This window comes from Gracilibacillus thailandensis, from assembly GCF_010994055.1.
In the GTDB taxonomy this organism is placed as follows: Bacteria; Bacillota; Bacilli; order Bacillales; family Amphibacillaceae; genus Gracilibacillus; species Gracilibacillus lacisalsi.
In genome coordinates this window covers 1-43,444 of the sequence record NZ_WJID01000061.1, presented here as the reverse complement: position 1 = coordinate 43,444, position 43,444 = coordinate 1, and the positions used below count along the sequence as shown (strand labels likewise).

Genomic DNA, 43,444 nt, shown 5'->3' with positions numbered 1-43,444 from the left:
CATCACGACATATTTCAAAATTATCTCTTAATGCAGTACTGCGCAGTATATGAATTCTACTCCGTTGTATTTTCTTTCGCTCATAAAAAAACGAGCAATCGTGTTGATTACTCGTTTCCGTGACAAGCTATTTATTTCGGTTTAATTACTACGTAGCGGTTGGGTTCGGTTCCTTGTGAATCTGTTTCGACGTCTTTTCTGTTTTGTAATGCTGTATGAATCACTTTTCGTTCAAACGACGGCATTGGCTCGATTTTTACATCTCTCTTCGTCTGACTAGCACGGTCAGCCAATCTGTCCGCCAATGATATCAAAGTTTCTCGTCTTCTTTCACGATATCCTTCAGCATCAACTACTACCGTATAATATTTATCAGCATATTGATGTATCGCCAATTGCGCAAGATATTGAATAGCATTTAATGTTTGACCTCGTTTTCCAATTAATAACGCAATCTTTTCTCCAGTCAATTGCAATGTCACAACATTTTGTTCTACCTCTGCTTTAACATTTACCTCGACCTCAAACTCAGCAATAATCTTTTCTACGTACTTCTGAACCTTTTCGACAGGATCTTCTTCTAGTTCGACTTCCTTCGCCGGAAGCTCTTCAACTGATTCTTGCGCTTTCGCGACTTTCACAATCGCAGGTTTTGAACCGAATAATCCTAATAAACCCTTTTTCCCCTCATCAATTACCTCAATTTCTGCTTGGTCCTCTGTGATGTTTAACTGCCTTAATGCTGATTGGACCGCTTCATCTACAGTTTGTCCAGTAGCAGTTATCTGTCTCACTATTTATTTCCTCCTGCATTTGCCTCATCACGTTTCATCATTGGATTTTTAATAAGTAATGTTTGAAATACCATGAAGATATTACCTACTACCCAATAAAGTGCCAATGCTGATGGGAAGAAAATTGCGAACACCCCAATCATAATCGGCATAATATAAAGCATCATTGTCATTTGAGGCATCATTGTATTTTGTTGCGTTGTTGTTCCTGCCATCATTAACTTTTGTTGTAAGAAAGTAAATCCGGCTGTAAGGACTGGCAAAATATAGTAAGGATCTGGTGAATCCAATTGGAACCATAAAAAATCATGATTATCAAGTGCACCTGTACGCATAATTGCATGATAAAATGCAATCAAAATAGGCATTTGAACAATGATTGGCAAACAACCTGCTAACGGATTAACACCATTTTTCTGGAACAACTCCATTGTTTCCTGTTGTAACTTTTGTTGTGTTTGTTGATCTTTAGAACTATATTTTTCTCTAATTTTTTGTAGTTCAGGTTGAATTTCTTGCATTGCTTTGGAGCTTTTTAATTGTTTAATGTTTAGCGGGAGTAATATTAATCTGATTAGCAGCGTGACTAAAACAATAGAAAGACCATAGCCATATTCCGCATTAAAAAATTCTGCAACTTTTACGATTAACCATGATAATGGATAAACAAAATAACTATTCCATATCCCTTCACTTTCTGCAGTAATATCTTGATCAATCTCCGTACAGCCAGATAGTAATACTAGCACTCCGACTAAGCCCAATAATAATAGGAGCTTCTTACGCATCGTTATCCTCCTTAATTCCTTCACTTCACGTTTGTTTATAGTTTCTCATTTTACCATTATTCTCTATCAACAAGCTAGTTATAATGGTATAAAAAAAAATTATTAACAAAACGTTCATTTGTTTATTAAAAGTTTTGTTTTATAAAGTAAATGATTGATACTCTTTTTTAATTCATGAAAATCCATTTCTTTCGTTGGTTGTCTAGCAATAATAATTATATCATAATCACTTTTTATATTTTTATCTAATTCAAGAAAAGCTTGTCTAATATAGCGCTTTACTTGATTGCGTACTACAGCGTTCCCAATTTTTTTACTTACAGACAATCCAACTCGGTAATGTTGTTGTTGTCCTTTATGTAAATAATAAATGACTAGTTGTCGATTAGCAAAAGAAGCGCCCTTCTTAAAAACCTCTTGAAATTCACTATTCTTTTTAATTCTCCATGCTTTCTTCATTACTAGCGCGCCTCCATTAAAGAAAACAATTCTAATTCTTAAAAGTTATGCCGTACATGGAAAAAGACCACTGAGTGTATCAGTGGCCTATGCAGACAATACTTTTCTACCCTTCTTACGACGACGAGCAAGAACTTTTCGTCCATTTTTAGTGCTCATACGCGCACGGAATCCATGAACTTTTTTGCGTTTACGGTTATTTGGTTGAAATGTACGTTTCATTTATATGCACCTCCCTGAGGAATCTAATAATCATAATCGATTAGACAGTCTTACTCATTATACTTATAAATCATTTCTGATGTCAATGCCCTGTTCTAAAAAACTTAAGATCTTTACACTATTCATTCTAAATGAAACAAACATTAATATCAAATCAACCTCCAGCCTGTACTATAACAAAATTCGTTTCAAACTGTACTATTACAGCGTTGTGTGGATAAGTTTCATAGAACAAAACGACTTTTTCAATGCTTTGTCGACAAATTACTCACAAAATAAGACCATGTGTAAAGATAATAGTCACAATTTGTCTAAGTTGTGGATAAGTGTAGAGAAAACATTGCATTATTCGGCTTTATTTGATATTATATTTGTGTTTTAGTTTGTGAATAAAATTCTTCAGGTTTAGTCTTATCCACAGTTTGTGGATATAGTGTGGACAAAAGTTCACAGCTTGTATATTAGTTTATACACATTAATGTGGAAAACTTAATTTTTAGGTTTTCCGCTTTTTTATCAATGTATATCTATCCACAAGTTATTATGCATGTATACTTCCTATTGTTGCCTTATGAAAGGAGGGTTTTTCGTGGAAAACATCGAAGATTTATGGAGAAACACGCTAGAATTAATTAAGGATAAAGTTAGTAAACCAAGCTATGATACCTGGTTAAAAAATACTTCTGTAGATCAATTAAAAGAAGATACGGTAATTATCTCTGCTCCAAATGAATTTACAAGAGATTGGCTAGAATCGAGATATACAACCATTATCGCAGATGCCTTATATGAACTAACCGGAGCAAAATTAGCAGTGAAATTTGTCATTCCAGAAAGTACAGATGACACAACAGAAGAATTTACGCAAATGAAAAAGAAAAAATCCGTACCAACGCAAAGTAATGAAACATCGCCTAAATCGATGTTAAATGACAAATACACTTTTGAAACATTTGTTATTGGTTCTGGTAACAGGTTTGCTCATGCAGCATCTTTAGCAGTTGCAGAAGCACCGGCAAAAGCATATAATCCGTTGTTTATTTACGGTGGTGTTGGTCTTGGCAAAACACACTTAATGCATGCGATCGGACATTATGTATTAGATCACAATCCAACTGCAAAAGTTGTCTATCTTTCATCTGAAAAGTTTACGAATGAATTTATCAATTCTATTCGCGATAATAAAGCTGTCAATTTTCGTAATAAATATCGTAATGTTGATGTCTTATTAATTGATGATATTCAATTCCTAGCTGGAAAAGAACAAACTCAAGAAGAATTTTTCCATACATTTAATACGTTACATGAAGAAAATAAGCAAATTATTATCTCCAGTGATAGGCCACCGAAGGAAATTCCAACATTAGAGGATCGATTGCGTTCTCGTTTTGAGTGGGGACTTATTACCGATATTACCCCGCCTGATTTGGAGACAAGAATTGCGATACTTAGAAAAAAAGCGAAAGCAGAAGGTTTAGATATACCTAATGAAGTGATGCTGTATATTGCCAATCAAATTGACACGAATATTAGAGAGTTAGAAGGTGCCTTAATACGAGTAGTTGCCTATTCATCGCTTATCAATCAGGATATCGATGCATCGTTAGCAGCTGAAGCGTTAAAGGATATTATCCCTTCCTCCAGACCAAAAGTAATTACGATACAGCATATTCAAGAAGAAGTCGGAAAAAGGTATAACGTAAAACTTGAAGAATTCTCTGCTAAAAAGCGTACGAAGTCTATTGCATTCCCAAGACAAATTGCTATGTATTTATCCAGAGAACTAACCGATTTTTCACTTCCTAAAATAGGCGAAGAATTTGGTGGAAGAGACCATACAACCGTTATTCACGCACATGAAAAAATCTCCAAGTTAATGGGGACAGATGAATTATTAAGTAAAGAAATTGAAGAAATAAAAGAACAATTAAAATCCATGTAAACTAATCATACATGCTACTTTATACTTGTGGGTATTGTGGATAAAGTAAACAAACATGCAAACAAGTTATTCACATCTGGATAACTTTTAGACAACCAGTTTTTTTGAGTTATCCACATAATCACATGCCCTATTACTATTATTACGGTATTATATTAATAATAAATAAATATATTCCTCAAGGAGGATTAGAATGAAAATTGTAATAAACAGAGACAAATTAATGGAAAGTATTCAACATGTAACAAAAGCTATTTCATCGAAAACGGCGATTCCTATTTTGGCTGGTTTAAAAATTCAATCGACCCATAATGGTATAACATTAACCGGTAGCAACTCCGATATTACAATTGAATCTTTTATTCCAGTAGAAGAAGAAGGAATTCAATATATTGACGAAATTGAGCAAGGAGAAATTATTGTTCATGCGAAGTATTTTCCTGAAATTATAAGAAAATTACCTTCTCCAAGTGTTCAAATAGAAGTAGATGAACAATTGCAAATCACGATTCAATCTGGTCATGCTGAGTTTCATTTGAATGGACAAGATGCAGAAGAATATCCACAGATATCACAAATTAACACGGAAACCAATTTTGAATTACCGATTAATCTATTAAAAAATATGATTAAACAAACGGTATTTGCGGTATCCACGTCTGAAACACGACCGATTTTAACGGGAGTTAATATTAAAGTGGAAGGTGAGCAACTGCACTTTGTTGCAACAGATAGTCACCGCTTAGCAGCAAGTAAATTACCTTTACAAGAAAGCATCGCTGAATTTCCTTTTGAACAAGTTGTCATACCAGGTAAAAGCTTAAATGAACTAAGCAAAATTCTCGATGATACGGAAGATAAAATTCAAATTAGCATTAGTGAAAATCAAATCGCATTTCAAACGAATCACTTATACTTTTTATCCCGTTTACTGGATGGAAAATATCCAGAAACATCACGGTTAATCCCGGAAGAAAGTAAAACAGTGATCCATGCTGATACGAAAACACTACTACAAGCAGTTGACCGTGCATCATTACTTGCTAAAGATAATCATAATAATGTGATCAGATTACAAACAAAGGACCAGCAAATCGTAGAGATCTCTAGTAATTCTCCAGAGATCGGTAAGGTAGAAGAAGAAATAACCGTAGCAAGTATGGATGGAGAAGAATTAAAGATTTCATTCAGTTCCAAATATATGATTGATGCATTAAAAATAATGGAAACAGAACAAGTTAAAATTGAATTTACCGGAGCCATGCGCCCATTCATTATCAAACCAATCGATCACGACCAAATTTTACAACTTATTTTACCAGTAAGAACATTTTAATTAATAAACAAGTTAGTTGAAAAAGTATACACGCGTTTCATTATCACTGAAGCGCGTGTATTTTTTTCTTTATAAGGTGAGAAACAACTTTTCCAGAGATATCAATGTCATATTTTAGCCCTGATATATGTTGTAGAGCACTTAACGAAGGCACCCCCCCTATGATAAGGGAATATATTCCATATTTGCGAATCCGAAAAAATTAGATTATCAACATATTCCCCATTAGAAAAAAATAATTAGTAGGTTTACTTTTATATTTAGCAAATGTTTAGTAAAATAGATAGAAGGGCTATACTAATAACCAATATCTTTCTTAATAACAAAGTAGGTGAAATGATGGAAGAAAAAATTGAAATTTCAACAGATTATATCCCTTTAGGACAATTTTTGAAATTAGCCAATATACTCGAATCAGGTGGTATGATTAAAGTTTTTTTACAAGAAAATGGTGTCTATGTGAATGACGAATTAGAGACACGTCGTGGTAAAAAACTTTATCCTGGGGATACAGTCTACGTAGAAGATGTTGGTACGTTCGTAGTAACAAAAAGCGCGGAATAAAGGTTAAATTCGGAAGGAAATTCGAATGTATATACAACAATTAAGTTTAAATCATTATCGTAACTATGATCAGTTATCTGTTCAATTCGATGATAAAATAAACGTGATTATTGGAGAAAATGCTCAAGGCAAAACAAACTTAATGGAAGCTATTTATGTGTTAGGATTCTCCAAATCACATCGAACCACAAAAGATAAAGAATTAATCCAATGGGAGCAAAATTATGCTAAAATAGAAGGTAGTGTATTCAAAAGAAAGCAACAATTCCCACTGGAAATACAAATTACCAATAAAGGTAAAAAAGCTAAATTAAACCATTTAGAACAAAAACGTCTTAGTGATTATATTGGTGCTTTAAACATTGTGATGTTCGCACCTGAGGATTTAAATCTTGTGAAAGGGAGTCCTCAAATTAGAAGACGTTTTATTGACATGGAAATAGGCCAAATCCAACCGATCTATATCTATCATCTTGGACAATATGTCAAAATCCTAAAACAACGAAATCATTTATTAAAGCAATTGCAAAAACGTAAATCAAATGATCTCACCATGTTACGTGTCCTGACAGAGCAATTGATTGAACATGCTGCTATTATCTTAGAAAAACGCTTTATGTTCATGAAGCGCCTGCGTACCTGGGCAAACGAGATACATCGAGGAATCAGCAGAGGAATTGAAGATTTGGATTTACAATATGCTCCTACTATTGATGTATCAGAGACGGATGAAAAGGAAAAAATAGGAACAGTTCTAGCAGAGACATTTGAGAAATTAGAAACGAAAGAAGTTGAGCGTGGTACAACCTTAATAGGTCCACACAGAGATGATTTAGTCTTCTATGTTAATGATAAAAATGTTCAAACGTTTGGGTCACAGGGGCAGCAAAGAACAACTGCGTTATCTTTGAAACTCGCAGAGATAGAACTGATCTATCAGGAAATTAATGATTATCCTATTTTGCTTTTAGATGATGTCTTAAGTGAATTAGATGATTTCAGACAGTCCCATTTATTAGATACGATTGAAGGAAAAGTCCAAACCTTTGTCTCTACAACCAGTGTGGATGGTATTCATCATCAGACATTGGAGAAGGCGGAGATTTTTAGAATAGATAACGGAAAAATAATCGAGTAAAAAGTAGGGATATTATGTTTATTCACATTGGAGATGACCATGTTATTCAATCTAAAGATGTGATAGGAATAATTGATTACAGTTTAGTAACTTCCTCTACGATCAACGAGGAGATGCTAGAAGAACTGAAAGAGAATGAACAAGTCGTTGTATCAGAAGAAGATGTAACAAAGGCAGTAGTAATTACTGCTGATAAAGTATATTATAGCCCGTTATCGGTTTTAACATTAAAGAAAAGAGCCAGTATGATTTCCACTATCAGCAGATTAGAGGATTATTCTGAAAATGGTGATGAAGAATAAAAGATAATCAATGAGAGAGAATGTAGGTGATTGAATTGACAATGGAAGAAAATACGCCACTAGAACAAGCCTATGATGCAGATCAAATTCAAGTATTAGAAGGCTTGGAAGCAGTACGAAAAAGGCCGGGAATGTACATTGGGTCTACCAATGAAAAAGGACTTCATCATTTAGTCTGGGAGATTGTTGATAACAGTATCGATGAAGCACTGGCAGGTTACTGTGATCATATCGAGGTTTTTATTGAAAAAGATAATAGTATAACAGTAGTCGATAACGGTCGTGGAATCCCAGTAAGTTTACATGAGAAGACAGGTCGACCTGCAGTAGAAACCATTATGACTGTCCTACATGCTGGTGGAAAATTTGGTGGCGGTGGTTACAAAGTATCAGGTGGTCTGCACGGAGTTGGGGCTTCCGTCGTAAATGCTTTAGCTACTGAACTAGAAGTATATGTCCACCGTGATGGGAAATTGTATTATATTAGCTTTTCACGCGGTAAATTGAACAAAGAATTAGAAGTAATTGGTGAAACGGATATCACTGGAACTAGAACCCGTTTTAAACCAGATCCTGAAATATTTACAGAAACTACTGAATATAACTATGAAACTTTAGCGACAAGGTTACGGGAATTAGCCTACCTGAATAAAGGTTTACGAATTTCTATTCAAGATAATCGTGAAGACAGTGAACCAGAAACCTTTTATTATGAAGGTGGAATAGGATCATATGTAGAGCATTTGAACCGTTCGAAAGAAGTATTACATGAGCCATTTTATGCAGAAAAAGAAGAAGATAATATTCAAGTAGAAGTAGCATTACAATACAATGATGGATTCGCAAGCAACATCTATTCATTTGCCAATAATATTAGTACCCATGAAGGTGGTACACATGAATCAGGTTTTAAAACGGGTCTTACTCGTGTTATTAATGATTATGCGCGAAAAAATAACTTATTCAAAGAAAACGATCCGAATTTAACCGGTGATGATGTAAGAGAAGGTTTAACAGCGATTATCTCTGTTAAGCATCCCGATCCACAATTTGAGGGGCAAACGAAGACGAAACTAGGTAATAGTGAGGCAAGAACGATTACAGATTCAGCCTTTAGTGAGCTATTTTCGAAGTTTTTATTTGAAAATCCGAATACAGCAAGAATTATCGTTGATAAAGGCTTAATGGCTTCAAGAGCTAGAATGGCGGCGAAAAAAGCTAGAGAATTAACAAGACGTAAAGGTGCTTTGGAAGTTTCTAATCTTCCAGGGAAACTAGCTGACTGTTCGTCAAGAGATGCCACGATTAGTGAACTGTATATTGTAGAGGGAGACTCTGCAGGGGGTTCTGCCAAGCAAGGGCGAGATCGTCATTTTCAAGCGATTTTGCCACTCAGAGGTAAAATATTGAATGTTGAAAAGGCAAGGTTAGACAGAATTTTATCTAACAATGAGATTCGTTCGATTATTACGGCGCTTGGTACCGGGATCGGCGAAGAATTTGATATTTCGAAAGCACGTTACCACAAAATTGTTATTATGACCGATGCAGATGTTGACGGTGCACATATTAGAACCTTGTTATTAACCTTTTTCTTCCGATTTATGCGGCCGTTGATTGATTATGGTTATGTCTATATTGCACAGCCACCTCTTTATCAAATCAAACAAGGTAAAGCTGTACATTACACCTATTCAGATAAAGAGCTAGATCAATTATTAGCAGAATTACCTAAACAGCCAAAACCAGGTTTACAGCGTTACAAAGGTTTAGGAGAAATGAATGCAACACAGCTGTGGGAAACAACAATGGATCCTGAAGGACGTACATTGTTGCAAGTAAGTTTAGAAGATGCCATGGAGGCTGATCAAATTTTTGACATGCTTATGGGAGATAAAGTAGAGCCACGCCGTAATTTTATTCAGGATAATGCGGTATATGTTAAAAATTTAGATATCTAATCCAGTTTGAACAGAATAGCAATTTTCACGTCTTCCTGCAGTGAAATAGGAGGTAATCAAATATGGTGGATCAAAACCGTCCACAAGTTCAAGAAATTAATATAGGGCAAGAAATGAGAACATCTTTCTTAGATTATGCAATGAGTGTTATTGTATCTCGTGCATTACCTGATGTTCGAGACGGGATGAAACCTGTTCATCGTCGAATATTATATGCGTTAAATGACCAGGGTATGCATGCGGATAAAGCATATAAGAAATCAGCTCGTATTGTTGGGGATGTTATTGGTAAGTATCACCCACATGGTGACTCTGCTGTCTATGATGCAATGGTAAGAATGGCACAAGATTTTAGTTATCGCTATATGCTTGTTGATGGCCATGGAAACTTTGGTTCAGTAGACGGTGACCCACCAGCGGCAATGCGTTATACAGAAGCCAGAATGTCTAAGATTTCAATGGAAATGTTACGGGATATTAATAAAGATACGATTGATTACATGGATAACTATGATGGTTCGGAAAGAGAACCAAAAGTATTACCTGCTAAGTTCCCTAACCTGTTAGTGAATGGTGCTTCTGGTATTGCTGTAGGGATGGCAACTAATATCCCTCCACATCATTTAGGTGAAACAATTGACGCTATCTTAGCAATTAGTCAGAATCCGGAAATTTCTATTAGTGAATTAATGGAAGAATATATTTATGGTCCTGATTTCCCGACAGCTGGTGAAATTTTGGGTCGAAGTGGTATTAGAAGAGCCTATGAGACTGGTAAAGGATCCATTACCATTCGTGCCAAAACAGAGATAGAAGAACAAGCGAATGGTAAATCAAGAATCCTTGTTTCAGAAATTCCATATCAAGTCAATAAAGCGAAGCTAGTCGAAAAAATTGCTGATTTAGCTAGAGATAAACGTATTGAAGGTATCACTGATTTACGAGATGAGTCAGACCGTAATGGTATGCGAATTGTAATTGAACTACGTCGTGATGCGAATCCAAACGTCGTATTAAATAATTTATATAAACAGACATCCTTACAAACGTCTTTCGGTATCAACATGCTAGCTTTAGTGGATGGACAGCCGAAAGTATTAAACTTGAAACAGTGTCTGGAATATTATTTAGAGCATCAAAAAGAAATTATTACGAGAAGAACTCAATATGATTTAAATAAAGCGGAAGCACGTGCACATATCCTCGAAGGTTTACGGACGGCATTGGATCATATTGATGCGATTATTACTTTAATTCGTCAATCCCAAACAACTGAAATTGCCCGTGATGGCTTAATGAATCAATTTAACTTGTCCGAAAAACAGGCGCAAGCTATTTTAGATATGCGTCTACAACGTCTGACTGGTTTAGAGCGGGAAAAGATTGAAGATGAGTATAGCCAGATTGTAGCGTTAATTAAAGAATTGAAGGAAATCTTGGCGAATGAAGAGAAAATTCTCGAAATTATTCGTGAAGAATTATTAGAAATTAAAGAGAAGTACAATGATGAAAGAAGAACAGAAATTGTATCCGGTGGAATAGATCTGATTGAAGATGAAGATTTAATCCCTGAGGAAAGTATTGTTATCACATTGACACACAGAGGCTATATTAAACGTCTACCTGCTTCGACCTATCGAGCACAAAGACGCGGTGGTCGTGGAGTACAGGGAATGGGTACGAATGATGATGATTTTGTCGAACATTTAGTTTCTTGTTCAACACATGATACGGTCCTGTTTTTCTCTAATAAAGGAAAGGTATACCGTTCGAAAGGGTATGAAGTTCCTGAATTTAATCGTACAGCTAAAGGTATTCCGATTATCAATTTATTAGAAGTCGAACAAGGTGAATGGATTAATGCCGTTATCACGGTCAGTGAGTATAAGGAAGATTGGTATTTATTCTTCACAACCAAATATGGTATATCTAAGAGAACGTCACTTCCTCAATTTGCAAACATCCGTAAAGGTGGCTTGATTGCACTAAACTTGCGGGAAGGTGATGAATTAATTTCTGTTCGTTTAACAGATGGCGATAAAGATATTTTAATTGGTACTAAGAATGGCTATGTCATTCGATTTGAAGAAAGTCAAATCCGTTCTATGGGAAGAACAGCAGCAGGTGTCAAAGGTATTTCATTACGTGAAGATGATGAGGTTGTTTCGATGGAAATTCTGGAGGAAGACCAGTATGTACTGAACGTAACCGAGAATGGTTATGGAAAAAGAACACCCGTTGACGAATATCGTAGAACCAATCGTGGTGGTAAAGGGATATTTACTGCAAACATTACCGAAAAAACCGGTAGAGTCGTAGCAGTGAAGAATGTAACGACTGAAGAGGATATTATGATTATGACAGTATCTGGTGTTCTCATTCGTATGCAGGTAGAAGGTATCTCAACGACAGGTCGAAATACGCAAGGGGTTCGACTGATTCGACTACAGGAAGAGGAAAAAGTTGCAACAGTAGCTAAGGTTGATCGTGAAGAAGAAATGGTTGAAGAAGGTAATGAAGAAGAGATAGAAAAATAGTAAAGGGTGTGATCTATTTGCAGGTGCATCCACAACAACTCATACCAGGATGTATTGTTACTAAACCAATAATAGGGAAAACTAAGCATCCAATTATTGATAAAAATACGGTCATTACAGAAGAACATATTCATGTTTTAAAACACTTTAATATTGATTCTGTAGAGGTATCGGAAAAATTAGCATCTGGGAGTCTTTTTACCCCTGAAAAAGTTATCGATGCTGAGCATGATTCACGAAATAATGTCCAAGGGAACTCGCGAGATTCCTTTGAGACTTTATACCTTAATGCTGTATCGGGCTACAAAGCAATGTTTCAAAAATGGCAAGGTGGAAGCTCTATTGATATCTATCAAGTAAGAAAATTGATGATGCCATTATTTGATTATGTAAAGAATATTAATTTAGATTTATTTTTATTGCATAAATTTGCTTCCAAAGAAGACTATTTCTATCATCATGGTGTATCCATTGCCCTGCTATCCGCACATCTTGCTAAAAAACTAGGCTATCAAAAAGATTGGGTCCAAGTAGGGCTTGCAGCTATTTTGGCTGACTGTGGGATGGCTAAATTAAGTGAAAATTGGCTCATGAAAGAATCAAGGTTAACCATTGCTGAATATGAGGAAATTAAGAAACATCCGACATTATCCTATCGAATGGTTGAGGATATTCCTTATGTAACAAAAGAAATGAAACTAGCGATATTACAGCATCATGAAAGAATAGATGGTAGTGGATATCCAATTGGAGCAAAAGATGAGAAAATACATCCTTTTGCTAAAATTATTGCCGTTAGTGATACTTACCATGCCATGACGTCAGAGCGTGTATATCGCAGAAAGCAATCACCATTTAAGGTGATGGAAGAAATGTTGAAGTTAAAGTATCAAAAATTTGATTATTCAGTATTGCAAAAATTTATTGATACACTTATGAATTACACGATCGGTACCCGTGTTATGCTCTCAACTGGTAAAGAGGCGTATGTTATTTTCGTTGATTCCAATCAACCAACAAGGCCGATGGTAAGATTAATGGATAGCGATGAAATCATTAAGCTAGACGAAAAACAAGCAATCTTTATTGAAAATATTATTACAGAATAAACAGGTGACCACAACGGTTGCCTGTTTTTTTATGAAAAACATAGTGCACAAAATTCATATACATATACTGCACAGTAACTTAGACATGGATTTGTTCTCCTCTGTACTGAATTTAGATGAGTGCATAATCGTCGCTGCGGAAAAATACTCCCTTTCCGGGGGCACGGCCTCAGCTAACTTTGCAAAGAAAAACACTTTGCAAAGTGGATCTTCGGCTCGCGCTGTTCCCCCAGGAGTGTCGCATTTTTCCGCAGCTTCGAATAGTGTTCTGGAAAAAAGAGAGGGAAGCAAGCGTATATATTCTCAAAAATTCTTTCCACTTCCTAATTCAGAACACTAAATGTAGTGTAGGCAGAATACGGAGACTCCTGTGGGACTCACGAGAGCTGAAGATCCACTTGGTGAAGTGCTCTTCTTCACCAAGTTAGCTGAAGCCGAGCCCACGGAAAGCGCAGTATTCTGCCGGAGCGTATGTGAGCACTCATCTTTAGTCAGAATGGAAGGAAGCTAAGTCAAGACAATTTGTATCTATAGTATTATTTCTATTAATATTGTAAAAAAAATTTACATAATGTAACCTCTTACATTATTGATTTGATCATATCGCCATTTTAAGCGGGTGGAATAGCGAAAAAAAAAGGTTGAAAAACCCTAAAACATATCGTATTGTAATTAACAATAGTTAAGGATATAACCCTCAAAAAATAGATGAAACTCTAGTAATAGAGAGCTTCATTTCCCATCCATTATTTCACAATATAACCAAAAAATTTAAGGAGGTTCACCGATGAGAACAGATAAATTTAGTAAAGAAGGTTTAACGTTCGACGATGTGTTATTATTACCAGCGGAATCAAATGTACTACCTAGAGATGTATCAGTTAAGACAAAGCTATCAGAAAATATTACGCTTAATATTCCATTTTTAAGTGCGGGAATGGATACTGTAACAGAAGCAAAGATGGCTATTGCGATTGCTAGACAAGGTGGAATCGGTATTATTCATAAAAATATGTCGATTGAAGAACAGGCAGAACAAGTAGACCGTGTGAAACGCTCTGAAAGTGGTGTTATTTCGAATCCATTCTTCCTATTGCCTGATCATCAAGTTTTTGATGCAGAACATTTAATGGGCAAATTCCGTATTTCCGGTGTACCTATTGTAAATAATGAGGAAGAGCAAAAATTAGTAGGGATTCTAACCAATCGTGACTTACGTTTTATTGAAGACTATTCGATTAAAATTGCTGATGTGATGACAAGTGAAAACTTAGTAACAGCACCAGTTGGTACAACTTTAGAAGAGGCAAGTAAAATCTTGCAAGAACATAAAATTGAAAAATTGCCACTAGTTGATAATGATAATGTGTTAAAAGGACTTATTACAATCAAAGATATTGAAAAAGTAATTGAGTTTCCTCATTCTGCTAAGGACAAGCAAGGACGCTTATTAGCAGGTGCTGCTGTTGGCGTAACTGCAGATTCGATGACGCGTATTGATAAACTAGTAGAAGCTGGTGTAGATGTATTAGTTATTGACACAGCACATGGTCATTCACAAGGTGTTATTGAACAAGTTAAACGCGTTCGAACTAAATACCCTGATATTGATATTATTGCTGGTAATGTCGCAACGCCTGAAGCGACAAGAGCACTTATCGAAGCAGGGGCGAATATTATCAAGGTAGGTATTGGCCCAGGTTCTATCTGTACAACTAGAGTGGTAGCAGGTGTAGGTGTGCCTCAAATAACAGCCGTTAATGATTGTGCAACGGAAGCACAAAAGTATAATATTCCTATTATTGCTGATGGGGGTATTAAGTACTCTGGTGATATCGCCAAGGCAATTGCAGCTGGTGCACATGCTGTTATGTTAGGAAGCCTGTTTGCAGGAGTATCAGAAAGCCCTGGTGAAACGGAAATCTTCCAAGGTAGAAGATATAAAGTATATCGTGGGATGGGATCTGTAACATCCATGAAATCTGGTTCTAATGATCGATATTTCCAAGACTCACAGGATGCTAAGAAATTGGTTCCAGAGGGCATTGAAGGCCGTGTAGCCTATAAAGGACCTTTAGCCGATACGGTTCATCAATTAATTGGTGGTCTCAGATCTGGTATGGGTTATTGTGGAGCTGCGGATATCGAAGCATTACGAAATGATGCCAAATTTATTCGTATGACAGGGGCAGGATTACGCGAAAGCCATCCACATGATGTTCAAATTACGAAAGAATCGCCAAACTATTCCTTATCATAATTCGATAAATGGTTATAAAGGTAGAGGAAAACTTGGGATTACCCAAGTTTTCTTTATCTGATGTAGCTATAAAGCGAAGTGGGCAAGCCGTAGCGGTTGTTAAGGCCAATATCCATCTCAACATAACTACTTTATACTATCGATATATTATAAAGGACCGGGTGTGCTTTCCCGGTTTTTCTTAATGATAGTCATAAAGCGTTATTTTCTATTTGAATTAGTTGTGATAAAATTGTTTCGTGCAAAAAAATAGTCGGAGGTAGGAAAATTGAAAGATGTAATGAAAAAGATAAGTATTTTGGTAGTGGTTGCATTATTAATGATCACTACATTTTCTATGAATAGTTTACAAGTACAAGCCGCAGAGAATATAGAAATTAATGCAGAATCTGCTATCATCGTCGATGCTAACACAGGGAAAGTTTTATATGAGAAACAATCTGATTTAAAATTACCTCCAGCTAGTATGACGAAAATGATGACGGAATATTTGGTGCTAGAAGCCATTAATGAAGGTCAAATCAGCTGGGATACAACTACTCAAATTAGTGATTACGCTTATTGGTTAGCATCTCCCGGTAATAATTTTTCGGGAATTGGTTTAATTCAGGATCAAGACTATACAGTCCGTGAATTATATGAAGCAATGGCAATTTACTCTGATAATGGAACAACGGTTGCACTATCAGAGTTAATAGCTGGTTCAGAAGGCGAATTCGTAAAAATGATGAATGAAAAAGCAGAAGAAATGGGCTTACCAGAATATAAATTTGTTAATTCTACCGGTTTATCGAATTCGGATTTAGGTGATTACCACCCAGAGGGAACGGAACCAAATGAAGATAACCTGTTATCAGCACGTTCTTCAGCATTGCTAGCCTATCATCTTATTAATGATTATCCAGAGGCTTTGGAATATTCCAGTAAGACGACAACTGAATTAGATGGAAGAGTGTTAGAAAATTGGAATTGGATGTTGCCAGACTGGAATAATGATAACTTTTCTCAATATTCATATGAAGGTGTAGACGGTTTGAAAACAGGTCATACAGATGCTGCAGGACATTGTTTTACAGGTACTGCCCAACAAGGAGATCGTCGCATTATTACAGTAGTGATGAAAACGAGTAGTGAAGGCGAACGTTTTATTGAAACGAAAAAATTAATGGAATATGGATTTTCCCAATTCGAAACAGCAGAACTATTTCCAACTGGTTTTCAATTAGAAGGAGAGTCTAAACTTCCTGTTTCAAAAGGGAAAGAAAAAGAAGTAGGCGTTGAAACAGCAGCAGCGTTTGAAACGATGATCAAAACTGGTGAAGAAGAATTATATGATGTACGATATGAGTTTGATGAAGATAAATTAACAGAAGATGGCTCATTAAAAGCCCCACTTGAAGAGGGTGAAAAAATAGGACAAGCAATTCTTCAGTATAATGGTGAAATAGATTACGGTTATATTGGTGGAGATACAGCGGATCAACGAGTAGATCTAGTGACGACTGATGCGGTTGAAAAACAAAATTGGTTTATGCTAGCGCTAGGTGCGATCGGAGATTTCTTTGCAAATGTTTTTACAACAGTAGTAGATTTCTTTAAAGGTTTATTCAGTTAATTCCGATGACAGCAGTTGGCATTTGTAGATTTTTTGTTATATAATGTAAGAGGATGAAATAGATCGTTTTATAGTTCATAATTTTAGGAGGAACATAAGAATGTCTAAAGTAGGTACAGATAGAGTTAAAAGAGGTATGGCAGAAATGCAAAAAGGCGGCGTTATTATGGACGTTGTCAATGCAGAACAGGCAAAAATCGCTGAAGAAGCTGGTGCTGTAGCAGTTATGGCATTAGAACGAGTGCCATCTGATATTCGTGCAGCAGGTGGAGTTGCTCGTATGGCAGATCCTACGATTGTAGAAGAAGTGATGAATGCTGTTTCTATTCCGGTTATGGCAAAAGCCCGTATCGGTCATATTGTAGAAGCTCGTGTACTGGAAGCAATGGGTGTAGATTATATCGACGAGAGTGAAGTATTAACACCAGCAGATGAAGTGTATCACCTAAATAAAAGAGATTACACTGTACCATTTGTATGTGGTTGCCGTAACTTAGGTGAAGCAGCTCGTCGTATCGGTGAAGGTACGTCTATGTTACGTACAAAAGGTGAACCTGGAACAGGCAACATTGTCGAAGCAGTTCGCCACATTCGTGAAGTAAATGCACAAGTTCGTAAGCTAGTTAATATGAATGAAGATGAAGTCATGACATATGCCAAAGAATTAGGTGCTCCATACGAAGTACTTCTTGAGATTAAAGAAAATGGCCGTTTACCTGTTGTAAACTTTGCTGCGGGTGGTGTAGCAACTCCAGCAGACGCAGCATTAATGATGCAACTAGGTGCAGATGGAGTATTTGTTGGTTCAGGTATCTTTAAATCAGATAATCCTGCTAATTTTGCAAGAGCGATTGTAGAAGCAACAACACATTATGAAGACTACGACTTAATTGCAAAAGTATCCAAAGGCATCGGTACAGCAATGAAAGGTTTAGAAATTAGTACAATTGCTCCTGAAGAGCGTATGCAAGATCGTGGTTGGTAAGTAGTGAGGAGTAAAAAGTAATGATGAAAATCGGAGTTTTAGGCTTACAAGGTGCGATTCGTGAACATATTCGTTCCGTTGAAGCAGCTGGAGCTGAAGGGATCATTATTAAGTATAAAGAACAATTAACTGATATAGATGGACTAATCATACCTGGTGGCGAGAGTACAACGATGCGTCGACTCATCGATAAATATGACTTTTTTGAGGCATTAGTTGACTTTGGTAAACAAGGAAAGCCGATTTTTGGTACTTGTGCAGGTCTTATCTTGTTAGCAAATGATATTGTTGGACAAGATCATGCACATTTATCATTAATGGATATGAAGGTTGAACGCAATGCTTTTGGTAGACAGCGTGAATCGTTCGAAGCTGAAATAGATATAAAAGGTGTTGCAGATCAATTTGAAGCAGTCTTTATCCGCGCTCCATACATCATGGAGGTTGGACCTGAAGTAGACGTATTAGCTACTTATCAGGATAAAATTGTTGCAGCACAACAAGGTCATTATCTCTGCAGTGCTTTTCATCCAGAATTAACAGATGATCATCGCTTAACAGAATACTTTGTCAAAATGGTGGAAAAATAATATAATAACAAATATAGTTTAATGGAAAATCTGATATGAAAAAGCAATGACAGGAATTAGTAGCTTATTGTTTTATATAAGAGAGCCGGTGGTTGGTGCAAACCGGTATAAAAGATAAGCGAATCCATCCTGGAGTGGTGCGTGGAAATCATAGTACATGTACCCGGCGATAAGCCGTTATGATGAAAGAAGCCGGGAGAAGTCTATTCTCCAATCAGGGTGGTATCGCGGGTAAACTCTCGTCCCTACTAACAGTATGGGGCGGGAGTTTTTTATATGTTACAGCTTGGCCGTATGGAAGCACTTATCAAAATTCAGAGTATGTAAATGGAAAAATAGGAGGTAATGGTTATGCTAGACATGAAAATGTTGCGTAAAAATTTTGCTGAAGTGAAAGAGAAATTAGCCCACAGAGGGGAAGATTTAACCGATTTGGATCGCTTTGGGGATCTTGATGAGAAAAGAAGAGATCTAATCGCTGAAACAGAACAATTGAAAGCGAAGCGAAATGAAGTATCTAAACAAATCTCTTTATTGAAAAAAGAAAAGAAAAATGCAGATGACATGATTACTGAAATGCGTGAAGTAGGCGATCGAATCAAAACTATTGATCAAGAACTTCGACAAGTAGAAGAAGAACTGGAATTATTGATGTTATCTATTCCAAATATCCCACATGAGTCTACTCCTATTGGAGAGACAGAAGATGATAATGTAGAAGTACGTAAATGGGGAGAAGTACCAAGCTTTGGTTTTGAAGAAAAACCACATTGGGATCTAGCAACAGAATTAGACATATTAGACTTCGAAAGAGCTGCAAAAGTGACAGGAAGCCGTTTTGTTTTTTATAAAGGTTTAGGTGCCCGCTTAGAACGTGCACTCATCAACTTTATGATGGATTTACATGCTGATGAGCATGGTTACCAAGAAATATTACCACCACATATGGTAAATCGCGCAAGTATGACTGGTACGGGTCAATTACCTAAATTTGAAGAAGATGCATTTAAAGTAGATGGTTGGGATTATTTCTTAATTCCAACTGCTGAGGTTCCTGTAACGAATTATCATCGTGAAGAAATATTAAAAGCAGAAGAACTACCAAAAAAATTCACTGCTTATAGTAGTAATTTTCGTTCTGAGGCAGGTTCAGCAGGGCGAGATACTAGAGGTTTAATTCGTCAGCATCAATTTAACAAAGTAGAATTGGTGCAATTGGTAAAACCAGAGGATTCTTATCAGGTATTAGAAGAATTAACAGGGCATGCAGAAAAGGTGCTTCAACTGTTAAAATTACCTTATCGTGTAATGAGTATGTGCACAGCTGACCTAGGTTTTACGGCTGCAAAGAAATACGATATTGAAGTATGGATGCCAAGCAATGATACGTACCGTGAAATTTCTTCTTGTTCTAATTTTGAAGATTTTCAAGCAAGACGTGCTGGTATCCGATTCCGTCGCGAAGAGAAAGGAAAACCAGAATTTGTTCATACGTTAAACGGTTCTGGATTAGCAGTAGGTCGTACCGTTTCTGCTATTATTGAAAACTACCAACAAGAAGATGGTACTGTAAAAGTTCCAGAAGTATTGGTACCATATATGGGTGGGAAAACAGTGATTCAATAAAGTGAGACAATGATCAGTGGAGGGTTTACTCCCACTGATCATTAGCTACACTTATCGGTGAGATAGCATCTATCCGAAAAAAATTAAGATAGATGAAAAAAAACTATTGACTCTATTTTGGGAGTATGCTATATTATTACTTGTCGTCAGCAAATACGGAGGAGTACCCAAGTCCGGCTGAAGGGAGCGGTCTTGAAAACCGCCAGGGGCTTCACGGCCCGCGGGGGTTCGAATCCCTCCTCCTCCGCCATTATTTGAACACAAAATTGGAGATTATATATGTACGAGAATCGTTATCATAAGATAGCGATTTTTTTGTGCGCGGACATTTGTTCCGCTATTTGTGACAAAAATGTGCTTTTTGGGATTTACGCGGACATCTATTCCGCTATTTATATAAAATAGCGCTAATTTTCACCGAAAGTAGCCAAATAAAGGATTAAATGTCCGTCAATATCGAAAATGGGCAGTTATTTCACCAAATAACGTACTAAATGTCCGTTCACCAAATTTTTATTATCTATTTTTCTTATTGCCCTCCTCTTGTTATCATTTATAATAGGGGAAGAGTATACATATGAAGGAGGGCTTATGATGAATTTACGAGAGAAACGAATAGCTTTTTTAGGTGCGGGTTCTATGGCAGAGGCGATTATCGCTGGGATGACTGCTAAACAAATAGTCTCTGCTGATCGAATCATTGCGACTAATCATTCCAATAAAGAACGTTTAACAGAATTAGAAAATAAATATGGTATTCGAACATCCCAATCGAAAAAAGATGTCGTTAGCCAAAGTGATATCATTATTTTGGCGATGAAACCAAAAGATATTCAACCTGCTATTACCGAAATAAAACAGTATCTAAGTGAAAGTAAAATTGTTGTATCATTATTGGCTGGTATCTCTACTCGATATATGGAGCAACTAATAGGTCTCCGTAATGCAGTTGTCCGTGTTATGCCTAATACATCGGCAATGATTGGACAATCTGCTACAACGATAACTGCAGGACGATATGCTACTATTTCAACTGTCGGTTTAATAAAGCAACTGATGACATCCATTGGTACGACAACATTAATAGAAGAAGAGCAAATGGATGCTTATACGGCTTTAGCAGGCAGTGCACCTGCGTTTTACTATTACATGGTGGAAGCAATGGAGAAATTTGTAGAGGAACAAGGATTGCATAAAGAAACAGCGATGCCTTTAATGGCACAAACAATTAAAGGTGTGGCAGAGATGTTAGCTACAACAAGTGAGGCACCGGCAACATTACGAAAGAAAATTACAAGCCCTGGTGGTACGACAGAAGCAGGACTTAAAACATTAGCACAACATGAATTTCAACAAGCAGTCATTGCATGCTTAGAGCAGACTACTAAAAGATCAAAAGAACTCAGAGAAATGTTTGAAAAATAAACAGTGAAGAAGGAGAGCCTTGCCATTTATCTTAAGATTTATTAAGATATAAAGTGGTGTCTCTCCTGATCGTCTCATTAAGTATTTATATCATGACCCCGTAGCTCAGTAGGATAGAGCACTTCTCTCCTAAAGAAGGTGTCGGAGGTTCGAATCCTCTCGGGGTCGCCATTAAGTTATATTCTATTTAAAATGATTATTTTATTTGATTGAACATAGTTTGATATATCAATGATTGTGCATTTTTTAACTTTTTAGTTGCCCGATAAAATTCGATATAAAATGGATATTATTTACACGTCTTTTACACATACATTCTTTCTTGGGAAGCTAAATCAGCCCACCATTTATACCATCCCTTACAACATTCTCGTTAATGCGAATTTAATTTCTTTACTGTAGCTTTACCACGTATTTTAACATATTCATTTAAGAATTTTTGATAAGATCTTTATTTCACTTTGAGTATGAGTATAACAAAGGTAATTATGATTGGAACCATGATGCCGACTGCTATGGCACCAACCTTATTACCTTCTTGGTATGTTTGAATACTGTGAACGATCGTTCGATAGGAAATAAACAGAGTTAATGTCCCATAAAATAAATAGGATATCATCTTAATCCCTCACCTCGTTGAGATCTGAATCATCAATCATTTTTCCAAACTCTAAGGTATCGAGCTCATAAGTCACATTAATTTTGGCATTGGGGTAAATATTCTTATGCCAGTCTGCCTTCTCATATTCCTTAATATCTTTGAAGTGTTTTCGAATGTTTAAAGACCAGTAAAAGGGATCCGATCTATATTCTGTCTGTGTCTTCTTGATAAAGGCTTCTGTTTTATCCTCTAACCTTTTGACAATCTCCTCCTCTAACTTTTTCCTGTATTCTAGGTTTTGAGTATAGGGAATAAGACTTGGAACAGCAATAATTTCTGCTTGGAACTTGACATGTACATTTATTTCCGTCGGTTTGTTAGGGTAATAGTCAATATTAATGATAGGTTCTTTCTTTTGGGAATAATTATAAGACACAAAAAACTCAGGCAATATTGGATCAGGGATGGTAGCGATGTATTCCTCCATTCTTAACGTTTTGTCCAGCATATGTACTAGTCTAGTTTCTTCTCCGTCTATTGTATCAATCATCTGCCCTTCTTTAAAAACAGCAGACCCCATAAATTGGGTAGGGCTACCTCCCAGTTGCGGAATTTCACCTGCTTTATATTTATCTTCAATCCCTTCATTGTGTTGTTCTTTTTTGTCATTTTCAGTTGTGGCATAAATTCCCAAGAATAAGTCAGCATCTCCCTCTGTAATTTGAAAAAAACGATGCATAGTTGCTTCAGGAATAATTCCTGTCTCGATAGCACGAGTTAACATAAATTGATAGTATTTATGAGGCCTAGTTTCCACTAATGGATCGTTATTATTTAAAAATTCAACTGCTTTTTCCTTTGTTACTACCAATTGTACATCTCTTCTAATTTGTGGGGATCTAGAAGTGGACTGAATAACCCCCATAAAGTCCTCGGAGCGAGCCAGCTCTTCAGAGGCTACTATAACCTTGGTTTGATCTAATGTTATACGCTTGGATACAATGGAATTAGCAGTGTAGGTAGCACTTAATATATCTACTCCCTGGACCGTGACGATTTCTGCTGCGGGTTCATCAGGAGTATTTGGTACAGAAGCTGAACCCACTTCTGGGTTTGCAATTTTATAGGTGAATTCATAAACACCTCTTTTATCTGTTTTGTCAATTCCAATCACAATTACATAAGATTGTTTCTCTAATTCGATACGATCATAACAACCAACTAATAAGATTAAGAAACTAATTATAATAAATAAAATAGAATATCTCATGGTCGCAAATCTCCTTTACGCCATGCCACAACCCAAAGTAAGAAGGGGAGAATGATAAAAAAAGGTGACATAAGCGTATAAAGCTGTTCATGATAAACCAATTGTGTTTGAGCTGAATTGAACGGTAAAAGCCCGATTAGTATGACCAGAAAGGCGAAAGGTAATAATAAAGGTTCAAAATTATCGATATTAAAGACTGCTCCAAAAAACCAAGCCGTGAAATAAAGAAAATAAATAAATTTTAAATATGCAGCAAATAACCAAAAAACCATAAAAATAGTTTCAATATTGGTGAAAAATTCTCCAAATTCAATTCGTTGTATGATGTCATGAAATGGAAAGGCAATTTTCTCAATCGAGTTGTAGTCAAACACTGTTATATAGATAAAATAGAACAACAAAATTTCTGCGAGCGCTATGATACTTGCAATGATAGCACCTCTTCGAAACATCTTTGTCTCCTTTGTGGCTTTATAGGCAATCAATACGAAGAAAAGTTCGGCAAAGATTGATGCTTTTTTAACTCCTTCAGTTGCAATAATGGATAAGCTAGAACCAAAAAACGGAAAAACTCTTTCTGTTACTACTTCCTCCCATATGAGCAATATAACTAATAATGCTGAGAATTTGATAACCGGAAGTGCAATTCGAGAAGTATAGCCAATAACTTCAATGCCTCTTTTCGCACCGAAAAAAGCAACGATAATAAAAATAAAAAAGATATAATCAGTAGGAGACTCTGGAAAATATAACATTTTTACTTGTTCGATGTAATTACGGGCATCGAACACCATAGATGAGAAAGCAAATAAAAAGAAAACCAATCCAATCAATTTCCCTAACCACTTTCCAGTAATAGCTTCACAGAGCTGTACTACATGCTTATCTTCATATTTTTTTAATAGATACAACATAACAAGAAAGCTAGGGAAAATAACGATAAAAGATATTGCCGGAATGATCCAGAATCCATTTTGGGCTTTTTGTGATAATAAAGTCGGCGTAGAATCAGCAAACTTGATGGCTACGAATATGAGAACAATCGAAGCAATTTCTTTTGTCCGTAAAAAACCATGACTCTGCATGTTGATCACCTTTTCTTTTGGAGGTCTTTTGGCCGAATGTAACCTGGACGGAACTTCTCCTTTTTAATGAATTGACGAAAAACAGTATCCTTCGTTGAAATATAATGTGGTGATAAAGGAGAAAAGAATGGAACCCCAAAGGACTTTATTGATGCAGCATACATAAAAAATAAAAAGAACGCTGCAGTCAGGGAAAGCATCCCCCAAAAGCCAGCACAAATAATAAAAATGAATCGCATTAATCGAACCATATAATTAATACTTAAATCAGCTAATGCAAAGGAAGAAAGTCCAGATAATGCAACAATGATAACAATGATAGGGCTAATTATATTAGCTTCAACTGCTGCTTGTCCTAATATTAAAGCACCAACAATCCCAATAGTTGGACCAAGAGGATTTGGAATTCTGAGCCCCGCCTCTCGGATTAATTCAAAGGCAATTTCCATCAAAAGTATTTCCATTATCAATGGAAAAGGAACCCTTTCTCTTGAACCAGTGATTGCTAAAAGTAAATCAGGAGGTAACATTTCACTATGATAATTAGTAATTGCGACAAATGCTGCTGAAACTAATAAAGATAATAGAAGGCATATAAAACGAATGGTCCGAGTAAAATTCCCATAGAAAAAGCGTAAATAACGATCTTCAGGGGAATGAAAAAAAGACCAAAAAGTTACTGGAACAATAAGACAGGCAGAGGAACTCTCCATTAAAAGTACAATATAACCATCTTCAATATAGGAAGCTGCCTTATCAGGTTTTTCTGAATAGAGAATGGTAGGAATTAAGGAATAAGGATGTTCTTCTATATATTGCTCTAATAGCTCAATATTACGAACGTTATCTACTTCTAATTCCTTAATACGTTTTCTAACATTATCTAATAGTTCCTGATTGACTAGGTCCTTTAAATAAAGTAGATTGACTTCATCATGTGATCGGATACCTATTTGAACCCCTTCATTAATTAACTGATTATTATGTATTTGTTTACGAATAAGTGAAATATTATTGTCTAGCGATTCTGTAAAGGCATCTTGTGGCCCTTTAACAACACTCTCATTTTCGGATTTTGGAATGGCTCTATGCTGAAAGTTGGCGACATCCATTGCATAAGCATCTGTATCTCCGTCAATGAACAGAATTGCTTTTCCACTATTTATATTTTGTACCACTTTTTCATACTCTTTAATCTTTTCAATATTTTCGATCGAGACAATGTTACTTACCTCATCTCCCTCGTTCTCTAATAACGGTTTGATAATGTGTAGGTTAATTCTTTCACCATCAACAATTGAGCCATAATAAAAGATACATGCTTCTCTTTTATTAAAGCGAGTTGTTAATGTTCTCAGAGAAAAATCCTTATTAATATCATAAGAGAATAGTTGCTTCATTTCTCGAATATTACTAGATAAAGAACCGATAATTTTTTTCTCCGATGTAGTAGAGTTGTTATTTTGTTGTCTTGAAAAAATACGCATAAAGATACTCCCTATCAGAATTAATCGCACCTTAATGAATAGCTTGAACACCAATTCAAAAAATATGCAATATTAATGAAATGTAAAAAATGGGATTAATCTCTTTGATTTCTTTCCAATTTCCGTTAAAATATATTGTAAGGGGTTTCAAAAATTGTTAGATTAATGTTTATAATTTTGGGAGAGGTGATAGGATGGATATGACAAAAGTACAGCCAAGATCAGGAAAACACAATGTAGAAGATCTTGATGCACTAAGAGAAGGTTTCGACTGGGAAGAAATTAAGAAAGACTTTAGCTGGTATAAGACAGGTAAGGTGAATGCTGCCTATGAAGCGATTGATCGCCATGCAGAAAACCCTAACAAAAAAGACCAAGTAGCATTGTTATATTCCGCACCAGACCGTGAAGAAAGTGTAACATTCGAACAATTAAGCAAACAAAGTAATAAAACAGCAAATATATTCAAGAAATACGGCGTTCAAAAAGGGGATCGTGTTTTCTTATTCATGCCAAGAAGTCCAGAATTTTATGCCAATTTTTTTGGTATTCTTAAGATAGGTGCGATTGCTGGACCATTATTTGAAGCATTTATGGAACAAGCAGTTCGTGACCGTTTGGAAGATAGTGAAGCGACCATGCTGATTACAACACCTGAATTATTAGGACGTGTACCAGTCGATGATCTGCCACATTTAAAGCAAATTGTCTTAGTAGGAGCTAAGGATGCTGAAGAAGGCGATAACTATATTTATTTTGAGAAAGAAATGGCAGAGGCATCTGAAGATTTTGATATAGAATGGGTAGATCGAGAAGATGGTATGCTTATTCATTATACATCTGGTTCAACTGGTAAGCCGAAAGGTGTTTATCATGTGCATAATGCCATGATTCAACATTACGCAACAGGTAAATGGGTCATTGATTTTAAAGAGGATGATATTTATTGGTGTACTGCTGATCCTGGCTGGGTAACTGGTACAAGTTATGGGATCTTCGCACCATGGTTAAATGGTGTCACTAATGTAATTCGAGGAGGACGTTTTTCTCCTGAGTCCTGGTATGAAACGTTAGATAAACATAATGTAACGATTTGGTATACAGCACCAACTGCTTTACGTAAATTTGTGAGTGCCGGTGAAGAGCTGGTTAAGCAATATGATTTATCAAGTTTACGCCATGTTTTAAGTGTAGGAGAGCCTTTAAATCCAGAGGTTATTACTTGGGCACTGCGTGTTCTTGATTTACGCATCCATGATACGTGGTGGATGACAGAAACAGGTGCGATGTTAATTGTCAATCTGCCAAGTATGGAAATTCGCCCCGGTTCGATGGGAAGACCAATTCCAGGGGTAGAAGCAGCCATTGTAGATAACGAAGGTAATGAATTACCGCCAAATCAAATGGGGAATTTAGCAATTAAAAAAGGTTGGCCATCGATGATGCGTGCTATCTGGAAGAATCCGGGCAAATATGAGAGTTACTTTATAAAGGATTGGTACGTGTCAGGAGACAGTGCCTATATGGATGAAGATGGCTACTTCTGGTTCCAAGGCCGTTTAGATGATGTAATCAACACCTCTGGTGAGCGTGTAGGACCATTCGAGGTGGAAAGCAAATTAATTGAACATAAAGCTGTAGCAGAAGCAGGTGTTATTGGTAAACCAGATCCGGAGCGTGGAGAAATTATTAAAGCATTCATTACCTTGAATCCGGGTTATGAGGCTTCGGATCAATTGTTAGAAGATATTCGTCAGTTCGTTAAAACTGGCTTAAGTGCCCATGCTGCTCCTCGTGAAATTGAAATTAAAGATAGTATTCCAAAAACCCGAAGTGGTAAAATTATGCGAAGACTGTTAAAGTCTTGGGAACTAGGTCTACCAACAGGAGACACTTCTACTTTAGAAGAATAAGTAAGAATGAAAGGCTAGCATCATGATGCTAGCCTTTTAGCTTGTATGGAAAGAAAGTATAAAAACCAGCGCGATGACCGTGTAAACGAAGTAGTTATTTATAGCACTTAGGACAAATTTACTTGCTTGTTATTAAAACCAAGACGAAAGAACTGTTTTTTATATTATGGGAGGAAATGGAGAATAAAAACACGAATTGTTATAGCAATTTGAATGTTGAAGGAGGGACATTTGGTTACCGAAGTTTCGCTATGATCCATATTTTTAGGGAGGAGAGATTGGATGAAAAAGTTGTGCATGCGAATAACAGTTTTATGTATGATTTTAATCATTACAGCAGGAACCCTTCCAACCGCTGCACTGGCAGCAAAGTACGATACGGATTATGAAAACTTTGATTTAGTTGCTACCTCAAATGGAGGAATGGTATCAACATCTCATGGAATAGCAACGCAGGTAGGTGCCGATGTTCTGAAAAAGGGTGGTAATGCAATGGATGCCGCCATTGCTATTCAGTTTGCATTAAACGTCGTGGAGCCTATGATGTCTGGAATCGGTGGTGGCGGTTTTATGATGGTTTACGATGGTGAAACGGATGAAACAACTATTGTAAATAGTCGTGAGCGTGCTCCGGCTGGTGCAACTCCAAACATGTTTTTAGATGACAATGGTAATCCTATTCCTTTTAGTCAGCGAATCACACAAGGAACAGCAGTAGGTGTTCCAGGGACTTTAAAAGGATTAGAAACAGCTCATGAAAAGTGGGGAACTATTCCTTTTCAACAATTGATTGGACCTGCAATTAAGCTTGCTAAGAATGGCTTTCCTGTAGATGATTATCTTGCTCAATCTATTGTGAACAATGAAAGTAAAATACGAAGGACGGCAGCTCAAGAAGTATTTCTTCCAAATGGAGAACCACTGCAAGAAGGTGAGATTCTTATTCAGGAAGATTTAGCAAAAACATTTAAATTGATCCGTGCAAAGGGGACGGATGTTTTTTATAATGGTGAAATTGCAGAAGCACTGGCTACAACCGTCCAAGAATTTAGTGGTTCCATGACCGTTGATGATTTAGCACAATATGATGTGAAGATAGATGAACCGGTATGGGGCGAATTTCAAGGTTATGACATTGCCAGCATGCCACCTCCAAGCTCTGGTGGAGTATTTCTTCTTCAAATGTTGGGGATTCTAGATGATTTTGATTTATCCCAGTACGAACCAAGATCTTGGGAAAAATATCATTTATTAGCGGAAACGATGCATTTGGCATATGCTGATCGTGCTGCATATGCTGGAGATCCGGAATTTGTTGATATTCCCGTTAACGGTCTCCTTCATCCCGATTACCTTGCTGAAAGAAGGGCACTAATTGATTTAGACTCTATTAATCAAACTCCAACAGCTGGTGATCCATGGTCATATGAGCATGCATCACCTGATTATGAGATTACAGAACAGCCAGATGATAGAAAATATGGAGAAACGACACATTTTACTGTGGCTGACAAATATGGAAATGTTGCTTCATATACTACAACGATTGAACAAGTATTTGGTACTGGAATTATGGTGCCAGGCTATGGAATTATGTTGAACAATGAGTTAACCGACTTTGATGCTGTACCAGGTGGTGCGAATGAGGTACAGCCTAATAAACGTCCGTTAAGCAGTATGACACCAACGATCGTATTTGAAGATGATCAGCCTGTATTAACGGTTGGTTCTCCTGGCGGTCCTACTATTATTACTTCCGTCTTGCAAACCATTATTAATGTGGTTGAATATGGAATGGAACCAGAAAATGCTGTTGCAGAACCTAGGATTTATACGAACAATCTGAACTCCTATCGCTATGAAAATGGTATCGGAAGTGAGGTTATCATTCAATTAAATTCTATGGGGCATCAATTCGGGTCTTCTCCAACAAGCATTGGTAATGTTCAAAGTATTTTACTTGATCATGATAGAGGATTATTAAAAGGTGTGGCAGATAATAGAAGAAACGGAGCAGCAATTGGAGTAGATTTAAACGGAAATGGCAAAGGTAAACAATAAATAAAGTAAAGCTAGGACTAAATTTAGTCCTAGCTTACTTTATGAGCTATGCTTCTAAATCTCCTTTAGGGCCGAAGAATTCATAATGAATATCTTCTTCATCCACCTGCCAATCCTTTAATGCCTTATAAATCGCCTTCATAAATGGTTCAGGACCACAGAAGTAGAAAGATGCTTGATTCGTTGGCAAAACAGATTGTAACCATGCTAAGTCGATAAAACCTGTCTTATCACAAGCATTAGCATCTTCAGGTTTTTCATAAATAGTAAAAGTATGAACATGGTCATGCTGATCCGCAATTTGCTTCACAGTATCCTTTAAACCATGCACTCTTTCATGTTGTGCGGCATGAATATAATAAACTTCACGATTAGGCTGTTGTGTTACGACTGTTTCTAACATACTCGTTAACGGTGTTAGACCAACACCACCACTGATTAATACTAGTGGCTTCTTCGCCTGATTAAGTACAAAATCCCCAGCAGGTGCACTAAGTTCTATCTCGTCTCCTTCATGAATGGACTCATGAAGATAGGTAGATACTACTCCGTCAGGGCTATCTCCAATTCCATCTTCTCTTTTTACACTAATACGGAAAAATTCTTTATTTGGTCTGCAGGATAAACTGTATTGACGCTGACAAGTGTATGGAATCGATGGTATATCAACTTTTACTGTTATATATTGACCAGCCTCAAAATCTGGTAGAAGCCCATGATCAGCTGGTTTCAAATAGAAAGAGGTAATTACATCACTTTCCTTCACTTTTTGAATGACACGAAAGTCACGATACCCAATCCATCCCCCTGGTTTCTGTTCAGTTTCTTCATACATTTCTTTTTCGACTTCAATAAAAGCATTGGCAATCACATCATATGCTTTTGCCCAAGCTGTAATAATTTCATCTGTTGCTGCATCTTTCAAGACATCCTTCATGGCCTTTAGTAGATTTTCACCAACAATTGGATAATGCTCTGGTTTAATGTTCAAACTCCGATGTTTATGTGCAACTTGATTTACAACGGGCAATATGTTTTGTAATTGATCAATATTTGCTGCAGCAGCATATACTGCGTTTGCTAATGCTTGGGGTTGTTTCCCCTTTCGTTGATTAGTCTGGTTAAAAATATTTTTCAATTCCGGATGGTTGGTAAAAAGTAATTGATAAAACCTCGAAGTAATCGCAGTTCCATGTTCAGCTAGTACAGGAACTGTAGCTTTTACTGTTTCAATGGTTTTCGCTTCAAGCGCTTGAGTAGATTGTGACATCACGAACACTCCTTGTGAATTAAATTTAAGCCCATTTTTCGACTTAGTTTTACTCATTCGATCTTTCATCAAACATAAAATATAAACATGTATTTAAAATACATGTTTAATTATATAAAAAATTTGGAAAGTTTTTCAATAGCCTGTTGGCTAAATATATGACAATTCTGTTAAAAGGCGTGATAGCGATTTTGACTATTTTCGGGTAAAATGGAGTAGAGAAGGGGAGTATTTCATGCGTTTAAAAAAATACACAGACTTTGCATTGCGAGTTTTGATTTATACAGGAACGAGTGAAAGAAAAGTAAGCATAAAAGAAATATCGGAGACTTTTTATATATCAACCGAGCATATCCGCAAAGTAGTTCACCAACTAAGTGTGGAAGGATATATCAATACAACAAGGGGACGAAATGGCGGCATTCTATTGATGAAAGATCCGGAAGAGATAAATATTGGAGAAGTCATTCGTTTAATGGAAAATGACTTCTATTTGGTGGAATGTTTTGACGGGGAGATTAATCGATGTGCGATTACACCTGCCTGTAAATTACGATCAGTTGTAGGAGAAGCGATGCGTGCCTTTTTTGAAGTGTTAAATCAATATACTTTAGCAGATTTGATTGTGAACAAAGATGATTTAAGAACATTAATGGATATAACAGAGGAGCAATCATAAATAGATTACTCCTCTGTTTTATTAAAGCTATCCTCTTTTTTCTATTGTAAATTGATCTTCGAGTAACAACCAATTTTGCGGAAAGGCCAACCCTAATTTCCAATAACTGATTCCTCGTAAATTTTTTTCTTTAATAAGATCAAATTTAGCTTGAATGGAGCGTGCATCTTCAAACCAGACTTCGTGCTCTTCTCCATTCTGATCTGTATAATTAAAATACGGGGCTTGTGCTTCTTCATCATACAGGATCGATTGATTGTTTTCTCTAGCGATTTGGATTCCTTGTTGTGGACTAATAGCTTGTGCCATTTCACCACCAAGTTCATAGGGAAGTGTCCAGTCATAACCATACAGATTTTGACCTAATAATATTTTTTCTGGAGGCATTTCTGTTAAAGCATAATTAACGACGTCCCGGACAGGGCCAATCGGTGAAACGGCCATGGGAGGGCCACCACTATATCCCCATTCGTAGGTCATTAAGACAACAAAATCAACAATTTCTCCGTGTGCGCCATAATCATGAGCCTCATACCATTCTCCTTGTTGTTCAGCACTTGTTTTAGGTGCAAGTGCAGTTGATACCAATAATCCTTCTTGATGTAATCGAGTGGTTGCCTTTTCCAAAAAGCTGCGATAGTCCTCACGATTTTCAGGAGGTAAAAATTCAAAATCAAAATGAATATCTCCAAAACCAATTTCCTGAGCAGTTTGAATAATTTGGTCGAGTAAATTATTTTGGACGGTTTCATCAGTTAAAATGATTCGACCTAATTCTGCGCTAAAAGCACCTTCTTCGAGATTGGTAACAACAAGCATCAGTGTAGCATTATGTTCGTTTGCAATAGCTGCAAATTGATTTAACGGGGGAGCACTTAAGTTTCCTTGTCGGTCTACTTGGTAGGAGAAAGGAGCTAAGTAGGTTAAGTTACCTGCATGTTTCCGCGCCGCGTTTTCCAGTGTATCTGAGACCGTTCCTCCAGTGGGTTCAACATATGCATTGACTTCAATTGAAGATTTAGCAGGTTCTGGTATATATAATGTCATCCCGACAGAAAGTGGTTGATACATATTGATTTGATTGATACTAGCAAGTTCAGCGGCAGATATACCAAACCTTTGGCCAATCGTATATAAACTGTCACCTGGTCTGACGACATAAAAGCGTCCATAAATTGGGATAACAAGTGCTTGACCAACAACTAGCGACAATTCGGGATCTATTTCATTTGCATTGGCAATCGATTGATAGGAAGTTCCAAATTGATTGGCGATCTGATATAAACTATCCCCCTGTTTTACTACATAAATTTGCACGAAAAGTTCTCCTTTCTAATATAAAGATGTTCTCTATTTATTTTTATGATAAGAAAGGAGAAATAGAACATAGCGGCATGAATATTTAAATGGGTTTCGTTTCGGCATTAAATACTTCTGCCATTAGTTTAATGGCTTCTTGGTTATGCCTTTCGGTATTCGATGCAACACAATTTTCCGGAACATGTAGTGTATAACCACGCATATGGGCATCATTGGCGGTAAATAGCACACAAATATTCCCTGCAATGCCTGCAATTATTAAGTGTCTTATTTCTAATTGTTCTAATAAAGAACGTAATGGGGTACGAAAAAAGCCTGACATTTGAGGCTTCATAATAAAGTAATCTTCTTTGTCAGGCATTCCTTGTTCAATGATGTCTTCATTCTTTGAAGATAAACATGTCTGGGCAATTTGTTTGAAATCTGTTTCCCATGTATCATAATGATCATTAATATAAATGATCGGATAATTACGTTCTTTTGCATATTGCTTTAACCTCTTAATGTTCGGTAAAACCTTTCTCGTATTGTTTAAAAGTAAATCTCCTTCATGAAACGTAAAATCATTGATTAAATCAATGAATAATACAGCTGTTTTATTCATGCTCACACCTCAGTTCTTCTGTTGTCTAGATATTCTTTCGAATGTTTAGATCGATCAATCGTATTTTTGCTTTATCATTTTTTCTTTTCTCTTTTGTCGCAATGCTTTAAAGAAGTCTGATAATAGTTGACTGGACTCTTCTTCCATTACACCAGCTACTACATCTACTTGATGATTAAAGCGCTCATCCTCCAGGAAATTGTATAAGGAACCAGCACATCCTGCTTTTTTATCTTTTGCCCCATATACAACACGTGATATTCTTGATTGCAATATAGCACCTGCACACATTGGACATGGCTCTAAAGTGACATATAATGTACAATCTTCTAATCGCCAACTACCTAGTACTTGATTCGCCTTATCTATTGCTAGCATTTCCGCATGAGAGTTGGTTGTTTGTAATTTTTCACGTAAATTAAATGCCGTTGCAATTACTTCCTCTTGATGGACAATTACAGCTCCAATCGGTACTTCTCCCAGTACTTCTGCTTTTTTTGCCTCTTCCAGGGCTATTAGCATATATTCCTGATCTGTCATTATCATCCCACACTTTTGATATTTACTACTATAGTGCAAAAAAAAACGTGGAAGTTCAAGTCTTATAGTATTTAGCTATAACCTATTCAAGTGCAAATATCTAAAGTAACTTATTGATTACCTTTTTATATAGTTAAAAATTAGAATGAAACAAAAACATTAATTAAAGTTGTATGATTCTAGAGTATTATTTATGTCGTGTACCTTTTGATCAATCAAAGTAAATCATGCCCTATTACTTGAACATCCTAACTTTTAACATGTACGTATGAATTTAACGAAAACATTAAAGTAGTTATTGACAACTGGTTAATATAATGATAATCTCTATTTAAAGATGTTATTTATGAATAACAAATTAGTGATTTAAACTCTATCATGCATGGTAGTAAGTATAATTTTTTTGTAAGATTTGAAAGCGTTTCATAAAAATAGGGGGTATTAATTATGAAAAAAAGTTTGCTCATTTTACTTTTAGGTTTATTGTCTTTAGCTTTAGTAGCTTGCGGTGGAGGCGGAGATGAGGATTCCTCTGGTGAAGCGGAAGAAGTAGAAGTAATTGGTGAAGATATTGAAGATGCGACAGAACTGACATTTTGGACATTTGTTGGTCAACACGTTGATCTTTACAGAGATGCAGCAGAACGATGGAATGAAGAAAATCCAGATCGAGCAATTAAATTAGTGGCTGAAACTTATCCGTTTGAGCAAATGCACAACAATTTATTGTTAGCGATTCAATCAGGACAAGGTGGTCCGGACATTGCTGATATCGAGATTGGACAATTCCCGAACTATTTACAAGGGGAAATTCAGTTAGAGCCATTGAATGAATATGTAGAGCCGGTATTAGAGAATGCAGTAACATCAAGATTTGAAAACTATGCTAAAGATGGAAACTACTATGGTGTACCTACACATGTTGGTGCAACAGTAATGTTCTATAACACAGAAATCATGGATGAAGCTGGAGTAGACATTGACGCAATTGAAACATGGGATGACTTCGTAGCAGCTGGTGAGCAAGTGGTAGCAAACACGGATTCAGTAATGTGGAATGTTGGAACAGAAGATTGGTTAATGGATATGTGGCCAATGATCTCGCAACAAGATTCAGATGCATTTGATGAAAATGGCGAATTAACTTTAGATAACCAAACAAATATTGATACACTACAATTCTTACAAGATGCTATTTACAAGCATGAAATTGCTGAAGTAACACCGGGTGGTATGAACCAGTCTGAGGAATTTTATGGTTACTTCTCTGAAGGAAACTCAGCTTCAATTTTAGCACCATTATGGTATATGGGAAGATTCTTGGATAATATGCCTGATTTAGAAGGTAAAATTGCAATTCGTCCGATGCCAGCTTGGGAAGAAGGCGGAAAGCGATCTGCTGGTATGGGTGGAACAGGTACAGTTGTAACAAATCAATCTGAAGATGTAGAACTAGCAAAAGAATTTTTAGCATACGCGAAGCTTAGTGAAGAAGGAAATATTAACCTATGGACAGTGTTAGGGTTTGATCCACCACGCTGGGATACTTGGGAAAGTGAAGAAGTGCAAGCAGATAACAAATATTATGATTACTTTGGAGATGGAATTTTTGACATGCTTCTAGAAGTACGAGATGACATCAATCAATTGAATTTTACGGAGTATACACCTGATGTTATCAGTGAATATCATACGAATGTAACACAGCAAACGATCCGAAATGATTCTCAAACTCCGCAAGAAGCACTTGAACAAGCTGCAGAAGCAGTAAGATCACAAATGGAAAATTAATGGCTTAAATAACCTTTTAGGAGACAGGTTAGAATCTGTCTCCTAAATTAGATAAATCAGAAGGAGGTATTATCGTGTCCTCTCCAAGTCAAGGATCTAATACAAGTGCTAGCTTAGAAAAAACAGCATATAAAGAACCGAACAAATTTTTAAGATTTTTAAATTCAAAAAAAGTAGTTCCTTATATTTTTGTTTCACCATTTATTTTATCTTTTTTAATCTTAACGCTTTATCCTGCTATTCATGGGATCATCATGAGTTTTCAAAGTATCTTGCCAGGACAAGTTGAATTTATTGGGTTAAAAAACTATGAACGGGTATTTAACCCTAATTTTTATAAAGCGTTATCCAATACAACGATCTATGTAATATTGACCGTTATTATCTTAACGCTAGTTCCAATGCTTTTAGCTATATTGCTAAACTCTAAATTAGTAAAATTTAAAACGATTTTTAGAGCCTCTATTTTCATCCCGGCTTTAACTTCTACCATTGTTGGTGGTATGATTTTCAGGTTAATGTTTAGTGAGGCAGATTCTTCTGTAGCTAATCAAATTGTAAACTTTTTAGGGATGGAATCGATTGACTGGCGCTACAATGCCTGGTCTGCGATGTTCCTGATGGTGATCTTAGCTTCATGGCGCTGGATTGGTGTTAATGTCTTATATTTCTTAGCACAGCTTCAAAATATATCCGATGAATTGTACGAAGCAGCGGATATTGATGGTGCTAGTGCTTTTCAGAAATTGAGATATATTACCATTCCACACTTAAAACCGATCACAATTTTTGTAAGTACAATTACGATCATCAATGGATTTAGAATGTTTGAAGAAAGTTTCGTCTTCTGGGAAACAAGTTCTCCAGGAAATATCGGTTTAACGGTAGTAGGTTACATCTATCAACAAGGGATTGGACAAAACGATATGGGATTCGGTTCTGCTATCGGGGTTGTTCTCATGCTGATAATCTTTGTTATTAGTATTATTAACTTAATAGCAACAGGTACGTTCAAACGAGGTGATGAATAATGGATACCAACAAGAAAAATAGTGGGTTGACGTGGGTAGCCACTGTTGGGTTTGCGCTCATCTCATTAATCATATTATTTCCGATCATTGGATTGTTGATTTCGTCCTTTCGACCATCATCAGATCTAATGCGAGATGGTATTACATTTAGTATTGATTTTAGTCAATTAAACATGGATAACTATATGTATATTTTCCAACAAGCTGCTTCTTATTGGAGCTGGTATGGGAACAGTTTAATTATTTCAGCGCTAACAATCGTATTATCTTTATTCTTTTCGTCGATGGTTGGATATGCGTTAGCTGTTTACGATTTTAAAGGAAGAAATTTATTCTTTGTATTAGTATTATTGATCTTAATGATTCCGTTTGAAATACTAATGCTTCCTTTATATCAAATGATGGTAGGTGCACAGTTAGTGGATAGCTATTTTGCGGTAGTTCTTCCGTTAATAGTCGCGCCAGTCGCAGTATTCTTTTTCCGACAATATGCTACAGGTCTACCTACAGCTTTGATGGATGCAGCAAGAATTGATGGAAGTACAGAATACGGTATATACTTTAAGATTATGCTTCCGTTAATGGGACCTTCGTTGGCAGCGATGGCGATTTTGCAAGGATTAGCTAGTTGGAACAACTTCCTATGGCCGTTGCTTGTATTGCGTTCAAATGATATGTTTACACTTCCAATCGGGTTAGCAACCCTTCTAACACCATATGGAAATAACTATGATATCTTAATCGCGGGATCTGTTTTAACTATTATTCCAATCGTTATTCTGTTTATCTTCTTCCAACGTTACTTTGTTGCAGGGTTAACGTCTGGCGGTGTAAAAGGATAATAGATTGTCTACTAGTTGAAAGCCATAGTATGCTACGAAGACTATGGCTTTTTTTTTCGTGTTATAATAGTAGTAAAGTGCAGAAGGATGGCTTAAATAATGAACGGCAAATTTATAACAACAACATTAGATAAAGTATTTGTATGGACAACTAAATTAGCATTATTAAATATACTTTGGATAGCTTTTACCTTAATAGGGTTAGGTGTTCTCGGTGTGTTTCCAGCAACAGCTGCAGCACTTGGAGTAGTTAGAAAGTGGTTAATGGGTGATAAGGATATCCATATTTGGTCGACCTTTAAAAAGCTATACAAAGATGAATTTAAGTACGCGAATATGATCGGGTGGATTCTTGCAATTGTTGGCTTTTTGTTCTATTTAAATTTTCAGGTCATAAGAAGTGCGCAGGGAGAGATATTATTTGTTGTTCCATTTATCTTCTACTTCCTTTTATTTCTTTATTTCACTATGGTAATCTGGGCATTTCCGCTTATTGTTCATAACTATGCTTCTGTTATTCAACAATTGAAAAATGCCTTAATTATTGGAATATCAAAAATCCATATTACGATTACAATTATGTTACTGATGTTTTCCACTATGTTTTTTTCGTTGGAATTTCCGGTACTTATAGTGTTTTTTACCTTTAGTTTACTGGCACTTATTTGGATGTGGCTAACATTCCGAGTGTTTGTAAAGGTATTTCAGTAAGTGGAAAGAGTAACTACGATAACGATCACAGCTTAAGTCTAAATAGAAGAAATTGGATGTTGTTTTCGATTGCATTTTCTCTTAAAAAGGGTTATACTAATATTTGCGCTTTTAATTTGGGCGCAATTGAATATGTTAGTAAATTTGCCGTGCTAGGTGGGGAGGTAGCGGTGCCCTGTACTCGCAATCCGCTATAGCGAGACTGAATGCCTTGCTGAGGTGCCATCATTTTAAGGTCTGCCTTAAGGGAGTAGTGTTGACACTCGGGTCCTGCGCAACAGGAACTCGTGAACCATGTCAGGTCCGGAAGGAAGCAGCATTAAACGAATCCTCCTGTGTGCCGCAGGGAAGCCTGGGTCGAGCTATCAACTTGAGTAACGCTTGAGGTGATGTCATCGAAGCTTGGTGCACGGCGTTAAATAAAAAGATTCAACCTCTTGTATGCATACAAGAGGTTTTTGTTTGTTATATTAGAGATTGAATGTAAAGTGTAAGAGATGGCTCACTAATTCGAGGTTCAGAGGTTCTTTTACATACAAAATGGACAGAAAGGCTGAAATAGTGTTCGTAAGCTTAATCAAAGAGCAGATAGAAATGTTCCACTCAATTATTACTCGTTTTTCGGGCTTGGATTTGATACAATAAAATGAGGAAGAAATCGATTATTAGTAAAGGGGATCAGTTATGGGCTATCAAGCATTATATCGTGTCTGGCGTCCAAAGAATTTCGAAGATGTAGTAGGACAAGTACATATTACACGTACCTTACAAAATGCGGTCATGCAAGATAAGTTTACCCATGCTTACCTTTTTTCAGGTCCCCGAGGTACGGGAAAAACAAGTGCGGCTAAGATATTTGCTAAAGCAGTTAACTGTCAGAATGGGCCATCCCTAGAGCCGTGTAATCAATGTGATGCATGTATTGGGATTCAGGACGGCTCGATTTCAGATGTGGTAGAAATTGATGCAGCTTCCAATAATGGTGTTGAACAGATCAGGGATATTCGTGACAAAGTAAAATATGCGCCAAGTGCGGTAACGTATAAAGTGTATATTATTGATGAAGTTCATATGCTATCCATTGGTGCGTTTAATGCGTTGTTAAAGACATTAGAAGAACCACCTAAACACGTTATCTTTGTGTTAGCGACAACGGAGCCACATAAAATTCCGTTAACTATTATTTCGAGATGCCAACGATTTGATTTTAAACGAATCGCTCAATCGGCTATGGTTGATCGTATGAAGAAGATTGTTGAATCGGAAGAAATTGCTGTGACAGATGAAGCGTTAGAGGCGGTTGCCTTATCTGCTGAAGGTGGTATGCGTGATGCATTGAGTTTGTTAGATCAAGCTATTTCTTATAGTGAAGATCAAGTAACAATTGATGACGTACTCGCTGTAACTGGATCTGTTTCACAAGCTAAATTGGCAAAAGTCGTCAGTGCGATGTATACAAATGAAGTGAAAGCAACATTACTGGAGATTGACGGGATGATCCAGGAAGGTAAGGATCCTGGTCGTTTTGTTTTTGATCTTATCTACTATTTGCGTGATATATTGTTATATCAGACGGCCCCATCTCTCGAAAATGTACTGGAGCGGGCAATTGTTGATGAGTCTTTTAAAGAATTATCAGGAAAGCTTGATGCTGAGTGGATTCAAATGGCAATCAAAGAATTGAATCAGTGTCAGCAGGAAATTAAGTGGACGAATAGTCCGAAAGTGTTTATTGAGGTAGCCGTATTAAAAATTTGTAATCAAGAAAATGGCGCAAAAGCAGATGTTTCTTCAATGCCTGCAGTAGAGCAGTTAAATGAAAAGATTCGAAAATTAGAACAGCAACTGATGAACATTCAGAAACAACCAAGTCAAGCTGCACAAACAGAAAGAAAGCAGCCTGCACCGAAACGAAGTACACCAACGAATCGTAATGGTTATAAAGTACCTTATGACAGAATTAGGCATGTTCTGAATGACGCTTCTAAGGTTGCGATTCAAAAAGTTAGATCGCAGTGGCCTGCTTTTATGGATGCTTTAAAGAAACAAAGTGCCCCGGCACATGCGACCATACAAAATAGTAAGCCGAGTGCAGCGTCAGAAGATATAATTATTATTGCTTTTCGATATGAAATTCACTGTTCACTTGCATTAGAACATAAACAAACGATAGAATTAATGTTATCTGAGGCTATCGGGCAGAATGTATCTTTTATTCCAATCCCAGAAGCAGAATGGACTAGTTTACGTGAAGAATATGTGCGTAAACAAAAACAACAAGATGACGGTGCGGATGACTCGGATAGCTCTTCATCATCAGAAGAAGAAGGAGATCCGGTAGTAGATGCTGCCAGGGAGTTAGTCGGTGATGACTTATTAGAAATACATGATTAAAAAATAGATCTTTATTAGGAGGGTTTTCCATGCGTGGTGGAGGAAACATGAATAAAATGATGAAACAAATGCAGAAAATGCAAAAGGATATGATGAAAGCTCAAGAAGAGTTACAAGAAATGACGTTTGAAGCTACCGCTGGTGGTGGAATGGTAAAAGTAGTAGCGAATGGAAAGAAGGAAATTACTGATATTGAAATCAAGGAAGAAGTAGTAGATCCAGATGATATCGAAATGCTACAAGACCTTATTTTAGCAGCAACAAATGAAGTGCTTAAAGAAGTAGAAGATAAAACAAATGATACGATGGGCAAATTTACTAAAGGATTAAATTTACCTGGAGGCATGTTCTAGGAGGGTTCTCATGTATTATCCCGAACCGATATCAAAGCTGATTGACAGCTTTACCAAACTGCCAGGAATCGGTCCAAAAACTGCCGTTCGCCTGGCTTTTTTTGTCTTAAATATGAAAGAAGATGATGTGTTGGACTTTGCAAAAGCGCTCGCCAACGCAAAACGTGAATTGACACATTGCAGTACATGTGGGCATATTACAGATCAGGATCCGTGCGCCATTTGTCAGGATGACATGCGTGACCAGTCTTTAATCTGTGTTGTGCAAGATCCAAAAGATGTCATTGCAATGGAAAAAATGAAAGAATTCAATGGTAAGTATCATGTGTTACATGGTGCGATATCTCCAATGGATGGGATTGGTCCAGAAGATATTAATGTACCATCATTGATTAACCGATTAAAAGATGAAGGAATAAAAGAATTAATTTTAGCAACAAACCCGAATATTGAAGGTGAAGCAACTGCAATGTATATCTCAAGATTGGTGAAGCCTTCGGGTATAAAAACTACACGAATTGCTCATGGTCTGCCAATGGGAGGAGATTTAGAGTATGCCGATGAGGTAACACTCTCCAAAGCATTAGAAGGCAGAAGAGAAGTGTAATAGTAGGTGAAGAATATGTTTCGTTCCAAAAAAATAAAAAAAGCAGAACTAGATCAAGAATTTTTAGATAAAATATTTCATTTAAAAAAGGAATGGAATTATTTAGAGGATATTTTGAATCGAAGCATTGAGCCAAGTGAACACGGTCAATTTGATTTAGCAATGACAAAGGCAAAATACTTTTATTTGCTAAGAGAAGCTAAAGTACGAAATTTATCTGCTATTAAATAGTTTTGCTTCTATTTCTTGTTTTCTCTTCATATAGATAGAGTAATATTTTATATGTTAAAGGGGACAAGTATATGAATTGGTGGATTATAGCAGGAATAGTAGTATTAATTGTCATTTTGCTAACGAAAGGAATTCCGGTGAATTTCGTTAAAGGTAGTGGGCAAGTTGTGATGAAAGTTACAGTTGGTGTTTTATTTCTGTTCTTCTTTAACTTGTTTGGCGCATCTTTTGGATTGCATATACCTATCAATGTTTTTACAGCGGTGATTGTCGGAATGTTAGGTATTCCAGGCATTGCTTGTTTAACTGCTATCAGTGTTTTTGTCATTTAATCATATGAATATTACAAATAACTCTTCTATTTAGGAAGGGTTATTTTTTTTGCTGAAAATTAATTACAAAGCTTAACGTAATCCATATACTGCGCTTTCCGTGGGCACGGCTTCAGCTAACTTTGTAAAGGGATCTTCAGTTCTCGTGAGTGCCACAGGAGCCACCGTATTCTACCTACGCTAATAATGATATCGCACAAGTTTGGGGACAAGGGATTACTCCAAAAGTTAAAGGCCATGGAGAACTGCCCGGTGAATCTTCATTGCCATTTCATGAATTTGTAGCAAGGCTGTATGCTTTTCACTACAATCCATATGAACAAGGAGACGCATATGTGGTAGACAATCAGTATGTAGAGAATGGGGAGAAGTTAGCAAGAGAAAGTTGTACACTTGGGTGCAAATTTAATTCTATTATACCAAGGGGATTTTTCAACACTTCCCCTTGGAATATATTTCTAACGAATTTCCTCTTGCATAATAATTAATCACCGTGTTATATTATTAATTGTCGCTGAAAACGACAGGACAAAAAACATCTCGAACAACTTTTAAAAAACACAAAAAAGTTGTTGACATTAAATAAATGAGATGGTATGATATAAAAGTTGTCGCAAAAAAAAGACAACAAACATTGATCTTTGAAAACTGAACAAAACAACCAGTATG

Annotated in this window: 39 protein-coding genes, 2 tRNA genes, 1 other RNA gene and 1 other annotated feature; of the genes, 30 read left to right on the top strand and 12 right to left on the bottom strand. The window is 36.5% G+C overall.

Annotated features, from left to right (window positions below; translation table 11 throughout):
- Positions 1–131 precede the first annotated feature (131 nt).
- The 4 genes from jag to rpmH form a co-directional block, all read right to left on the bottom strand.
- Positions 132–794, bottom strand: coding sequence for an RNA-binding cell elongation regulator Jag/EloR (jag, locus tag GH715_RS16755; protein WP_163578728.1), 663 nt, complete (start codon positions 792–794; stop codon positions 132–134).
- Positions 794–1,582 (bottom strand): YidC family membrane integrase SpoIIIJ, encoded by a 789-nt coding sequence (gene spoIIIJ, locus GH715_RS16750; protein ID WP_153836270.1) that lies wholly within the window; start codon positions 1,580–1,582, stop codon positions 794–796. The genes jag and spoIIIJ overlap by 1 nt, the downstream gene beginning before the upstream one ends.
- Before the next feature lie 114 nt (positions 1,583–1,696).
- The gene (rnpA, locus tag GH715_RS16745) at positions 1,697–2,041 is read right to left on the bottom strand and encodes a ribonuclease P protein component (RefSeq protein ID WP_153836271.1); all 345 of its coding nucleotides are present in this window, start codon (positions 2,039–2,041) and stop codon (positions 1,697–1,699) included.
- 87 nt (positions 2,042–2,128) lie between these two features.
- Positions 2,129–2,263: a 50S ribosomal protein L34 gene (rpmH, locus tag GH715_RS16740; protein WP_018933824.1), complete on the bottom strand. Its 135-nt coding sequence runs from the start codon at positions 2,261–2,263 to the stop codon at positions 2,129–2,131.
- A 589-nt stretch (positions 2,264–2,852) separates the two neighbouring features.
- Between rpmH and dnaA the strand changes: the two genes are divergently transcribed.
- From dnaA to GH715_RS16660, 16 genes are all read left to right on the top strand, one after another.
- Positions 2,853–4,205 carry a chromosomal replication initiator protein DnaA gene (dnaA, locus tag GH715_RS16735; RefSeq protein WP_163578727.1) on the top strand — a complete coding sequence of 451 codons (1,353 nt, stop codon included), beginning with the start codon at positions 2,853–2,855 and terminating at the stop codon, positions 4,203–4,205.
- Positions 4,206–4,398: 193 nt separating this feature from the next.
- Positions 4,399–5,541, top strand: a complete 1,143-nt coding sequence (dnaN, locus tag GH715_RS16730) for a DNA polymerase III subunit beta (RefSeq protein ID WP_153836273.1) — start codon at positions 4,399–4,401, stop codon at positions 5,539–5,541.
- A gap of 339 nt (positions 5,542–5,880) precedes the next feature.
- Complete coding sequence (gene yaaA, locus GH715_RS16725) at positions 5,881–6,105, top strand: S4 domain-containing protein YaaA (RefSeq protein ID WP_018933827.1); 225 nt, start codon at positions 5,881–5,883, stop codon at positions 6,103–6,105.
- A gap of 25 nt (positions 6,106–6,130) precedes the next feature.
- Positions 6,131–7,243 (top strand): DNA replication/repair protein RecF, encoded by a 1,113-nt coding sequence (gene recF / locus GH715_RS16720; RefSeq protein ID WP_153836274.1) that lies wholly within the window; start codon positions 6,131–6,133, stop codon positions 7,241–7,243.
- A gap of 14 nt (positions 7,244–7,257) precedes the next feature.
- Positions 7,258–7,545, top strand: a complete 288-nt coding sequence (remB, locus tag GH715_RS16715) for an extracellular matrix regulator RemB (RefSeq protein WP_018933829.1) — start codon at positions 7,258–7,260, stop codon at positions 7,543–7,545.
- Positions 7,546–7,586: 41 nt separating this feature from the next.
- The gene (gene gyrB, locus GH715_RS16710) at positions 7,587–9,506 is read left to right on the top strand and encodes a DNA topoisomerase (ATP-hydrolyzing) subunit B (RefSeq protein WP_194928286.1); all 1,920 of its coding nucleotides are present in this window, start codon (positions 7,587–7,589) and stop codon (positions 9,504–9,506) included.
- A 62-nt stretch (positions 9,507–9,568) separates the two neighbouring features.
- Entirely contained in the window at positions 9,569–12,043 is a 2,475-nt protein-coding gene (gyrA, locus tag GH715_RS16705; RefSeq protein ID WP_153836275.1) for a DNA gyrase subunit A, read from the top strand.
- Positions 12,044–12,066: 23 nt separating this feature from the next.
- Entirely contained in the window at positions 12,067–13,152 is a 1,086-nt protein-coding gene (locus tag GH715_RS16700) for an HD-GYP domain-containing protein (protein WP_240469407.1), read from the top strand.
- 787 nt (positions 13,153–13,939) lie between these two features.
- Positions 13,940–15,412: an IMP dehydrogenase gene (gene guaB, locus GH715_RS16695; protein WP_153836277.1), complete on the top strand. Its 1,473-nt coding sequence runs from the start codon at positions 13,940–13,942 to the stop codon at positions 15,410–15,412.
- A gap of 268 nt (positions 15,413–15,680) precedes the next feature.
- Positions 15,681–17,027 (top strand): D-alanyl-D-alanine carboxypeptidase family protein, encoded by a 1,347-nt coding sequence (locus GH715_RS16690; RefSeq protein ID WP_153836278.1) that lies wholly within the window; start codon positions 15,681–15,683, stop codon positions 17,025–17,027.
- 100 nt (positions 17,028–17,127) lie between these two features.
- Positions 17,128–18,012, top strand: coding sequence for a pyridoxal 5'-phosphate synthase lyase subunit PdxS (pdxS, locus tag GH715_RS16685; protein ID WP_153836279.1), 885 nt, complete (start codon positions 17,128–17,130; stop codon positions 18,010–18,012).
- Positions 18,013–18,032: 20 nt separating this feature from the next.
- The gene (pdxT, locus tag GH715_RS16680) at positions 18,033–18,602 is read left to right on the top strand and encodes a pyridoxal 5'-phosphate synthase glutaminase subunit PdxT (protein ID WP_153836280.1); all 570 of its coding nucleotides are present in this window, start codon (positions 18,033–18,035) and stop codon (positions 18,600–18,602) included.
- 37 nt (positions 18,603–18,639) lie between these two features.
- Positions 18,640–18,852: a binding site (T-box leader), on the top strand.
- Between the two features lie 101 nt (positions 18,853–18,953).
- Complete coding sequence (serS, locus tag GH715_RS16675) at positions 18,954–20,228, top strand: serine--tRNA ligase (protein ID WP_153836281.1); 1,275 nt, start codon at positions 18,954–18,956, stop codon at positions 20,226–20,228.
- A gap of 157 nt (positions 20,229–20,385) precedes the next feature.
- Positions 20,386–20,478, top strand: a tRNA-Ser gene (locus GH715_RS16670).
- Between the two features lie 344 nt (positions 20,479–20,822).
- Entirely contained in the window at positions 20,823–21,653 is an 831-nt protein-coding gene (gene proC / locus GH715_RS16665) for a pyrroline-5-carboxylate reductase (protein ID WP_153836282.1), read from the top strand.
- Positions 21,654–21,747: 94 nt separating this feature from the next.
- Positions 21,748–21,824 (top strand) — tRNA-Arg (locus GH715_RS16660).
- 280 nt (positions 21,825–22,104) lie between these two features.
- Here the strand turns inward: GH715_RS16660 and GH715_RS16655 are convergent.
- Genes GH715_RS16655 through GH715_RS16640 form a run of 4 tightly spaced genes read right to left on the bottom strand, consistent with a single transcriptional unit; the run spans position 22,105 to position 26,096 of the window.
- Complete coding sequence (locus GH715_RS16655; RefSeq protein ID WP_153836283.1) at positions 22,105–22,272, bottom strand: hypothetical protein; 168 nt, start codon at positions 22,270–22,272, stop codon at positions 22,105–22,107.
- A 1-nt stretch (position 22,273) separates the two neighbouring features.
- The gene (locus GH715_RS16650) at positions 22,274–23,524 is read right to left on the bottom strand and encodes a Ger(x)C family spore germination protein (protein WP_153836284.1); all 1,251 of its coding nucleotides are present in this window, start codon (positions 23,522–23,524) and stop codon (positions 22,274–22,276) included.
- A complete protein-coding gene (locus GH715_RS16645) occupies positions 23,521–24,609 on the bottom strand; it encodes a GerAB/ArcD/ProY family transporter (RefSeq protein WP_153836285.1) in 1,089 nt (362 codons plus the stop codon). Before GH715_RS16645 ends, GH715_RS16650 begins: the two co-directional genes overlap by 4 nt.
- Before the next feature lie 5 nt (positions 24,610–24,614).
- Positions 24,615–26,096, bottom strand: a complete 1,482-nt coding sequence (locus tag GH715_RS16640; RefSeq protein WP_153836286.1) for a spore germination protein — start codon at positions 26,094–26,096, stop codon at positions 24,615–24,617.
- A 194-nt stretch (positions 26,097–26,290) separates the two neighbouring features.
- Between GH715_RS16640 and acsA the strand changes: the two genes are divergently transcribed.
- Both acsA and ggt read left to right on the top strand, forming a co-directional pair.
- Positions 26,291–28,009 (top strand): acetate--CoA ligase, encoded by a 1,719-nt coding sequence (gene acsA, locus GH715_RS16635; RefSeq protein WP_153836287.1) that lies wholly within the window; start codon positions 26,291–26,293, stop codon positions 28,007–28,009.
- 282 nt (positions 28,010–28,291) lie between these two features.
- Positions 28,292–30,070, top strand: coding sequence for a gamma-glutamyltransferase (gene ggt, locus GH715_RS16630; protein WP_153836288.1), 1,779 nt, complete (start codon positions 28,292–28,294; stop codon positions 30,068–30,070).
- A gap of 46 nt (positions 30,071–30,116) precedes the next feature.
- Here the strand turns inward: ggt and hmpA are convergent, their stop codons facing one another.
- Positions 30,117–31,340 (bottom strand): NO-inducible flavohemoprotein, encoded by a 1,224-nt coding sequence (hmpA, locus tag GH715_RS16625; protein ID WP_153836289.1) that lies wholly within the window; start codon positions 31,338–31,340, stop codon positions 30,117–30,119.
- 235 nt (positions 31,341–31,575) lie between these two features.
- On the opposite strand from hmpA, the gene GH715_RS16620 reads away from it, so the two are divergent.
- Positions 31,576–32,019, top strand: coding sequence for an RrF2 family transcriptional regulator (locus GH715_RS16620; protein ID WP_153836290.1), 444 nt, complete (start codon positions 31,576–31,578; stop codon positions 32,017–32,019).
- A 27-nt stretch (positions 32,020–32,046) separates the two neighbouring features.
- Here GH715_RS16620 and GH715_RS16615 read toward each other — a convergent pair whose 3' ends face one another.
- The 3 genes from GH715_RS16615 to tadA all read right to left on the bottom strand — a co-directional run bounded on the left by GH715_RS16615 (position 32,047) and on the right by tadA (position 34,483).
- Positions 32,047–33,336, bottom strand: a complete 1,290-nt coding sequence (locus tag GH715_RS16615) for a glycoside hydrolase family 18 protein (protein WP_163578726.1) — start codon at positions 33,334–33,336, stop codon at positions 32,047–32,049.
- 85 nt (positions 33,337–33,421) lie between these two features.
- Positions 33,422–33,943 (bottom strand): cysteine hydrolase family protein, encoded by a 522-nt coding sequence (locus GH715_RS16610; protein WP_153836291.1) that lies wholly within the window; start codon positions 33,941–33,943, stop codon positions 33,422–33,424.
- A 54-nt stretch (positions 33,944–33,997) separates the two neighbouring features.
- On the bottom strand, positions 33,998–34,483 hold the full coding sequence (gene tadA / locus GH715_RS16605) for a tRNA adenosine(34) deaminase TadA (RefSeq protein WP_153836292.1): 486 nt from the start codon (positions 34,481–34,483) through the stop codon (positions 33,998–34,000).
- Between the two features lie 447 nt (positions 34,484–34,930).
- Here tadA and GH715_RS16600 point away from each other — a divergent pair, with 447 nt between their 5' ends.
- From GH715_RS16600 to GH715_RS16550, 11 genes are all read left to right on the top strand, one after another.
- Positions 34,931–36,274, top strand: coding sequence for an ABC transporter substrate-binding protein (locus GH715_RS16600; RefSeq protein ID WP_153836293.1), 1,344 nt, complete (start codon positions 34,931–34,933; stop codon positions 36,272–36,274).
- Positions 36,275–36,348: 74 nt separating this feature from the next.
- Entirely contained in the window at positions 36,349–37,305 is a 957-nt protein-coding gene (locus GH715_RS16595) for a carbohydrate ABC transporter permease (RefSeq protein ID WP_163578725.1), read from the top strand.
- On the top strand, positions 37,305–38,147 hold the full coding sequence (locus tag GH715_RS16590; protein ID WP_018933889.1) for a carbohydrate ABC transporter permease: 843 nt from the start codon (positions 37,305–37,307) through the stop codon (positions 38,145–38,147). The genes GH715_RS16595 and GH715_RS16590 overlap by 1 nt, the downstream gene beginning before the upstream one ends.
- A gap of 99 nt (positions 38,148–38,246) precedes the next feature.
- Positions 38,247–38,858: a YesL family protein gene (locus GH715_RS16585; RefSeq protein WP_153836295.1), complete on the top strand. Its 612-nt coding sequence runs from the start codon at positions 38,247–38,249 to the stop codon at positions 38,856–38,858.
- Between the two features lie 147 nt (positions 38,859–39,005).
- Positions 39,006–39,271, top strand: an RNA gene (gene ffs / locus GH715_RS16580) — signal recognition particle sRNA large type.
- Positions 39,272–39,542: 271 nt separating this feature from the next.
- Positions 39,543–41,252, top strand: coding sequence for a DNA polymerase III subunit gamma/tau (gene dnaX / locus GH715_RS16575; RefSeq protein ID WP_153836296.1), 1,710 nt, complete (start codon positions 39,543–39,545; stop codon positions 41,250–41,252).
- 29 nt (positions 41,253–41,281) lie between these two features.
- Entirely contained in the window at positions 41,282–41,605 is a 324-nt protein-coding gene (locus tag GH715_RS16570) for a YbaB/EbfC family nucleoid-associated protein (RefSeq protein ID WP_018933893.1), read from the top strand.
- Positions 41,606–41,615: 10 nt separating this feature from the next.
- Entirely contained in the window at positions 41,616–42,212 is a 597-nt protein-coding gene (gene recR / locus GH715_RS16565; protein ID WP_018933894.1) for a recombination mediator RecR, read from the top strand.
- 15 nt (positions 42,213–42,227) lie between these two features.
- On the top strand, positions 42,228–42,443 hold the full coding sequence (locus GH715_RS16560; RefSeq protein WP_153836297.1) for a YaaL family protein: 216 nt from the start codon (positions 42,228–42,230) through the stop codon (positions 42,441–42,443).
- A gap of 71 nt (positions 42,444–42,514) precedes the next feature.
- Positions 42,515–42,775 (top strand): pro-sigmaK processing inhibitor BofA family protein, encoded by a 261-nt coding sequence (locus GH715_RS16555; protein WP_018933896.1) that lies wholly within the window; start codon positions 42,515–42,517, stop codon positions 42,773–42,775.
- A 149-nt stretch (positions 42,776–42,924) separates the two neighbouring features.
- Positions 42,925–43,263, top strand: coding sequence for a hypothetical protein (locus tag GH715_RS16550; protein ID WP_205601867.1), 339 nt, complete (start codon positions 42,925–42,927; stop codon positions 43,261–43,263).
- The last annotated feature ends 181 nt before the right edge of the window (positions 43,264–43,444 follow it).

Bases quoted from the DNA above. Each gene is read 5' to 3' on its own strand.
- GH715_RS16590 (WP_018933889.1), top strand. From the start codon at position 37,305: ATGGATACCAACAAGAAAAATAGTGGGTTGACGTGGGTAGCCACTGTT.
- yaaA (WP_018933827.1), top strand. From the start codon at position 5,881: ATGGAAGAAAAAATTGAAATTTCAACAGATTATATCCCTTTAGGACAA.
- pdxT (WP_153836280.1), top strand. From the start codon at position 18,033: ATGATGAAAATCGGAGTTTTAGGCTTACAAGGTGCGATTCGTGAACAT.
- tadA (WP_153836292.1), bottom strand. From the start codon at position 34,483: ATGACAGATCAGGAATATATGCTAATAGCCCTGGAAGAGGCAAAAAAA.
- gyrB (WP_194928286.1), top strand. From the start codon at position 7,587: ATGGAAGAAAATACGCCACTAGAACAAGCCTATGATGCAGATCAAATT.
- rnpA (WP_153836271.1), bottom strand. From the start codon at position 2,041: ATGAAGAAAGCATGGAGAATTAAAAAGAATAGTGAATTTCAAGAGGTT.
- pdxS (WP_153836279.1), top strand. From the start codon at position 17,128: ATGTCTAAAGTAGGTACAGATAGAGTTAAAAGAGGTATGGCAGAAATG.
- dnaN (WP_153836273.1), top strand. From the start codon at position 4,399: ATGAAAATTGTAATAAACAGAGACAAATTAATGGAAAGTATTCAACAT.
- GH715_RS16570 (WP_018933893.1), top strand. From the start codon at position 41,282: ATGCGTGGTGGAGGAAACATGAATAAAATGATGAAACAAATGCAGAAA.
- GH715_RS16645 (WP_153836285.1), bottom strand. From the start codon at position 24,609: ATGCAGAGTCATGGTTTTTTACGGACAAAAGAAATTGCTTCGATTGTT.
- GH715_RS16620 (WP_153836290.1), top strand. From the start codon at position 31,576: ATGCGTTTAAAAAAATACACAGACTTTGCATTGCGAGTTTTGATTTAT.
- gyrA (WP_153836275.1), top strand. From the start codon at position 9,569: ATGGTGGATCAAAACCGTCCACAAGTTCAAGAAATTAATATAGGGCAA.
- recF (WP_153836274.1), top strand. From the start codon at position 6,131: ATGTATATACAACAATTAAGTTTAAATCATTATCGTAACTATGATCAG.
- GH715_RS16610 (WP_153836291.1), bottom strand. From the start codon at position 33,943: ATGAATAAAACAGCTGTATTATTCATTGATTTAATCAATGATTTTACG.
- hmpA (WP_153836289.1), bottom strand. From the start codon at position 31,340: ATGTCACAATCTACTCAAGCGCTTGAAGCGAAAACCATTGAAACAGTA.
- GH715_RS16600 (WP_153836293.1), top strand. From the start codon at position 34,931: ATGAAAAAAAGTTTGCTCATTTTACTTTTAGGTTTATTGTCTTTAGCT.
- guaB (WP_153836277.1), top strand. From the start codon at position 13,940: ATGAGAACAGATAAATTTAGTAAAGAAGGTTTAACGTTCGACGATGTG.
- acsA (WP_153836287.1), top strand. From the start codon at position 26,291: ATGGATATGACAAAAGTACAGCCAAGATCAGGAAAACACAATGTAGAA.
- GH715_RS16560 (WP_153836297.1), top strand. From the start codon at position 42,228: ATGTTTCGTTCCAAAAAAATAAAAAAAGCAGAACTAGATCAAGAATTT.
- recR (WP_018933894.1), top strand. From the start codon at position 41,616: ATGTATTATCCCGAACCGATATCAAAGCTGATTGACAGCTTTACCAAA.
- ggt (WP_153836288.1), top strand. From the start codon at position 28,292: ATGAAAAAGTTGTGCATGCGAATAACAGTTTTATGTATGATTTTAATC.
- proC (WP_153836282.1), top strand. From the start codon at position 20,823: ATGAATTTACGAGAGAAACGAATAGCTTTTTTAGGTGCGGGTTCTATG.
- serS (WP_153836281.1), top strand. From the start codon at position 18,954: ATGCTAGACATGAAAATGTTGCGTAAAAATTTTGCTGAAGTGAAAGAG.
- GH715_RS16640 (WP_153836286.1), bottom strand. From the start codon at position 26,096: ATGCGTATTTTTTCAAGACAACAAAATAACAACTCTACTACATCGGAG.
- remB (WP_018933829.1), top strand. From the start codon at position 7,258: ATGTTTATTCACATTGGAGATGACCATGTTATTCAATCTAAAGATGTG.
- dnaX (WP_153836296.1), top strand. From the start codon at position 39,543: ATGGGCTATCAAGCATTATATCGTGTCTGGCGTCCAAAGAATTTCGAA.
- GH715_RS16655 (WP_153836283.1), bottom strand. From the start codon at position 22,272: ATGATATCCTATTTATTTTATGGGACATTAACTCTGTTTATTTCCTAT.
- GH715_RS16650 (WP_153836284.1), bottom strand. From the start codon at position 23,524: ATGAGATATTCTATTTTATTTATTATAATTAGTTTCTTAATCTTATTA.
- rpmH (WP_018933824.1), bottom strand. From the start codon at position 2,263: ATGAAACGTACATTTCAACCAAATAACCGTAAACGCAAAAAAGTTCAT.
- spoIIIJ (WP_153836270.1), bottom strand. From the start codon at position 1,582: ATGCGTAAGAAGCTCCTATTATTATTGGGCTTAGTCGGAGTGCTAGTA.
- GH715_RS16585 (WP_153836295.1), top strand. From the start codon at position 38,247: ATGAACGGCAAATTTATAACAACAACATTAGATAAAGTATTTGTATGG.
- GH715_RS16555 (WP_018933896.1), top strand. From the start codon at position 42,515: ATGAATTGGTGGATTATAGCAGGAATAGTAGTATTAATTGTCATTTTG.